Genomic DNA, 45966 nt, shown 5'->3' on the forward strand with positions numbered 1-45966 from the left:
CCCGTCCGCCGCTAACCTTGTCCCGAAGGACAAGATCCGCTCGACTTGCATGTATTAGGCACGCCGCCAGCGTTCGTCCTGAGCCAGGATCAAACTCTCCAAAAAGGGTAGTTCAACTGTGCTCATTACAAGCTAGCTAAAGCATATTTCGCTCATGTTCGGTTTTCAAGGAACAAGCTTTACTCGTACTGCTTGTCCGACCCGCTCTCGCGGCCGGAAAACTAATGTACCACGTCCGGCCGATGCATTGCAACTGTTAATTCCAACCAGTTCGAAAGTCCCGACTCGGGAATGCGGATGGAGGAACCCGGGAATGCGAATCCTACAACGGGAAGGGGGTGTAAACAATGAGCAACCATCTCAGCTCCGTCAAGGCAGACCAAGCAAATTACCTGGACAAGACGGAAGACGAAGTGAAGTCGGTACCCTCCTCCATCCGATCGAATACGACCGGGACCGATATGGAAGCGGTCGAGGCAATCACCGCCCATATCAATAAGTATGATGTCAACGAAGAAGACGTTTAAACCATAGGAGGAGTGAATTCCTTGTCAGCTCTAAAGTTAGCCATCGTTTACTACAGCTCCACAGGCAACAATTATAAACTTGCGCGGATGGCGGAAGAAGCGGGCAAAGCGAACGGCGCCGAAGTGAAAGTCATGAAGGTGCAGGAGCTTGCGCCGGAAGCGGCGATCAACGGCAATCCGCTGTGGAAAGCCCACGTCGAGGAAACCAAAGACGTACCGGTCGTCACCTTGGACGATCTGCAATGGGCGGACGCCGTCCTCTTCAGCATGCCGACGCGATTCGGAAATATGCCGGCGCAGATGAAGCAGTTCTTGGATACCACGGGCGGGTTATGGTTCCAGGGCAAGCTGATCAATAAAGTCGTCAGCGCAATGACTTCCGCTCAGAACGACCACGGCGGCCAGGAAGCCACCATCCTGTCCCTATATACGACCATGTATCATTGGGGAGCCATTATCGCGGCGCCCGGCTACACGGACCCCGTGCTGTTTACGACAGGCGGAAACCCGTACGGCACGAGCGTAACGGTCGACCAACACGGAAACATGAGGGAAAACGTACAGCCCGCGGTAGCCCATCAGGTAAAGCGCATGCTGGAAATTGCCGAGAAGATCAACAGATAAACAAATACAATCGAAAAAGCAACTAACGTCCCAAGCGCTTGGGACGTTAGTTGCTTCGCTTTCAATAAGAAAGCGTATATTTTCGATCCTGGACGCCTGCGACGGTACGCGTCCGTTCGACATAGTGCAGTTGTCGTTCCCCCAGCAACAGCACAGTAGAGCTTCTTGTTCCGTATCGCTCGCTCCGGATGTAAATCGGCGACAGGAGTCGTTCCCACTCCAGCGCAACGCCGGTGGCAGGCAACCGATCGTCGGGCGCCGGCTCCGTATCCTCCAGCAAAGCAAATAATCCTTCCACCCGATCTTCCCGGACGTGCGAAAGTTGTTCCCGCAAGGCCCGCTTCCCCCGCTCCACCTTCGGCCAATCGGTATCCAGAAGATGGTTGCTGACTCCGTATACGCCAGGCTCGAGCTCCCGTATCGTATGGCTGACGTTAGAGTAATAGTATAACTCGCGCAGATCCCCGATCAACAAGTTATAACCCGGAAAATGCGTCCGTTCTCGGCTAGCGCGTTCGGCATAGTCTCCCGGCGAATCGCAACCCGTTAAGTAATCGGAGACGAGCTGACCGCGGGAACGCATGCCGTCCGTTCGCTCGCCGGGGTCGCGGTAATTCGTCAACGCGGCGTACCGTCCGCCGGAGGCGACGCCCATCCACGTCCCGTCCTTGAGCAAATCCCGTCCGGCCAGCACCTGAGGGAAATCCGTCCAACGGTGCACCGGCGCCGTCGGACGATCGTAAAACTCGTCGCGGTTCGCCGCCATCACGAGCGGATAGTCGGGGTGCACCCGGTAGGCGAATAAGATCAAACACATGCAGCTACTCCTGCTGCTCCGGGACGCCCGAGGGTCAAGCTGCCTACAGCTTGACCGGCGATCGCCTTTTCATAAGATATCATCGACATTCGCGCAGCTCCTTAGGAACGATTGGACTTCAATATTCCCATCCTATTATACAGCAAGCTAAGGGGAGCAACCTCATTAATGGTTTTGCAACAGGCCGCACGATTAGTATACGATGAAGGGAAAATCGCCTTTCCAGGCGATGACAGGCGAAGGGGGCTGCGCGATGGAATGGTTTATCGGCCTAGCCGGCAGTGCCGGCATCGCGGGGGCGGCTTACGCGAAACAGTCGCTGTCCGGCTCCGGTTTTGCGGCGGCGGTAGGGCTGGGTACAGTGATGTATGCGCTCGGGAGCCCGGTATGGTTCGGATCCCTTCTTGCGTTTTTTATCTCCTCGACCCTATGGTCCAAGTGGAAGCAGCACGCGAAGGCGAAAGCGGAAAGCGGCTACGAGAAAAGCGGCAGGCGCGATGCCGGCCAAGTGTTCGCGAATGGAGGCATGGGACTCCTGTTATGTATCGCCGGTTGGGCTTGGCCTCACCCGTTCTGGTGGTACGCTTTCCTTGGCGCCATGGCGGCCGTTACCGCCGATACATGGGCAACGGAAATCGGGGCGTTGAGTCGGACGCCGCCCGTCTCCGTGAAGACGTGGCGCCGCGTTCCGGCCGGCACGTCCGGAGGCGTCTCCGCCCTAGGTCTAGCCGCCTCATTAGCCGGAAGCTTGTTTATAGGTGCCACGGCATGGGGAATTTTGTCGCTCGCGCCGGGATCGGCCGCACCGGATGCGGTCGCGGCGGAGCTTCGATGGGCCGCTTGGTTGGGCGTCGCCGGATTGGCCGGCGTCGGCGGATCCTTGATCGATTCATGGATCGGCGCGACTTGGCAACTCATGTACCGCTGCGGGGTCTGCGGTAAATCGATCGAGCAAGCCCATCATTGCGGTCAGCCGGCAAGGCGTTTCCGCGGCCGGGGCGGTTGGAACAATGACGCCGTGAACGCGGCCGGCTCCGTCGCGGGCGGCTTGATCGGCGGCTTGTCGGCACTGGCGCTCGGCTTGTACTAGCCATGATTGGTTCATGGTAAGTTCAAGCCGCGCAAAACAAAAAACACGGACGCCATTAGGAGGGCGGCCGTGCTTTGACGGTAACTACGACACGGTGCGGCGGGCGAACTGCTTTCCCGAGAGGTTATCACCTAATCCAAGGGAATGTGCCGTAGAAGCATGGATTTCGCGGATCAACTCCGGGTTCTTCGTCAGCGATGCGCCGTACGAAGGGATCATCTCCTTGATTTTCGGCTCCCACTCCTTCACATGCTGCGGGAAGCATCGACGGATGACTTCCAGCATGACGGACACGGCGGTGGAAGCGCCCGGCGAAGCGCCAAGCAGAGCGGCGATCGAGCCGTCGGCTGCGCTGATCACTTCCGTTCCGAATTGGAGCGTCCCTTTGCCGGCGGCAGTGTCTTTAATGATTTGGACGCGTTGGCCGGCTACGACCAAATCCCAATCTTCGCTCTTCGCATGCGGGACGAATTCCCGCAACGCTTCCATGCGCTGTTCCTTCGTCAACATCACTTGCTTAATTAGATAAGTCGTCAACGGCATGTTCTTTACGCCCGCGGCAAGCATCGTCAACAGATTATGCGGTTTTACGGAAGTAATCAGATCGAACATAGAACCGAATTTCAAAAACTTGGGCGAGAAGCCGGCGAACGGACCGAAGAATAACGACTCCTTCTTGTCGATAAACCGGGTATCCAGATGCGGAACGGACATCGGCGGCGCGCCGACCGAAGCCTTGCCGTACACCTTCGCGCGATGCTGCGCCACGATCTCCGGATTTTTGCACACCATGAACAATCCGCTGACCGGGAAGCCGCCGATGCCTTTGCCTTCGGGGATCCCCGACTTTTGCAGCAGATGCAGACTGCCCCCGCCGCCGCCGATAAAGACGAACTTCGCGGCAAGACGCTCGATGGCGCCGTTGTCGACGTTCCGCACTTTCAGCTCCCACAAGCCGTCTCTCGTACGCGTAAGATCTTCGACATGCGTGTTGAATTTCATATGAACGTGCTTGCTCTTCAGATGCGCGAACAACATCCGCGTTAAAGCGCCGAAGTTGACGTCCGTCCCGGATTCGATTCTCGTCGCCGCGATCGGCTCGCCGCCGGTTCGCTCCTTCATCATCAACGGAATCCATTCCGCCAGCTTCGCCGGATCGTCGGAAAACTCCATGCCTTGAAACAGCGGGTTGCCGGACATCGCTTCGTAACGTTTCTTCAAGAAGGCAACATCCTGCTCCCCATGAACGAAACTCATATGAGGCACGGGGGTAATAAAGTCCCTTGGATTGCGGATTAGCTTGCTGTCGACCAAATAAGACCAAAATTGCTTGGACACTTGGTATTCTTCGTTTACTTTGACCGCTTTGCTAATATCTATGGAACCGTCCGGTTTCTCGACGGTATAGTTCAGCTCGCACAGCGACGCGTGCCCCGTGCCCGCGTTGTTCCATTCGTTGGAGCTTTCCTCCCCCGGGTTTCCCAACCGCTCGACGACCGTAATGCTCCAGTCCGGCACAAGCTCTTTCAATAGCGACCCCAGCGTCGCGCTCATAATTCCGGCGCCAATCAAGATGACGTCTGTACGTTTTTGTCCGTGGCTCATAGTTACCGTCCTTATATTGGTAAGAATCGATATTCAAATCGGGCGTAATCCATCCTCGGCAGTTCCGGACGAACACTATCCTAGTGTAACACTATTAAATATAGATTAAAATAATTGTCACCTAATTTTCCGAATTTCAAACGATGGTTCGCGGCGTCGAGCCTTTCAGGAATATATGTATTCTGTGAAAAAGAAACAGGTTCCCCCATTTTCATGCTGGGGGAACCCGCCCGTTCATCGGTTTGCGCGGCGGAGAGGCCGCTTAGCGGTTCGCGCCGCCGTTAGCCGCTCTCGGACCGTTCGGCGAGCCCGAAATGCCGACGCTGTTGGAGCCGACGTCGCCGGCATCGTTGACGCCGGTATTGCCGTAGCCGTTGCCGTTCATATTGTTGGTGCCCATGCCGTTGCGGTTTTGCGTTTGCGAATAACCGTTGACATTATTCTGTCGCAGATTTCCGTCATCGTTCGCTTGCCCTCCGCATGCGGTGAGCATCGAAGCGGACAAGCAGGCGACGCACGCCAAAGTCAGTACCTTGCGGTTCATTGGATATCCCCCTGTGCGTATGATTTGGCCGAACAGGAATAGCGTTCCCTGCCCCCATGCGCCCTATGAAGGGAATTTAAAGGGCATACGAAAAACCCCCGGTTCCAATGACCGGGGGCGGTACGGAATGCTTATTTCGGCTGAATGTACCCTTCCGCCTTCAGCAGCTCTGCGATCAAGACGGCGCCGCCGGCGGCGCCGCGCAGCGTGTTATGCGATAAGCCTACAAATTTATAGTCGTAAAGCGTATCTTCGCGAAGACGTCCCGTCGTGACGCCCATGCCCCGTTCGATGTCCCGATCGAGCTTCGTCTGGGGACGATTTTCCTCTTCGAAGTACGTGATGAACTGCTTCGGCGCGCTCGGCAGCTCAAGCTCCTGCGGCCGGCCCCGGTATTGCTTCCAGCGCTCAAGAATCTCTTCCTTCGTCGGCTTCTTCTCGAAGGAGACGAACACCGTGGCGAGGTGCCCGTCGGTCACCGGGACGCGAATGCATTGCGTCGTGATGATCGGCGCGCCGGCTTTCACGATTTCGCCGCCGGTTACGCTGCCCCAGATGCGGAGCGGCTCCTGCTCGCTCTTCTCTTCCTCGCCCCCGATATACGGGATGACGTTATCGACCATTTCGGGCCAATCCGCGAAGTTTTTGCCGGCGCCGGAAATCGCCTGATACGTCGATGCGACTACCTGCTTCGGACCGAACTCCTTCAGCGCATGAAGCGCCGGTACGTAGCTCTGTATCGAGCAATTCGGCTTTACGGCAATAAAGCCGGTCGCGGTGCCTAGACGCTTGCGCTGCGCGGCGATCACGTCGAGATGCTCCGGATTGATCTCCGGAATGACCATCGGGACGTCAGGGGTCCAGCGGTGGGCGGAATTGTTCGAGATGACCGGCGTGCCCGTCTTCGCATACGCCTCTTCCAGCGCCTGGATTTCGTGCTTCTTCATCTCGACCGCGCAGAAAATAAAATCGACCTGCGCCGCGAACGCTTCGACCTTCGATGCGTCCTGTACGACGATGCCCTTCACGTCGTCCGGAATCGGCGTAGACAGTTTCCACCGCGACTGCACGGCTTCCTCGTACGTTTTCCCCGCCGAACCGGCGCTTGCCGCGATGGCCGTCACTTGGAACCAAGGATGGCCGTTCAATAGTTCGACGAACCGCTGGCCGACCATCCCGGTTCCGCCGACGATCCCCGCTTTTAATTTTTGTGTCATAAGGCGATTCAGTTCCTTTCTCGTTTAAAATAGGATAACAGAAGGGGACAATAAAAAAATCCCACCCCTAAGACATTATCTTAGGGACGAGATTTGTATTCCCGCGGTACCACCCCAGCTTCGCCGACCGCGTCGCCGCGCCGGCCTCTTCGAGTACGGCGTCGCCATAGCGATGCTTATACTCTAGCTCTGTAACAGGAGCTCCTGGCACACCATCCCGTCCGTTCCGGTGTGCTGCTCTGAGTCTTTCTTCAATAAAGAATTCTTTACTCCTTCTCAGCGCCCGGAGCTCTCTGCGAAAGAATTCGATATTTACTCGTCTCATCATCGCATGTATATATTGCAATCTATTTTATCAGAGGAACGACTCGCGGTAAACCCTCTTTTACCGAAAATGGGCCATCGATATTCGGCAAGGCTAACGGTCCCCGATGATCAGGAAGGCACAGCCGAACCGTATACCTCGATTTCGACAATATGGTTCGCAACGTTCGAGCTGCTCCCGTTGGACCAAATCCGAACATATCTCGCATTCACGGGTCCGAACGTGACGCTTTTTCCCGCGCTCGATTCGGGGTACTCTGCGTCCGTACCCGCGCCCTGCCCCGCGGTGTTGTCCGCGTCGTTGTTGAACACCGTCGTCACGCCGCTCGAGAAATCGGCCGAATCGGATAACTGAATAATGACGTCGCGGTACATTCTTGGATCCCCGTAGTAATGCCACAACTTGACCTCATAGAGCGTCTTACCGGCGCCAAGATCGAGCTGCACCCACTGGAGTCCGTTATTCGGACTGCTATCCGACCATTGGCTCAAATCCCCATCCGTCATTCGAAACGGGTTTTGGAACGGCATCGAGGTCGTCGGAAGAATTCCTGCCGCTAGGTTCGACGTGGCCGGGGAAACCGTCACGACGATGGCGACCGTATTCGCCGTCGTGTTGTCCGACGTTCTCGTGATTTTAAATACCAAGGTAACGTCGGTCTCGACGGTCGGCGGCGCGATCGCGCCGTTCGTGCCGATGACCCCGATGTCGCTGGACGAAAAGATTTCGATCGTATATCCGCTCGGTACGGCCGGCAAAGTCAAGCTCGTCGCGCCGGACGACGGCGCCGTTACGCTCGTAATTCCCGCCGCGACCTCCGCCGCCGTCGGCAGGCGTGCCGGCACCGTCACGGAAATGGCGACCGTATTTGCCGTCGAGTCGTCCGACGTTCTCGTGACCGTAAATACGATGTCGACGTTGGTCGCCGCGGTCGGCGGAACGATCGTCCCGTCCGTTCCGATGACGCCCTCATCGCTGGACGAATAGATTTCGATAGTGAACCCGTCCGGCACGGTCGGCAAAGTCAAGCTCGTCTCGTCCGCCGCCGGCGCCGGTACGCTCATAATCCCTGCCGCAACCTCGGCCGCCGTTACGACGTGCGCGGGTACCGTCACGGAAATGACGTTCGTATAGGCCGTCGCGTTGTCCGAGGTTCGCGTCACCGCAAAAATGATGTCGACGATGGTCGCTTCGGTCGGCGGCACGATCGTCCCGTCGATGCCGATGATCTCCAGATGGCTGGTATCATAAATTTCGATGGTATAGCCTTCCGGCACGGTCGGCAAGAATAGGCTTGTCTCGTCCGCCGCAGGCGCCGTTACGCTCGTAATCCCGGCCGCGATTTCCGCAGCCGTTCGTGAGCGCGCCGGTATCGTCACGGCAATATTGTCCGTATTCGCGGACGTGTTATCCAATATTTTCGTTACCGTGAAAACGACGTCGACGACGGTGTCTTCCTCCGGAGGAATAATCGCGCCGTTCGTCCCGACGACTTCTTCGTTGCCGGACGAAGAAATTTCGATGGTATAGCCGTCCGGTACGATCGGCAAGGTCAAGCTTGTCTCGTCCGCCGACGGCGCCGTTACGCTCGTAATGCCTGCCGCTATCTCTGCCGCCGTAGGGGCGGGAGGCGGTGCGATCTCCGGGTGACTCGGGGTAATTTCCGTCAACATAATATAGACGTCTTCACGGTCGAAAACCGAATCGCCGTTCATATCTTGCGGTTCCGACGTTTCATTCGCGATCCGGTCGACGATGTCCCCGATCGCGAAAGCTTGGTCGCGGCCGATACCCAAAACATCGACCAAAATTTGTATATCGATCGAAGGTTCGACGTTGCCGGCGGCATCTACGCTCCAATAAGAAATCGACCGGACACCTTGCTTATTCAGAAGGATCGACGAGCCCGTCCCGGAAATTCCGTCTACGACGTAATGCGTCGTTGCGCCTCCCGCCCCCGAATCGGAGGCGTTGAGGGCGATAGCGACATGCTTCGTCGTATTATCGACAACGACGCTGCGGGTCGTAACCGGCGCGGTGCGATCGATCATTATCGTCGCCGTGTTCTGCGCTTCGGTATTTCCTGCGGCATCTTCGCTCCAATAGGTAAGTTCATACACGCCTTCCTCGTGCAAACTGACGGCAACTCCCGCCTGAGCGACTCCGTCGTTTACCGAGTAGTTCGTGCTCGCAACGCCCGACCCATCGTCGATCGCCGTCAATTCTACGACGACATCCGTATTGACCCAGCCGGACGGAGCGTTATCCGTTGTAACGGGGTCCGCGGTATCCCTTTTCAAAACGATGCTCTTTGCGGACGTCCCCCCAGCCGACGTTGCCGAACAAGTATATGTGATGCCTTCCGCCGAAGTGTCGCTTGTCAATGTCGAGGAATCGCACCCCGCGAGAGTCAATTCTCCGGAGGCCGGATCGGTTACCGTCCAGCTTAAGCTCGCATCCGATGTATACCAACCGTTACTGCCCTGCGTCCCGGTGACGGAAAATTGAATCAGAGGAGAGGTATAAACGGACAGGACTCCCGTCAGAATGCTAGTGCTGTCGAAATTGTCCCCGAAAATGACGAAACCGTAAAGATCGCCCGGTTCGACTTGGAGACTGGAGATGCCACCGGCTTGAAACGGCCCGATTACCGTCTGATCGAATAATACGGTCGTCGTTCTGACCCCGCCGCGCTCGACGAAAGCCGTAACGCGCGAGACCGCCATGAACCAAGCATGATGGCCCGAATAATCCCAGCTGTACCGGATTTCCGCCGCTTCCGTCGCCGTCGTCTTAAATTCCCAGGTCTGCCCGTTCCAGACTGCATTGTCATCCATAGCGTAGGAAAACTGTAGGACATTGGAAGATTGCGTAACCGCCGATTCGGCAGGACCTGATTTCGTCCAAGACTCCGCAGCGGGGAAAGGCGGTTGCGCATGGGCGAGCGATACGGCGAACAACGCGCCGAGAACAACGAATAAGGCGACAGCCGCATACTTCGGTCTTCGATCCCTCAATCTAGCACGCTCCAGTCCGGTCTACTTGGATAATTCGCCAATTCATGACATTCATAGATTTTATTCTACCTCAGAATTCCAGTTTCCACCACTTTTGATTCTAAGAAAAAAGGCACTCCGAAGAGTACCTTTTCGCCGTTTTCCTGGCTTTGCGGTTACGCGCCGCCTCCCTGAGAAGAAGGGTTGTTCCTTGGGGCAAACCATCCCAGCAGGGCGATCGCTACTAATATTACATAAAATACGGAGGTCCAGCCGGTGCTGTGAGGAAAATGATGATCCAACACCCCGATATCTTCGTGAGCCAGCGTAATGACGGCAAGCTTTACGCCGACCCAAGCCACGATGGCGTAAGCCGTCGTCTCGAGCGCCGGGCGTTGGCTAAGCAGCTTTACGAACCAAGTCGCCGCGTATTTGATCAGGACCAAGCCGGCAATCCCGCCAAGCACCACGACAATAAACTGTCCGCCGTCCATGCCTCCGAATTCGCCAAGCGGCGAGTCCGGAAGACCAAGCGCGAGCGCTACCGCGGCAAGGATGGAATCGATGGCGAAGGCGAGGTCCGCCAGCGCGATTTTCCCTACGGTCGGCCAAAAGCCTTTCCCTGCGGCTTCTTGCTTCAGATCCTTATGAACATCCTCGTTCTTTTTCCCGAACCGCGCTTGAATGACGTGCTTTAACCCTAAATATAAAAGATAAGCCGCGCCGATCGCCTGCACCTGCCAGACGTTTGCGATGAAGGATATCGCGAACAGCGCTGCAAACCGGAAGGCGAAGGCCATCATGATTCCATAGTTGATCGCTCGTTTCTTCTGCTCGTCCGGCAGATGCTTCGCGATGACCGCCAATACGAGCGCATTGTCGGCCGACAGCAACCCTTCCAGTCCGATCAGAATTAATAATGCCCACGCATACTCCAGCCACAATGATTCCAACTTGTACTCCCCCTCAGCGTCCATCGTAAGTATTGGCAGACGGCGAAATCGTAACGAAGTACGCGCGATTTCGCCCGCCACAGGCGTCACCTGCTCTGTTTCACCGTACGCGCACCTTCCTGGTCGGCTTCGCTATGTGTTCCCCAGAGTAAGTCCCTTCTACGAAATTTACTATTCCTCCCATAGGTATGTAAATACCCATTTCCCCATTTTCATAAAAAAACTGCCCGCGGCAGCGGCGGCGAGCCGCTCCCGGGACAGCCAACTTTAAACGATCGAAACCCCGTTTCCTTTCGCCGTCGGCGACCTGCGCTGCGGCACATCGGGCAGCTCGTTCGCCGAGACGACCGCTTCCGTTCGCTTGGCGGGCTTGCGCCAATAACGTTCGTTGCCGGGCAGGTCGTCGAACCACGCCGCGTCGCTCGGGCAGTCGAGCACCATGAATTTGCCGTACTCGTCGTCGCGCGATTGATGATACTTCAGATACGCCTTCCCGCCCTCGATCGCCAAAATTTCGATCTTTCCGGACGTATGGCTCATGGACAGCCTCACTCGCTTTCCGAGCCCCGACGTACGCGCCTTCGCCTCCTCGACGATCCGGTACACCCGCTCGAGCGGAAGCACGAAGTCGGCGTTGCCGGCGACGGGACGGTTGACGAAAAAGTAATACGGCGTTACCCCCGCCCAGCTCAGCTTGTCGAGCAGCTCGGCAAGCACGGCCGGATCGTCGTTAATGCCGCGAAGCACCGGCGTCTGGTTCACGACGATCGCCCCGGCTTGGTGCAACGCCTCGAAACCGCGCTTCGCTTCCGGCGTCAACTCGCGCGGATGGTTAATATGCGCCATGATGTAGATGCGATGGTCCGGGGTAGAATATTCGCGAATCGCCTCCAGCAGCGCCGGATCCTCGAAAATCCGCATCGGGTTAAAGACGGGGAGTTTCGAGCCGAGCCGAATGATCTTTACGTGCGGGATGGCCCGCAGCCGCTCCAGAATGGAACGCAGCTTCGTCGTGGACAAAATGAGGCTGTCGCCGCCGGTCAGCAGGACGTTGTTGATTTCCGGATGCTCGGCGATGTAGGCGAGTCCCGGATCCACGTCCGACATCGCTTCCTTTACGTCCGAACGAAACAGCCGTTTGCGAAAGCAATACCGGCAATATGCGCCGCATACCTCGGATACGATCAAGAGCGCCGTAGACCGGTATTTGTGCTGACAGCCCGGTACGACATAGTTCGTATCCTCGTCCGACGCGTCCCATCGGCCGTACTCGAGCAGCTCCCCTTCGTTCGGGATGACGAGCTTGCGGATCGGATCGTGCGGGTCGTTCCAATCGATAAGGCTCAAGTAGTATTCGTTCACGCGAAAAACGAACTTCTCCGTGATGCGCTTCAGTCGTCGTCTTTCGTCTTCCGGGATCGCCGCGAGCTTGTCGATGTCGGTAATGTACTTCGGCTGGGCCATGCGTCTTCCTCCTCGATTCGAAAGTGGCGGTTCGTCGACGGAGGAACGGCGTATCGCGCGCAAATAAGCCTCCGTCGACGTCGGGTTGGAAACCTGACTCGTCAGCGGAGGCCGCACGGGATCGTATGGACGCACGAATGCCCGACGGAACGGGTCACGTGCCTGAAGAAGTAATTGCGAATGTAAGAAATCGACCCATCTCCTGCTGACGAGGTTAGCTGCCGGGCTCGGGATTAGATGGTTCCCTACGCTCTCGATTACCGAGCGATTCGCCCCACTTACGTTGGTTCCCCCGCTTTCCCTCGGGTGGTAGTCCCAGGGAAATTAAGCGTACTTTTACTGTACCGAATTTCCGTTCCGCCTGTCAACCGTAGACAATTCCCCTTCTAGAGATTCGGGGCTTTGAGCGCGACTTCGATGTTCTTCAGGTCGACGTCGATTTGCTCGTTGACGTTCCACGGGTGATACAACCCCTGTTCGGTCGCATATTCGGCGATCCGTTCGTGCAAATCGAGCATCTCCTCGAGCTGACTTGCAAGCGTCGATTGCACCTCTGGCGTCGCCGCCTCGGTTACGGCCATCGCGTAATTGCGAATGCCGCTCTTCACCGTATTCATAAAATCCATCGCGATGACCTGATCGGTGAGCGTATGCATACCGGTCAGCCGTTCCAGCAAACTGATCATTACCGAATCCCCCTTCCTATCGCTTCGCCTTCGTCAGCAGCGCTCGGAACTGCTCCAGATGCCGCGTGGACTGCTCGACATCTTCCTGCAGCAGCGCCTTCAGCTTTTCGTCCGTGACGAGCGCCTTCATCGTTTTGGACTTTGTCAGACCAACTGTCTTGAAGGCGGCAAGCTCGTGCATCTCGAGCGTCTCGTGCAATGCGTAATTCGCCAACTTCGTCCCTCCTTCCTCGATGGACATGCGCCGTTACGGCTTTAGAATGACCTTAATGCAGCCTTCCAGCTTCGCGTCGAACATTTCATACCCGCGCTTCGCCTCGCCGAGCGGCAGCACATGCGTGACGACGTCGCTCGGATCGATCTTTCCGGAGGCGATCAGCTCGTACATGTAGGGCATATAGTGAATTACCGGCGCCTGTCCGGTGCGGATATTGACGTTGCGCTGAAAGATATCGCCGAGCGGGAACGCATTGTATCGGCCGCCGTATACGCCGGTAATCTGAATCGTGCCGCCTTTGCGCACCGCTTGCGACGCGATCGTGAAGGCGCCGAGCGCGCCGCTTTGCAGCTTCATGCCGACCGACAAAAATTCGAGGTCGCTCATCTTGCCGTCCATGCCGACCGCGTCGATGACGACGTCCGCGCCGCCGTGCGTCATTTCCTTGATATGGTTGCCGATGTTTTCCTCCGCCTCGAAGTTGACCGTCTCGACGCGATTCGTCCGCTTCGCATGATCCAGCCGGTATCCGACGTAATCGACCGCGATGACGCGCTTCGCCCCCTTGAGCCAGCAAAACTTTTGGGCAAGCAGTCCGACCGGACCGCAGCCGAGCACGACGACCGTGTCTCCGTCCTTCACCCCGGCGTTGTCTACGCTCCAATACGCGGTCGTCATGGCGTCCGCAATGAGGCACAGCTTCTCGTCCTCGACCTCCGACGCTTCCGGAATTTTGAAATGCGAGAAGTTCGCGAATGGCACGCGCAAATATTCCGCCTGTCCTCCGGCGTAGCCGCCCGTCGTATGGGAATAGCCGAAGAAGCCGCCGATCTCGCCGTACTCGTTCGAGTTATCGCATTGGCTTTCCAGCTCGTGCTTGCAGAAAAAACATTCGCCGCAGGCGATATTAAACGGAATGACGACGCGGTCGCCCTTCTTGAGCCCTCTCACCTCCGGGCCGACTTCCTCGACGACGCCCATCGGCTCATGGCCGATCACGTAATTTTCCGGCAGGTTCGGAATCATCGCATGCAGCAGGTGCAGATCGGAGCCGCAAATCGCGCTATTCGTCACGCGAATAATCATGTCGTCCGGCTTCTCGATGCGCGGGTCCGGCACGTCCTTCACGACGATGTTTTTAATGCCTTGATATGTAACGGCCTTCATGCTTCGTCCCCTCTCAAGCCGGCGTCCGGCGTCCGATCGAACATCCCCTTGCGCGACGTGTCGCCAGGGAACAGGCTCATGCCGGCAATCATCGACGTATTTTTCGCCGACAGCTGATCGAGCTTATATTGCTCGTCGAGGTCGTACGGATGAAACCACTTCTTGCGCACCATCAGCTCCGTTACGTCGCGATGCAGCGCGAGCGAATCGCGCAGCTGCCCTCGCAAATACGCCCGCACCTCCGGCGACGCCGCTTCCGTGACGGCGATCGCGGCGTTCCGAACCCCTTCCTTCGCGCGCACCAGCAAATCCATCGCCAGCGTCATATCGGCGAGCTCGGGCATGTTCAGCGCATTGATCGGGTCTAGGTAATCTTGATTCATTCGCGCTTCATCCTCCTGTGATCGGCGTCGGGCGGAGCTCCGGCACGGACGAAGCGAACGGCACGCGTTCGTACATCGTCTGCAGATCGGCGATCGCCTTCGTCGATTGCTCTACATCCTTCTGCAGCAGCGCCTTCAGCTCTTGGTCGAAGACGAGCCCTTGCATGAGCTTCGATTTCGCGAGCCCGAGCGTCTTCAGGTTCAGAAATTCGTGAAGGTCGAGCGATTCGTGATTTGCGAGCGTGGCATGATTCATGAGCAGCACCTCCCGTTGGTTACCCCGGTATTTTTTCCTAAAGGGGCGGGGCTATACCAGAGGCGGAGAACGGAAAGAAGCCGCTCCTGCGTCGATCGGACGCCGGGCGGCTTCGTAGTCCGTTGCCGTAATGTATTCGTCTTTCAACGGCGATTCGCCGAAGTGCGGACGCTCGTCGGTCGATTACACGTAGAACGTTTTGCTGATAATCACAAGCAGAATGAACAGAACGAGGATCGTGCCCGTGCTGGTCCATACGTTCGCTGCACCTACCGCTGCCATTGCGCGCACCTCCTTCTCGTACGCCGATCGCCGGCGCCGAAAGAATGATGTTGTTGCACTGGCATCATATGTCGGGCCGCGGAGCCATGATTGGACGGCTGCCCGGTTTTCGGTTGAGGCGCGAGACGAAGCCGCCGTATTAGGACTCGCCGAACATGGCGTCGAATGCGGCCGCGGCCGCAAAGTCGAGCTCTGTCAAGCCGCCTGCATGCCATGACGTCAACCGAAGCGTTACGAGCTTATAATCGATCGAGATGAACGGATGGTGATTCAGCCGTTCCGCCTCCAGCGCGACCCGCCGAACGAATTCGACGCCGTCCAAGTACGCCCGGAACCGGTACTTCTTGGCGATCCACTTCGCGTCTTCGCGGCGCCAGCCTTCCGCCGAAGCGAGACGCTCCTCGACGGCCTCGTCCGTCAGCCTCGTCATACGATTTCGTAATCCGCGACGACGACTTGGGCCAGCAAGCCGTCCAACGAACGAACGAAGGCTTGATGCACCGGATGCGGGCCGTACGCCATTAGCGCCTCCCGGCTTTCGAAGGTGATGCGCAGCCCCATCGTAAATCCGTGGACGTTCTCGGTTTCGTGCGTCGCGTTCTTGCCCGCGCTCATCGAGACGATGCCGGGAATTCGCTCTTGGAACGACTTTACTTGCCGCAGCAAATCTTGCTCCAGGTCCTCGGAAAGCTCCTGGTTGAATCGGAATACAACGATATGCTCATACATGCGCTGCCACTCTCCCATCGCCAATATACAGTTATATTACCATAATCCCAGGCATCGATTTTTCCCCGCGGCGCTGCGGATATTAGGCAGCTCCCAACATTTGGCCCCTCCCCAAACGGTAAAATCGTGGGGTACTCTGGTGGCGGAGGTGATGAGGGTGCGAAACATGAAGATTTTCATCGCATCTGTGTTAGGAACCGCAATGCTGACATCCGCCGCTTCGGCCGCCGCCGCGGCGAAGAACTACGAGACGAACGTCGAGTACGGCGTGAATATGAGGACAGGCCCAAGCACATCCAACAAGGTCGTTCGGATGCTCAGAAGCGGAGAAGACATCCATGTCATCGAGGCGGACGGCTATTGGCTGAAGGTCGAGACGGAAAACGGGCAAACCGGATACATATCGTCCAACGAGAAATATACGAATTACGACCCGGCCGCCGTTCGGTACGAGACGGAAGTCGAATACGGCGTAAATTTCCGGTCGCAGCCGAGCACGTCGGGCCATATATACCGCATGCTCCCCAAAGGCGAAAAGATCCACGTCCTGGAACGAGACGGCAGCTGGCTGAAGGTCCGTACGAAGAACGGGCAAACCGGGTACATATCGGCGAAAGAAAAATACACGGATTACGAAGCGGGCTCCGGCTCTTCGGGGTCGACATCCGGCTCGACAAGCGGTTCCGTCGGGGGAAGCCGCGCCGCCGTCGTCGCCACGGCGAAGTCGTACAAGGGCGACTTCGAGTACAAATGGGGCGCCGAGCCGTGGAATACGAGTTATAGGTATGCGGACTGCTCGTCCTATATGGAACTCGTCTTCCGCCAACACGGCATCGATCTCCCGCGGACGAGCCGGTCGCAGGCGAAGGAAGGTACATATGTAAAGAAGTCGAATTTGAAAGCCGGCGACCTCGTCTTCTTCGATACGAACGACAACGGCACGATCAACCACGTCGGCATGTATATCGGCGACGGCGAATTCATTCATGCGTCTCCGAGCTTCGACGGCGTCGACGTCTCGAAGCTGAGTTCGAATTTCTGGTCGGACGCTTACGTCACAGCACGCAGCGTATTATAGCAGGGCCGAACGCAAACAAGCTCCGCGCACAGCATTCCCTGTGCGCGGAGCTTCTTCTTTGACCGGACTACTTGTAAAGCGGGCCGTATGCCGCGCACGCCCGATAGTCGGCGCCAGTCGGCTCGTTCGCCCCGAACGCGGTCCAGGCGCTCGGACGGAAGAGACGCTCGGAAGGCACGTTATGCATGCACACCGGAATACGCAGCATGGAGGCGAGCGTAATGAGATCGGCGCCGACATGGCCGTAGCTGACGGCGCAATGGTTCGAGCCCCAGTTGTTCATGACCGAGTACACGTCCTTGAATGTCGGATCGTTCGTCAGGTTCGGCACGAACCATGTCGTCGGCCACGTCGGGTTCGAGCGGCGATCGAGCGCATCGTGCACCTCCGCGGGAAGCTCGACCGAATAGCCCTCCGCGATTTGCAGCACCGGACCGATGCCTTTGATTAAGTTCAGACGCGCCATCGTCATCGGCATGCCGCCTCGCGTCGTATAGTCGGTCGAGAAGCCGCCGCCGCGGAAGAAGTCGACCGCCGGCGACCATTTCGTCGCGGCGAGGCAACGCTCCACATCCTCGTCCGTGATTTCCCAGAACGGCTTCATCGACGGTTTCCCGTCCGTAAGCTGCTCGCCGGTGCCGTCGAGCGCCGCCGGTCCGGAATTGATCAGATGGATGACGCCGCCCGCGGCCGCTCCCTCCAGCGTATGCCCCGTGACGCGCTTCACCGCGTCGGGGCTCCAGTACGTCCGTACGTCGGCGAAAATTTGCGCCCGATCCGTCAACAAATGTCCGAACAGCATCGTGATCGCGTTGAGGTTATCGTTTTCGGTACTCATGATGAAAGGCTCCCGAATGCCGTTCCAATCGAAGGAGCTCGAGAGGATCGCTTCGAGGAAATCGCCCGTCGGGAAGTGATCCGTCCACGCCCGTTGGCCTTGGAAGCCCGCGGCGATCGCGTTATGGCCCATCGCCTCCTCGCCGTAGCCCATCTCCGCCAGCTTCGGATTGCCGATCATCAAATCCCGCGCGATGAGCGTCATCTTCACGACCGTTTCCCAATCCTTTTCCTTCTGAGCGTCGGTTCTCTTCAGCTCCGGCGGATTTACGTCCTCGCCCGGCCGGCAATTCGCCTTCGTCCAAGCGAGCGCCCGCGCGTATTCGTCATGGTCGTAGATGCCGCGTTCGAGGCGGCGGACGAACTCCGTCATGTCGACGTACTCGTTGCGCATCCCGAGGTACTCCTGATAAAACGATTCGTCGACGACGCAGCCCGCGATGCCCATCGACACCCCGCCGAGCGACAAGTAAGACTTGCCGCGCATCGTCGCGACCGCGAGGCCCGCTTTCGCGAAACGCAGCAGCTTCTCCTGCACGTCGGCGGGGATCGTCTCGTCGCCGATGTCCTGCACGTCGCGCCCGTAAATGCTGAACGCCGGAATGCCCTTCTGGTTATGGGCGGCGAGCGCCGAAGCGAGATACACCGCGCCGGGGCGCTCCGTCCCGTTGAAGCCCCAGATCGCCTTAGGCATCTGCGGGTCGGTGTCGATCGTCTCGAGCGGGTAACACCAGGAAGGCGTGACGGAAATCGTGACGCCGACGCCCGCTTTGCGGAATTTCTCCGCCGTGCGGGCCGCTTCCGCCACGCCGCCGATCGTCGTGTCCGCGAGGACGCACTCGACCGGCAGGCCGTTCGAGTGCCGAAGGTTGGCGCTTAAGAACCGCGCGCACGCCTCGGCCATCTTCATCGTCGGCGCCTCGAGCGATTCGCGGATGCCGCCGAGGCGGCCGTCGATAATCGGGCGGATGCCGATTTTCGGCATTTCGCCTTGGAGACGATGTTCGAATGTAGGCTGGTTATGGGACATCGGATGATTCCTCCTAAGAATGTAGTGCGATTCGATTTGAAAATGAAACTAGGTAATCGTTTACACATAGACCGAAAAAAATCAATGCTTGCGTTCGATCGCCGGTACACGAACGGATTCGCGCCTCGGCGCATGCGGCTCCCGAATGCGTTCGAGCAGCAGCTCGCCCGCCGTCTCCCCGAGCCACTCCGGGTCTTGCCGAATCGCCGTCAGGCGCTGGCGAAACAACGGCGAAAATTCTAAATCCCCGAACGAGACCACCTCGATCGAAGCGGGGTCGACGTTCGCATCGCGAAGACCTAAGTAGAAGCCGTACGTCATCTCGTTGTTGCAGGAAAACACGGCCGTAGGCGGCGCGTCCCCCGACGTCAGTTCGCGGACCGCCCGCCTTCCCGATTCTCTTGTGAAATCGCCTTCAAAGACGACCGCCGGCGCGAGGCCGCGCCCTTGAAGCGCCGCAAGCGCGCCGTCGAGGCGCTCCCGCGCCGTCGCGATCGCGCTTGGCCCGGCCGCGATGCCGATACGAGAATGCCCTCGGTCGATCAACTCGGAGACGGCGGCCTTCGACGCGGAGAAGCTGTCCTCTCCGACAAAGTCCGCCTCCACGCGATCGATGCGGCGATCGATCAGCACGAGCGGCGTGCCGCTCGAACGGATGGCATCGATTTTCGGCAAATTGGACGCCGACCCGGTGGCCGCCAGCACGATCGCCTCGACGCGCTTCTCCATTAGCAAATCGAGCGCGTCGCTTTCCCTCCCGGCGTCTTCCTCCGAATCCATGAACAACAAGTGAAAGCCTGCGCCGACGCATGTCTTCTGGAGCCGTCGGGCGACCGTCATAAAATACGGGTTGGTCATATCCGGCACGATGAGCCCGATCGCGTTCGATCGGTCCTGCTTTAAGCTTCTGGCGATCGAATTCGGGCGGAAGTTCAGCCGCTCCACGACGCTCAACACCTGCTCTCGCACCGGTTCGCTGACGTATCCGGTTCGATTGAGCACCCGCGATACGGTGGCGGTCGATACGCCCGCTTCGCGCGCGACGTCCTTCACCGTCAGCTTGTTCAATGAGGCACGCTCCTTTCCCTCCTAGTGTGATAACGTTTACATGCCATTATTATAAGGCAGACGGGAGCTTCCCGTCTACCGTGAATATGCGCCGTCCCGTCACTTCGACTCGTCGCTTCGTTCCGGCGACGCCAGTACGATGCGCTCGTCCTCGAGCTGAAGCTTCACGCGGCGCTTTCCCTTCAAACCGATCGCCTCGAGATAGCTCGCCGGCAGCTGGATGCGGCCGGCTTGATCCATGACCGCGTATTCCTCGTGCGAGTCGGCGTCGCCGGCGGCCGTCTCCCGCTCCAGCTCCGCGAGGCGTTCGGCGTAAGACGCCCGTCGGATTAGTTCGCTCGACGTCCGCCCGTCCCGGATCGCGACGACCCGGCTCACCTTCTTCGCCAGCTGCGGATCGTGCGTGACGATGACGATCGTCAGGCCCATCTCCCGATTCAGTCGATTGAACAATTCCAAGATGAGCGCCGCGGTTTTCGTATCGACGGAACCGGTCGGTTCGTCCGCGAGCAGCAGCTTCGGACGGTTCGCCAGCGCGATCGCGATCGCGACGCGCTGCTGTTCCCCGCCGGAAAGCTGCTCGAGCCGATGATTTCGCCGATGGGACATCCCTACCGCCTCGAGCAGCTCCAGCGCGCGGAGCGGCTTACGTCGCCCGGTCAGCAGCATCGGAATTTCTACGTTTTCCTTCGCGGTCAAGTACGGAATCAAGTTCCGCGCCCTGTTTTGCCATACGAAGCCAACGGTTTCCTTCTTGTATCGCGCGAGCTCCCGTTCCGTAAATTTCAACATATCCTTCCCGTCGACGAACAGTCGTCCGGCGGAGGGCCGATCAAGCCCGCCCAGCATATTGAGCAGCGTCGACTTCCCGCTTCCGGAGTTGCCGATAATGGCCGTCAATTCGCCTGCTTCGACCGTCAGGTCGAGGCCTTGCAGCGCGACGACCTCAAGATCGGCGGTCTTATAAATTTTCACCAGATTGTCGCATCGAATCATCCCGCTGCCTCCTGTTCCCACTCGACTAATCCTCTCCGAGCTTCAACGCTTGGTGCAGCTTCACGCGCCGCAGCGCCGTCGACAGCGCGAGCAGCGCCAGCGCCAGCATCGCCGCGACGAACCCGAACAGCCGCAGCGTATCCCCCGCGTCGATCATCACGTCGAACGGCGGCACGATGCGCCCCGGATCGAAGGACACCTGGAACAACGGCACGAATAACTCGCTAGCCGCCCATCCGCAGACGAGTCCGAACACAACCCCCGCGCCCGACGTCAGCAGCTGTTCGGTACCGAGCATCCCGACAATCTGCTTAAAGCTAAGCCCCATCGACCGGAAAATGCCGAATTGCAGCGTTCTACCCTGCAGCGCTAACATCCAATAGAGCACGAATCCCGTAAACGTGATCGCAAGCGACAGCAGGAAGCCTAGACTCATCACGCCGTTCATCGCCATGCGAAACGGGTCGTTGCGGCTCTCGACGATGAGCTCGTGCGTGTCGTGAATGGAGACGAGGCGAATTTCCCTCTCTTCCAACGCCGCGTATAACATCCCTCTGTCGTCCGGAGACGCCACGTCGATCCAAACGTCGTACGGCTCCAGCGCCAGCTCGTTTTGGATCGTTTCCAGATGGCCGACGACGAGCATCGGCTTCGCCGCTTCCCTCCCTCCTTCAAGACGATCCGGATTCGGGTTGAAGGTCGGGAAATAATCGACGATCCCGTAGACGGTCGTCTGCATGCGGGACGTGTCGCTCCACCCGACGTCGAGGACGTCCCCGGGCTCAAGCGAGAACGCCTCCGCAAGCGAGCGGGAGACGAGTACCGCTCTCGGATCCGGCGCGATGACGTTGAGGTAGTCGAAGAAATGGTAAGGCAGCAAACCTTCCTTCATCCACGCCGCATGCCCGAACTCCTGCGTATGGATGCCCAGCAATCGAATCGCCGCGTGTTCGTCCCCCGCCCACGCATGCGCTTTATCGTTATGGAACACGCGAGCGGCGTGCGACGCGCCGGGCAGGTCGGCGAATACGCCGAAATCCGGCTCCAAATAATTGATTTTCGACGAGCCGGGCGGCGCCGAGGCTTCGAGCGGCACGCCTTGGGGCACGCCGACAGGCTGTACGGGGGCGTCGTCGACCCACTCCTGCCGAACGACGACGTCCGCTCCGCCCGCGTACCGGATTTGGTCCTCGAGATTGCCGTTGATCGTCCGGGCCGCGCTGGCGGTATAAAGTCCGGTGCCGACCGTTAAGATCAGAAACATCATAAAGCCATGGTATTGCCCGCTGCGGCGGCTCACCTGCAGCAGCGCCGAATATTGAGAAGCGGACCAGCGGGAAGCCCCGAGCCAGTACACCAGCTTCACGAACCAAGGGTAGAGCCGCAGCATCAAGAGCCCTAGCCCTAGGATGAACATCGACGGCACCGCGAACAGCAGCGGGTCGACCGTCAGCGACGCCCCGCCGAGGCCTTGCTCGATCACGTCCGACGTTCGCCTGCGAAACGTAAGGAGGCCGTAGATCGAAATCCCTAACAGCACCGCGTCCAAACCGAACCGGTGCCAGAACGACGAGCGAAGCTCACGTGCGCTGGAGCGCTTCTGATCCACGATGCTGAACCGCGTCGCCGAGGCGACCGGGACCAAATACATGAGGAAGGAAAAGAGCGCCGCGGCGCCGGAATACGCGAACGCTTCGCCGCCGACGGCGACGGGCAGCGCTTTGCGCTGAACGAAGCCGAGGAAGCTGTCGCTGGCGCCGAGCGCCGTCGTGAACGCCGCCCCGAGCCATGGACCGACGGCGAACGCGACGGCGGACAGCGCCGCGGATTCTAACGCGAACAGCGCGACGATTTGCCGCCGGCCGGCGCCCCGGCTGCGCAATACGGCGATTTCGAGGCGCTGCCGCTCGACCAGCAAGCTTGATACGATGTATAGATAAAAACCAACGAGGATGTAAAGCGGGACGTTCAGCGACCAAAGCAAGGATCGGAGCGTCTCCTCCTTCTCCTCGTATACGGACAAGATGGATTCCGACGGCAGGCGAACGCTCGATTGGTACGGCATGCGATCGCGGTAGACCGCCTCCGCGCCCTGCTTCAAGTCGAAGAACCGCACCGCGGACTCGACCGTGAAGGCGCGGTAATCGAAGCGCGCCTCCCATTTCATCGCGCCGAGCGGCACCTTCGCCCTTGCTTCGATCTCGTTGCGGAACAGCGCCTCGTCGACAAGAAACACGCCTTCCGACGCGCGCAGCGTCGTAAAGTCCCAGTAAGGATCGTTCAAATTCGTCTCGGCGACGACCCCGACCGGCACGATCCGAATTTGGTTTTCCCATGCTTTCTCCTGGCTTTCAACCTCGACGCCGAGCACCATGCCGAATTTCGCCAGCGTGGCGTCCGTCACGAGCGCTTCGTAGACGCCTCCTTGCGGCTCCGGAGACGGATAGCGCCCGTCCGCCAGCCTGACATGCTCCCGTAGCCCCGTCCGCATGCCCAGCTTCGCGACGCGGTGCTCTTCGGGGTCCATGCTCGACGGATCCGTCGGTACGATGCGGAACGACACCGTTTGGCGATCGCGGACATAGGCGAGCGACTTTAACGACGGTTCCGTCAGGATGACGGATTCCCAGTAAGCGTCGTACGAGCGTACGAAGGCGCCTTGACCGGCGGAAGCCTCCGGCTGGAAATTCGGGTTGCCGGAGGCTACGATCGAGCCGGGATACGTGCCGGAACGTTCGTAGAAGCGGTCGAGTTCCTTCGTCAGCATCCGTTGCAGCGCGGCGTCTTTGTAAATCGGCATGGTGCTGGTCAATGCGGCGCACAGGCACATGCCTGCCAGCAAGCCGGCGACCAGCCACCGATTTTTGGCGATTTTGCGAAACAGCATCGTCAAGATGGCCATGACGTTAAAGCCCCCCTGCGCCGGTCACTGCAGCACCACCTGGGCGCCGGATTCCAGCCCATTGACGATTTCGATTTCCGTCGGCGTCTCCAGCCCCGTCTCCACGTCGATTTCCCGGCGGCTTTCCCCCTCCAGCACTTGCACGAACGTTCGGCCGAACAATCGTCGAACGCCGCTCTTGGGCAAAATCAACGTTTCTTCCTTCCTCGCCGTAATGATGCGAACCGTCGCGTTGTCGCCGATCTCGGCATCCTCGGGCAAGCCTTCGACTTCGAGATAAAGCGTCTTTGCGTATCTCTCCCGCAGCCGCTCGTCTTCCTCGAAGGGGGCGGAAGCAGGCGTCTGAACGACCTTCCCGGGGTACGTACCGTCTTTGTATGTAATTTCCGCCTCCATGCCCACCTGGGCATCGCTGACGGCCGCGCTCGACGGTACGCTGTACGCGAGACGCATCTCGTTCGGGTCCGACACGATGAAGAGCGTTTCGTATTCCTCGACGAGATCGCCGGGCTCGAGATCCGCGGCGAACGTGACGACGCCGTCGATGTCCGCGCGCAGCTCCTTATTTGTGAAGGCGCTTTCAACCGCTGCAAACGCCAAGCTTGCGATTTCCAAATCCAAGGCGGCGATCTTTACTCGCCGCTGATCTCCCGTCGCCTTCGCCTCCTCGAGCGCCAGCTTCTTCCGCTCGACCTCCAGCTCGCGCTGCAGGAGCGTCATCCGCATCTCGCCCGTATCGAGCCGAAGGAGCGGGTCGCCCGCCTTCACTTCGTCGCCGGACTTGACCAACACCTCTTCCACGCGCCCCCCCGACTCCGTAAACCGATGGTGGGCCGAACGGGTCGACTCCAAGATCGCCGAGCCGGAGATCGTACGTTCGATGGTGCCGACGCGCGGCTCGGCCGTAACGATGCGGGCTTCGGCGGGCCTCACGAGCGGCGGCTTCGGCGGCTGCTCCTCGGAAGGCAATAAAGAGCAGCCGGCCGCGGCAAAGCAGAGGGCCGCAGCCGCGGCGGCTCGCGACATTCGACCGTATCTTCGTACGGTCGGATCATTCGCTCTGTCCGACAATCTCCCCATCCTCCAATGCATACACAAGATCGACGACGTCCATAATCGCCGGGTCATGCGTCGTCATGACGACGCTCATGCCCTCTTTCTCGACCAAATCCCGAAACATCTTAATCATCTGAAATCCCGTTTTCGTATCGAGCTCCGCCGTCGGCTCGTCCGCGAGCAGCAGCTTCGGACGATGCGCGATCGCTCGGGCGATGGCGGTTCGCTGCTGCTCGCCTCCGGACATCTCCTGAGGACGATGATGCATGCGCGAGGTCAGCCCGACGAATTCGAGCGCCCGCAACGCGTTCTCTCGCCGGCGCGAGGCGGCTACTTCCGCGATGCGCTGGCTGAATTCGACGTTCTCGTACGCGGACATGTATGGTACGAGTCCGAACGATTGAAAAATCAGACTGATGTCGGTCCGCCGCAGGGCGTCCTTCTCCGCTTCGGTCATAGCGCCGACGTCACGGCCTTCGTACAGAATACGTCCCGCCGACGGCGCATCGAGCGTCGCCAGCAAATTGAGCAACGTCGTCTTGCCCGAGCCCGACCGCCCCTTCAAAGCGATCAAGCGGCCCCGCGCGACGGACAAATTCGCGTTCCGGAGCGCGTACACCGCCTCGTCGCCATGCCCAAATATTCTGGTCACGTTTTCGGCCCGAAGGATCTCCTCCTGCAACCGTTCCGCCATATTCGGTATCGACCTCCCGCGCGCATCGGAACCGCGATCGTTTCCTGAAGATATTTTCTCATATCAACCAAATTTCGGAAACCCTAGGAAATCAACTAGTCTACCTGAGTATCGATAGCAGCCGGAAGACCGCCGCTTCGTACCACGACCACGGCAGCAAGGAGCGCAACGCGACCATGCCGACCGCCCCGAGCGGGAGCACGTACCGCAGTCTCGGCGCCCGCGCGTTCGCGATGCGAACGACGAGCCGGGCGACATCCATCGGATCGCCCCCGTTCCTTGCGGACGACTCCGCCATCGAGCGGACGCGGCCGAGCGCGTCGGCGTACGGGGAATGTTCGTCGCCCGCCATCGCCGCGAACCCCTTCTCCCATATATTCGTTCGGTACGAACCCGGTTCGACCAGAACGACGAACACGCCGAACGGTCGAAGCTCGAGCCGCAGCGCTTCGCTAAACCCTTCCAATGCGAATTTGGAAGCGGCATACGGCGCGAAGCCGGGCATCCCGAGCCGTCCGCTGACGCTGCTCATATTGACGATGTTTCCGCTCCCCCGCGCCCGCATGTGCGGCGCGACCGCCTTCATCATCGCGATCGCCCCGAAGACGTTCGTCTCGAATTGCGCGCGCACCTGCGCCAGCGGCACGTCTTCCGCGAAGCCGCCTTGCGCGTAGCCCGCGTTATTGACGAGCACATCGATTCGTCCGTACCGAGCCGCCGTATCCGCGACGACCTCCTCGATCCGGACGCAATCGGTAACGTCGAGCCGAGTCGGAATCACCCGTCCGGCGACGAAGGCGCGGTCCGCCGCTTCCCGAAGCGCCGCGCCCCGCCGTTCGGGGTCGCGCATCGCCGCGACGACGACGTACCCGTCCTTCGCGAGCTCGACGGCCGTAAGCATCCCGAAGCCGGAGGAGGCGCCGGTCACTATGGCGACGCGAGCCTCCCCAATGTCGTTGTATGCGTTCCTCATGCCCGCGTCCCTCCGTTCAACGGATCGCGCCGGTCGTTTCCAAATGCCGAACCGCGTGCGCGACGCCGTCGTCGCGCAGCGGCTTCGTCACGAACGTCGCGACGGCCTTCAGCTCGTCGCACCCGTTGCCCATCACGACCGCATGCCCGACGAGCTGCATCATTTCCATATCGTTCAGCCCGTCGCCGAACGCGGCCGCCTCGTCCGGCTTCAGCCCCAGATGCTCCAAGAGCCGCCGCAGGCCGACCGCTTTATTCATGCCCGCCGGGTTCAAGTCTACCGCCCAGGTCCGCCAGCGATGGGTATACAGCGCTTCTTCCGACAACGACGTATAACCGGCTTGCTCCGCCTCCTCGCAAAAGACGATCGCTTGATAGATGTGCGGCAATCGATCCCAATCGCCGGGACGGACGACCGCGGGCTCCATAAACCCGATCTCTTCCCGCGCCCGAAGGAAGCGCGGCGCGTCGTGCCGATTGAGGAACATCTTCTCCGCGCCGTATAACAACAGCTCGTGCCCCGCGCGCTCGGCGTGTTCGAGCCACCCCCGCACGAGAGCCGCCGGGAACGGGTTGCCGACGACCGTCCGCCCTTGATACCCGACGTGCGCGCCGTTGCATGTCACCGCCCAGTCAATGCCGAGCTCTTCGCGCAGCGGCGCAAGCTCGTATTCGCTGCGGCCGGTACAGATCGCAAGCGCCACCCCCTTCTCGCGAAGCAGCCGCAGCGCCTCCTTCGTCGATTCGGGCAGAAAGCTACGGTCCCGCAACGTTCCGTCTACGTCGAAAGCCGCCAGTTTAATCATCTCATCCGCTCCCATTTTCTCTATACTTCGCGCTCCCTCGCGTTATGGCCGGCGAGGGCCGTGCAGCTCCAACCGATAAAACGCCAAATCGAGCCATCGTCCGAACTTGTACCCTGCCTTCTCGATCGTGCCGACCCGTTCGAAGCCGAGCTTCTCATGCAATCGGATGCTTTGCTCGTTCGCCGAGTCGATGCCGCCGACGATCACTTTGTATTCCCGCTCGGCGGCGACGTCCACGATGCGCCGAAGCAAGGAGAACCCGATGCCGCGGCCCCGGAACGCCGGATGCACGTACACCGAATGCTCGACCGTATAGCGGTAAGCGGCCCAAGCGCGGAACGGACCGAACGAGGCGAAGCCCGCGACCCGGCCTTCCGACTCGTACACGAGTACCGGAAACCCAGCCTCGACCTTCTGCGCGAACCAAGCCTGCCTCGCTTCCAAAGCATGCGGCTCATAATCGTAAACGGCCGTCGTATGGAGAATCGCATCGTTATAAATGGCAAGGATGCCCGGCACGTCCGCCGTCGTCGCGTCTCGGATCACGTCTCCTCCCCCCGTTCCTTTCGGTCCCGCGCGTTCCGGCCGAACCAATACGCCGGATTCATATATTGGCGGTACTTCTTGACCGCTTCCCGCCCGAGCAGCAAGCCGCCTCCCCAGAACGTTATCTCCCCGGCGACGACGAGCCCGGTCGCGATGCCGGCTTTCGTCGCTGTCGCGAACGGCAGGAACGGGACGACGAATAAGAGCCCATAGAACACGAAGGAAATCACGATGCCGAAGATGCCGATCCGTTTCGCCACAAAAAATCACCTCGTTAATTATTAATGATATTAATAGAAAGCCCCATTAACTAATTCATAGAAATCGGCAGATAGACTTCAGCGCCATTTTACCATAAGGAGCCCGGCTTCGTCTTGAAAAGGAAACCGGCGCCCCGGGGAACCGTTCGGTTCCCGGGCGCGCCGGCGCTTTTTTGTCTGTTTTATGCTTTCGCGGTTTTACGGACGGTACGGATCGTCACTTCGATGTTCCACAGCGTGATCGCGAACGACCGCTGCTTCGACCGACGCGCCGCGTCCGTCTTCGCGAGACGCGCGAGACGCGCTTTTTCTTCCAAATATGCATGCTGTTCTGCGGCTTTATATTCCGCGACGTAGCTCATGAGTTCCATGTGAACATTCACCTTCGTTTTCTTGTTTTATTGGAGTGCTTAACAATCTTTCGGGATGGGGACAATGGGTCGACTGCGTTGTTTGCCTTGTGTGATCGCATACTTTGATAATCGCTCCCTTCGAATTTGGACGTAAAAAAGCCACGGCGAACGTCGTCCGCCGTGGCTGAGTTACCGGTCATACGTTACCGAGTGCGTGCTGAGTCGAATCAGCGGCGCGCTCCCGGGCATGACGGAACCGAGCGTAGCAAAGACGTTCTGTTCGATGTTGCGGCTGTCGTCGTCGTTGCGATCGTAAACATGTTCCATCACCCCTCTCGGTAAAATTTGGTTGGGAATGTTTTCCCTTGAGTAACTATATTCGATCCGCCGTCAGGTGTCAATCCTATTTTCAGAAAAAGTTTCAGCGATTTTCAAAGCTTGTCCACGATCGACAATAAAGCCCCTACCGCCCCGCTGTATTCGCCGTCCGGCACCATGACCGCCTGCGAGCCGCGCAGCTCGGTATATCCCGCGACTACTTTGCGAAGCAGGTCGTTGCGGATGAACGAAGAGCCGATATAGACGACGCTCGACGCGCCGCATTGCCCCGCCGCATGCACGCTGACGGTCGCGACCGTCTCTCCGACGAGTCCGACGACGGACGCGAGCACGTCTTCCTTCCGGTCGCTGCCCCCGGTTTGCAGCCAGCGGCCGAAGTTGCTGGCCGTCAACTCGCCGGGAATCGGCGGCGTGGCGCCTTCGTAAATGTGGGTGACGAGCAAATCGATGTCGCCGCGGTCGCCCTGGGAAGCGAGTCGTACGACGTCGTCGAATGCCGTGACCCCCGTCGTCATCGCCGCCAGCCCGAGCAAGGTCCCCCCGCCGACGCCGGTGCCGCCGACGCGATAATGGGATGCGCCGTCGACGCAGTGGATCGACGTCCCGGTGCCGACGTTCGTCAGCAGAAACGAATGCCGTTCGGCGCCCTGTCGCCGCAGCAGCCACCTTACGCCGTTGCACGTCGCTTCGAATTCGACGAGATGGTTCGCGTCTCGGCCGAGCAAGCCGCGGAGCCGGGCGGCCCGCCCGCCGGTCAGCGCGAGCCGGGTCGCGGCGTCGATCCGCGCGGCGACCCAAGCCGCCGCTTCCTCCATCGCCGCCGCAGCGAATTTATGAAAGCCGACGGTCCCGTCCGTCCGCTCGTATGCGATCTTAATCAGCGTGCCCCCCGCGTCGATGCCGACCGACCGCGCTTTCGTCCCCGTCTCCAGAGGGATCCCTCCCTATCTCTATAAAAATGCTCCCTCTACTATACAAAAAAGAAAGACCTCTGCAAACAGAAGTCTTTCCGCGTGGCGACGAAGCCCTATCGGAAGACGCCGACTCGAAGCTTGCCGAGGACCTTCGCCGCCGGCGCGGCGCCGAAGGCGAGACAGGCGCCGACGAGCAGCCGGACGACATCGGCGATGAGCTCGGCGCGAGCGCGTTCAAGCTCGAACGGATTGATCGGGAAGCCGGGCTCCGACGCTCTCGAGAGCAGGTAAACAGCGCCGGCGAGTCCCGGAACGGCGGTCGCGGCGACGACGAGACCGGCTGCGGCGATCGCGGCGGACGCCCAAGCCCAGGTTTCCGGCGCTTGCTCCGCTGCCGTCCGGCCCGGCTCGTCGCGTCGCCCGGCGACCCGAGCGGCGAGCCAGCCGGCGAACGTCCACAGCGCGAGGGCGATGATGCCCTGCGCCGCGCCGGGGATCGCCGCGGCGAGCGCGACCGACGTTCTGTCGATCTGCTCCCACGGCAAGCCCGGCAACGCCAGCGCAAGCAGCTGCCCCCAAGCATCGAGGCTCCGCACCGCGACGAAGAGCGCTAGCAGCCTAATACCGACGCGCGCGGCGTCCCGTGCGCTCATACAGCGCCCTCCGAGGCCTGATGCTCCGAGGCTACCGCGATGCCGTATTTGAACGTGCCTTGCCGCCAATTGCATTGGAACGTATCGATCGTGCCGACCGGCCGGCCTTCCGCGTCGTCGGCGATCAGGCGGATCGAATCGTCGAACCTCGCCTTCTGCTGCTGCTCGAACCAGCTTTGAAACTTCGCGTCCGTTATCGGCGGGTACACGCCGTCCAAATTGCGGGACACCTCGTCGTCGAATGCCCGAAACAGCGCCGCGTCCGACGGCTTCGGCGCCCGAAGCGAGATGCGCTCTTCTTCCCAGAAGCGATAAGCCATTGCGTTTTCCTCCTTCCCTATTCCTTCCACTATACCATGAACGCGGCGGCAGGGAATATCGGGACGGCGAACGCGAACAAGCCCCCGGGGCGGTCGACCCGCTCCGGGGGCTTGCTGGGGCACAACTTATTCGGGCAGCTACTTCCGCTGCTCCAGCGCATAACTGAGCGCCCCGGCCGCGACGCCGAGCAGCGCCCCCGCGACGACCTCCCGCGGCATATGGCCAAGCTCTTCCTTCAGCTCCGCCCGCTTCTCCCGGTGGTACGTCCCGGGATGATGGTCCGCGAGCTTCTCGACTCGGGCGTCGAGCTCGTTCAGCTCGACCGCCATCTCGCCGGCATGGCGCCGAATGCCCATTGCGTCGTACATCACAATAAGTCCGAATAACGCGCTGATCGCGAAGTCGACGGCCGATACGCCTTTCTTCAAGGCGATATACGTCGCCAGCGAAGAGACGCCGGCGGAATGCGAGCTCGGCATGCCGCCGGTGCGGAACAACGTCGACCACTTCCACTCGCCTTTCGACCAGTATTCGAGCGGCAGCTTCAGCGTTTGGGCGGCAGCGATGCTGCTCAGCCCGGTAATAATCGCTCTGTTCATCGACACCACCTCATGAATAAGGTCGGTCATTCGCAGAGGAATTATGCCGCCGTACGGATGCTATAACTTGGATAAGAACAAATACGTTTCGTCGTTAAAGCCCGGCAGCCCTTCATGACCGAAGTCGGGATAGATGACGTGGCGCTTCGGCGAGGAGATGCGGTTGTACGCCGCGAACTGCGTCGACGGCGGGCAGATGTTGTCCATCAAGCTGATGCCCATCAGCACCTCGGCCTCGATGCGCTCGGCCAAATATTGCACGTCGATATACCCTAGGGTTCGGAAAATGTCGTCCTCCCGCTCATGCAGCGGGTCGAACATGCGGAAATACGTCCGCAGTTCCTCGTATGCGTCCTTAGCCAGGTCCATCTCCCAAACGCGGCGGTAATCGGAGAGGAACGGGAAGACGGAGGAGCAGCGCCGCACCCGCGGCTCGAGCGCCGCGCAGACGAGGGCGAGCGCACCGCCCTGCGAGCCGCCGTGCACGCCGACGCGCGCCGCGTCCACCTCCGGCATCGCCATCGCGACGCGTGCGAGCTGGGCCGTGTCGAGGAAGATATGGCGCATCAACAGGTCGTTCGGACCCGAATCGAGGCCGCGGATGAAATGACCCCGGAGCGTATTCCCCTTTACCCCTCCGACGTCCTCCGACTTTCCGCCTTGGCCGCGGCAATCGAGCGCGAACACCGAAAAGCCCAGATTCACATATGCGAGCTTATCCCACCAATCGCCGGAATGGCCGCTGTAGCCATGGAAGAAGAGCACCGCCGGATGCGGCCCCGAGACGCCCTTCGGCCGCAAATACTTCGCGTAGATGCGGGCGCCGCGGACGCCCGTGAACGTCAAGTCGAAGCACTCCGCGTTCGGCGCTTGGAACGCGCTCGGCGTCGCCTTCGCCTTTGGGTCCGTCGCGTCCAGCTCGCGAAGCGCTTCCGCCCAATACGCGTCGAAGTCGTCTGGTTTCGGGCTGCTTCCTCGGTATTCTTTCAGTTTCGCTAGCGGCATGTCCAAAGCTGGCATTGTGTTCTACTCTCCCTTATCTATGTAAGTGGTTATTGCCTCAGTCGTTCCTTCACGAGCGCGGCCGCCGCCTCGAGCTGCGTATCGTTCGCGCGGATCGTCTCGCGCACGTCGGCGATCAGCGCGCGCGTCGTCTCCCCCGTCACGACGCCGGTTCGCTCGAGCTGCTTCGAAGCTTGGTAGCGGCGTACCGCGTCCGCTGTCTTCGCGTCGAAGAAGCCGTCCTCGCGGCCGGGATCGAAGCCTTGGGACTTTAGCATCGTCTGTACCGCGCGGATGTCGTCGGAAAATTCGTTTTCCTTCATCACCAATTCGTCGCTGACGAGCGGCAAGGCGGCGTACGGGGGCAGCTTGACCTCATGGTCGGGCGCGAGGCCTCGATCTTGGATCGAATCGCCGTTCGGCGTGAGCCACTCCGCGACCGTCATCTTCATGCTGGAGCCGTCGCGGAACGGTTGACTCAACTGCGCCGTTCCCTTGCCGAACGTCTTCTCGCCGACGAGCGGCACGCCGGCGGACTGCTGCAGCGCCCCGGCGACGATCTCGGCGGCGCTCGCGCTGCCGCCGTCGATGACGGCGGCGACGGGCAGTCCGGCGATGCCGATGTCGCGAAAGTCGGAGCGGACGATGTCGACCGGAACGCCTCGCCGCTTGAACTGGACGATCGGCTTTCCGTCCTCCACGAGCGTCTCGGCGATCGCCTGCGCCGCATCCGTCACGCCGCCGGGATTTTGCCGCATGTCGATGACGAGCGCCTTCATCCCTTCGGCGAGCAGCCGCTTCGCCTCGGTCTCGAACTCGGCGGCCGTCTTCTCGGCGAACGAAGCGATGCGAATGACGCCGACGCCGTCCTCGCGCAGCTCGGCGTACACGGTCTGGAGCGGAATCGTATCCCTGACGATGCTTAACTTGATCTCCCGGCCGTCTCGCAAAATCGTTAACTCCGCGGTCGTCCCCTTCTTCCCGCGAATGAGCAGCACCGCTTCGTGCACCTTCAGGCCTTCCAGGCTCTTCTCGCCGACCTTCACGACCTGGTCGCCCGGCTTCACGCCGGCCGCCTCCGCCGGCGAGCCCTTGATCGGCGCCACGACGACGATGCGGCCGTCGATCTCCTCCATCGTCGCGCCGATGCCCTCGAAGGAAGCGTTGATGCTCTGGTAAAACGCTTCCGCTTCCTCTTGATTCATATACGTCGTATAGGGATCTTCTAAAGATTTTAGCATGCCGTCGATCGCGCCGTCGATCAATTTCGTTCGATCGACCGGCTCGAGATAACCGGTCTCGATCATGTCCATCGCGCGTTCGAGCTTCGAAAGCTCGCTTCGCTCCAGACCTGCGTACGTGTAAGCGATCGAGCCGCCCGCGAGCGCGGAGACGAGCGCGACGGGAATCCATTTCCATTTGCTCATCGGGTCACCTGTCCGTTGCTGTAAGAATGTTGAAGCCGTTCCCGTTCATTATAGCGGAAGCCGGATGCGAAATCGAATCGCCGAACCGCGGCTTTGCGTTCGCGGAATCGTTTTCATTATAATGAATGGGAACCGCGATTCCGATGATGGAAGGAGTCATAACCATGCATTATTCCGCGAACGCGTCGCGCTACGATACGATGGCGTATCGGCGCTGCGGCCGGTCGGGCCTGAAGCTGCCCGCCGTCTCGCTCGGGCTGTGGCATAATTTCGGGGGCGTCGATCCGTTCGAGAACGGGCGCGCCATGGTGCGGACGGCGTTCGACCTCGGCATCACCCACTTCGATCTGGCGAACAATTACGGACCGCCGCCAGGCTCCGCAGAGGAGCTGTTCGGCAAGCTGATCGCGACCGACCTCGCGCCGTATCGGGACGAGCTGATCGTCTCGACGAAAGCCGGCTACTACATGTGGCCCGGCCCGTACGGCGAATGGGGCTCGAAGAAAAATCTCGTCTCGAGCCTCGATCAAAGCCTGAAGCGGATGAAGCTCGATTACGTCGATATTTTTTATTCGCACCGCCCGGACCCGGAGACGCCGCTCGAGGAGACGATGGCTGCGCTTGATCTCGTCGTGCGGCAAGGCAAGGCGCTGTACGTCGGCATATCGAATTACAGCGCCGAGCAGACGGCGGAGGCGATTCGCATCTTGCGGTCGCTCGGTACGCCGCTCCTCATTCACCAGCCGTCCTATTCGATGTTTAACCGCTGGATCGAAGACGGCTTGCAGGACGTGCTGGCGGACAACGGCGTAGGCAGCATCGCCTTCACGCCGCTCGCGCAGGGGCTGCTGACGAACAAGTACCTCACCGGCGGCATCCCGGACGATTCGCGGGCGGCCAAGCCGACGTCCCCGTTCCTCAACGCGAAGGACGTCACGGCGGAGAAGCTCGCGAAGGTGCGGCAACTGAACGACGTCGCGGCCGCGCGCGGCCAGTCGCTCGCGCAGCTGGCGCTCGCTTGGGTGCTGCGCGGCGGCAAGGTGACGTCCGCCCTGATCGGCGCGAGCCGGCCGAGCCAGATCGAGGAGAACGTCGCGGCGCTCGCGAACTTGGACTTCGCCGACGAGGAGCTGCAGCGGATCGAAGAAATATTGCGCGGATAAGCACGAAGGCTGGCTTTCGGGGATGTCTCCCTGAAAGCCAGCCTTATTTGTTAGATCGCCCAGTTGCCGCCGCGGAAGATCGGCTCGCGGGAGCCGTCCGCCGCGATGCCGTCGATGCTCATGTCGGCAGAGCCGATCATGAAGTCGACGTGCGTGAGGCTGTCGTTCAGCCCTTTCGCCGCCAGCTGCTCCTTCGTCATCGACTTGCCGCCTTCGACGGAGAAGGCGTACGCGCTGCCGATGGCAAGATGATTCGAAGCGTTCTCGTCGAACAGGGTGTTGTAGAAGATAAGGCCGGTATCCGAGATCGGGGACCGATGCGGCACGAGCGCGGCTTCGCCGAGATAGCGGGCTCCTTCGTCCGTATCGAGCAGCCGCTGCAGCGTCTCCCCGCCCTTGGCCGCCGCGAAGTCGACGATTTTGCCGTCCTTGAACGTGAACGCGAAGTCCTCGATGAGCGTACCCGCGTAGTTGAGGGGCTTCGTGCTGCGCACGGTGCCGTTCACGCCGTCTTTCTTCGGCGCCGTGAACACTTCCTCCGTCGGCATATTGGCGACGAACATCGTGCCCTTCTCGTTGATGCTGTCGCCGGCGACCCACAGATGGTCGTCCGCCAGCTCGACGACGAGATCGGTGCCCGGCGCGACGTAGTGCAGGGCGCGGTATCGTTTTCCGTTCAAGTAATCGCTCTTCTCCTGCAGCTGCTTCAAGTGCGCCGTCCAGGCGCCGACGGGATCGTCCCGGTCCGCGCGCGTCGCTTGGAAAATCGCGTCCCAAAGCAGACCCATGCGCTTCTCCGCCGGCTCGTGCCCGAACATCTTGTCGGCCCATACTTCCGAAGGGACCGCAAGGATGCTCCAGCTGAATTTGTCGGTGCGGACGCCGTCGTAGAAGTTGCTCATCGCGCTGCGCATCGCCTTCGTGGCGCGTTGGACCCGGTCCGGGTCGATGCCGGTCAACAGATCCGGATTCGCGGAGACGAGCGACAGGAACGCTGCGTCCCGCTCGATCAGCCGGTCGTAATTGTGCGCCCGAAGCGCCGGTCCGTCTCCGAACGATTCCTCCGGAGCCATCTCGTAACGGATGCGCGTGAGCGGATCGTCGTTCCACTCGACGTGCACGTATCGCGCGCCGGCGGCGTACGCTTCCTTCGCGGCGAGCCGGACGAGCTCGAGCGCCGTCGTCGGCGCCTGAATGACGAGCGATTGGCCGGGCTGCAGGTTGACGCCGACCCGAACGCCCAAGCGGACGTAGTTATGTAAATACGTTTCGAATTGCGGATTCATAAGCGCTTCGCCTCCTTCCTTTGTTATACCATAAGTGAGGAGGCGAACGCCAAACGTTCGCGAACCGAAAGAGCGGTTCGAGGAACGACGAACGTTTTCCTCGCACGACAAAGAAAACGACCCTCCTCATCGATCGAGGGAGTCGTCCGCGGTATTCACCATATGATGTGCGGTCTGGGTCAGCCGCGCGAATAAAAACTCGCGCGCGCCGCCGGCGAGGCCGATCTCGTCCATCGCGCCCGCCATGCAGGCGAGCCACGCCTCGGCATGCGCCGTCGTAATCGGGAACGGCATATGCCGCGCCCGCAGCATCGGGTGCCCGAATTCCTCCGAATATTTCGGGGGGCCGCCTAAGAATTGCGTCAAAAACATCGCCTGCTTGCGCTTTACCTCCTCAATATCGCGGCCAGCGAAGAGGGGCGACAGCTTCTCGTCCCGTACGACCCGGTCGTAGAACGCGTCGACGAGCCGCGAGACGGTCGCTTCGCCGCCGAGCTCGTCGAACACGGTGGATTCCGCCATGTCATCAATCTCTCCTTTACGCAATCGCCTGACGGGGACATAGCGGCGCCTGTCCCCGGGCTTATTTCGGCGCCGTCCGAGGGCGGACCCCGCGCGTCGCGACGGCTTCCGTCGGATCGTCCGGCCAATAGTGCTTCGGGTACCGCCCCTTCAAATCTTTCTTAATTTCGAAATACGTCTCCCGCCAGAAGTTCGCCAGATCCCGCGTAATTTGCACGGGGCGCTGCGCGGGCGACAGGATTTGAATCGTCACGCTCACGCGTCCCCCGGCGATGCGCGGCGTCTCCGCCCAGCCGAACAGCTCCTGCAGCTTCGCCGACAGCGCCGGCGCGTCGGGATCCGTGTAATCGACCGCGAGGCGCGAGCCGCTCGGCACCGTCAGATGCGTGGGCGCCCATTCGTCGAGCCGCCGCCGCTGCTCCCAGGCGAGCCGCGCCTCCAGCACGTCGGCGAGCTTCAGGCGCCCTAAATCCGCCTTCGAGCGCATGCCGCCGACGTACGGCCCGAGCCACTCCGGAAGCGATTCGAGCAGCGCCTCGTCCGAGACGTCCGGCCACTCGTCTCCCGCATGCCGGCGCAGGAACAGCAGCCGCCCCCGCAGCTGCTCGGCAGCCTTCGTCCACGGCAGCGCCGACAAGCCCGCTTCCGCGACGCCTTCAAGCAAGGCGGCTCGCACGCGCTCGGGGTCCGGCGAAGCGAGCGGCGTCTCCTCGAGCGTCAGCGCCCCGAGCGTCGTCCGCCTTCGGCCTCGCACGGAGGCGGACGCGGCGTCCCAATAGACGTCGTCCACGGTGTGAATCGCCGATGCAAATATGCGCCTGAGCGCCGCCTCGGCCAGCGGGGCCGCCGAGCGGATGCGGCTGTCGACGCCCGCCCCGTCCAGCTCCGCGATCGCGAGGAACGGCTCGCGCGACAGCGCCGTATCGCCCGCGAATTCCGCGCCGCGCCCGCCGGTCAGCGCGTACTTGCCGTTCGGCCGGCGCATGGCGACCCGGTCCGGGAACGCGAGCGCGAGCAGCTCGCCGCAGGCGTCGATCGGCGTCGGCCGCGCCCGAACGATGCCTGCGTCCCGCATGCGACGGGAGGCTTCGTCCCGCAGCCGCGCCGCCTCCGGCGCCGCGCCGCGGCGCAGCGCCTCGACGCGCTCCCGCATGTCGACGGCCGTCCCGCCTTCGCGCTCCTCGAGCAGCGTCGCCAGCTCGCAGGCGAGATCGCCCCGGCCGTCATCCATCGCGCGAAGCGTCATATGCGCAAGCCGCGGATGCATGCCGAGCTCCGCCATGCGGCGTCCGAACGCCGTCGCTACGCCGCGCTCGTCGAGCGCGCCGAGCCGCTGCAGCAGTTCGACCGCTTGCTTGTACGCCCCTTCGGGCGGCGGATCGAGCCACGCGAGCTCGGACGGGTCGCGGGCGCCCCAGAGCGACAGCTCGAGCGCCAGCGGCGTCAGGTCGCTCGAAAGCAGCTCCGGCTCGCCGAACGGCGCCAGCCGCCGATGCTCCTCCTCCGTCCATAGGCGATAGCAGACGCCGGGCGCGACGCGACCCGCGCGGCCGCGCCGCTGATCGGCGGACGCCGCCGTCACCGCGACCGTCTCGAGCGCGGTCAGTCCGTTCCGCGGCGAATACCGCGGGACGCGGCTGAGTCCCCCGTCGACGACGATGCGCACCCCTTCGACCGTAAGGCTCGTCTCGGCGATGCTCGTCGCGAGGACGACCTTGCGCTCGCCCGGCTTCGCCGGCGCTACGGCCGCGTCCTGCTCTTCGGCCGACAACGCCCCGTACAGCGGCGCCACGCGCACGCCCTCCGGCACGCCGAGCCTCGCGAGCTCCGCCGCGGTCCGGCGTATTTCGCCGCCGCCCGGCAAAAACACGAGCGCATCGCCGTCCGGATGGGCGCGCAGCGCCTCCCGAACGGCGATCGCCGCCCGGCGCCATACCGGCTCCGCGCTCGGACGCGCGGCGTACCGGGTGTCCACCGGAAACATCCTACCCTCGCTCCGGACGATGCGGGCGCCGCCGAGCAGCGCCGCGACGCCCTCCGCTTCGATCGTCGCCGACATGACGACGATGCGCAGCTCGCCGCGGAACAGCGCTTGCGCTTGCAGCGTCAGCGCGAGCCCCAAGTCGGCGTGCACGCTGCGCTCGTGGAATTCGTCGAACAGCACCGCCGCGATGCCTTCAAGCGTCGGGTCCGCCTGCAGCATGCGCGTGAGCACGCCCTCGGTCACGACTTCGACGCGCGTGCGCGCGCCGATTCGCGTGTCGCCCTTCGTTCGGTAGCCGACCGTCTCGCCCGCGCGTTCGCCGAGCATCGACGCCATCCGCCGCGCCGCGCCGCGCGCGGCGATGCGCCGTGGCTCGAGCATGACGATGCGCCCGTCCCGCGCCCACGGCTCGTCCATGAGCGCGAGCGGCACCATCGTCGTCTTGCCGGCGCCCGGCGGCGCCGTAACGACCGCGTTCGACGCCGCGGCCAGCGTTCGCATTAATTCGGGCAATGCCGCTTCGATCGGCAGACGTTCCTTCATGATTCGCACCTCGCACGTAACCAACCTCACGACCATTACCATACACGAATCCCGGCGGGTTGGGAAGGGCGCGATTTGCGAACGGAACCGTTCGTTTTCTATAATGAATGCCAGGGTTTCATCCGAAGGAGACTAACGCGCGCATGAACACGATCCTAGACGGTTATAAGCAGTATCTCGAGTCGCAGCATAAAGAGCCGGCGACCATCCGCGCCTACTTGCACGAAGCCGAAGGGTTTCTGGGCTGGTGCTCCGTTCGCAACGCGGGCCTCTCCGAGCTGTCCCAGCAGACGTTCGCCGAATACCGCGACGCGCTTGCGGCCCGAGGCGCGAAGCCCGCGACCGTCAACAAATCGGTATCCACGCTCAGTACGTTCTTCAAGTGGGCGCAGGCGAACGGGCTCGCGGGGGAAAACTTCGCGAAGCGGCTTCGGCTCCCCCAAGGGAAGAAAGAGGAAACGCCGCGGTGGCTGACGGCGGCCGAGGAAGCGGCGCTGCTCGCCGCGGTCGAACGCGAGACGACCGAGTTCCAGCGGGTACGCAACACGGCGCTCCTGTGCGCCATGCTGTACGGCGGCGTCAAGGTGGACGAAATCCCCGAGCTGCCGATCGATGCGATCGAAGGCGATACGCTCCACGTGTACGACCGAGGAGAACGCATCCGCTCCGTCCCGCTTCCCCCGTTCGCGGCGGAGAAGCTGCGCGCTTGGCTGCGGCTGCGCCGCGCGTCGGCGAAGGAAGCGCATGCGTCGAGCGACGCGTTGTTCGTGACGGAGCGATCCGGCCGGATGCAAACCCGCGCGGTGCAGTTCGTCGTCGAGACGTACAGCGACCGCATCGGAACGCCGATTACGAGCCAGATGCTGCGCAATACGTTTTGCCGCAGGCACGCGGAGAGCGGCGCGACGGTGGAACGGCTGAAGGCGCTCGCGGGGCATAAGACGCTGCTGACGACCTGGAAATATTACCGGGAGAAATAAAAAGTTGCGGACAAGCGTCTCCGCGTGGTATGATACGGCTTGTGTTCTTGGAGCTGTGGTGTAGAGGCCTAACATGCCTGCCTGTCACGCAGGAGACCGCGGGTTCGAATCCCGTCAGCTCCGCCATACATAACCTCGATCAATCTCGTCACAACCGTGCCGGGATTGTTTTTTATGTCCGAAGGGAGGCGCCGAGCGTGCGCACGACAGAAGAAACTCTGCCCGAAGACGGGCGGCGCGCCCCCGCGTCCCCGTCCGCCCCCGTTCGCGGCCGGTACGCGCCTACGCCCTCGGGGCGGCTTCACCTCGGGAATTTATACGCGGCCTTGCTGGCTTGGCTGCAAATCCGGAGCGCCGGCGGAACGTTCCTGCTCCGCATGGAAGACATCGACAAGCCGCGCTCCCGCCCCGAATGGGCGGAGCTGATCCTTACCGACTTGCGCTGGTTCGGCCTCGATTGGGACGAAGGTCCCGACGTCGGCGGCCCCAGCGCCCCGTACGCGCAGAGCGAACGTCTCGAACGCTACGAGGCGGCGCTGACGAAGCTTCGCCAGGACGGCCGGTTATATCCATGCTACTGCAGCCGCGCGGAGCTGCTTTCCGTCGCTAGCGCCCCGCACGGGCTCGCCTCGGAAGGACCGGCCTATCCGGGCACGTGCCGCGCGCTGACGGACGCCGAGCGGGCGGAGAAAGCGCGCGCGAAGTCCCCGGCGCTCCGCTTCCGCGTGCCGTCGGACCGCGCCGTCGCCTTCGACGACGGCGTGTACGGGCGCGTCGTGTATCCCCCCGGCGCCGGCGGGGACTTCGTCGTCCGGCGCGCCGACGGCATCTTCGCGTATCAGCTCGCCGTCGTCGCGGACGACGCGGACATGGGCGTGACCCATGTCCTCCGCGGCGCCGACCTGCTCGATTCGACGCCGCGACAGCTCTGGCTGTACGAGGCGCTCGGCCGAACGCCCCCTTCGTTCGCACACGTGCCGCTGCTCTGCGACGATACCGGGGAACGGCTCTCCAAGCGGCAGAAGTCGCTCGCCGCGGCCGCGCTGCGGGAAGGCGGCATGCCCGCGGAGGCGCTCGTCGGCGCCCTCGCGTGGAGCGCGGGCCTGATCGACCGGCCCGAGCCGCTTCGCCCCGTCGACTTGATCGACGCCTTCTCGCTTACGAAGCTGCCGCGTGCGCCCGTCCGCCTCCCGATCGAGGCGCTTCGTCCCTACTTATAGAAATTTACTTTGCTTCGGCACAGCGATGTCGTGGAAATGATCGCACAAGAGCTCGAAATACGCCCCGCAGTCGAATTCCCCGACGATCGGCAAGCCGTGGCCCGGCACGGCCGCATGCGGCCGCAGGTCCCGGATCGCGAGCGTCGAGCGGTACGCCGCTTCCCAGTCGGTCGTCAGGTACGCGGGCGGCCCGTGCACGGCGCTTCGCTGCGTCAGCACGGCGCCGAGCGACTCCTGCTGCACCGTCGCGAACGCATCCCCTCCGATCAGCGTTCGGTCCGACTCGCGAAACAGCGACAGGTGCCCGTCGGTGTGGCCCGGCGTCGCGATCCACCGCCAGTCCGGCAGCCCCGGCACCGTACCGTCCGCCGGCAACGCGCGGGCAGCCTCGCCGAGGTCGATCGCCTTCGTCGGATACAGGATCGACAGCCGGCTCATCCACCCCCCGCCTACGCTCGGGTCCGGCGTCGGATACGCCGCACGGCCGGTCAGATGCGGCAGCTCGCGCTCCTGCGCATACACCGGCGCGCTCCAACGCCGCGACAGCTCCCGCACCGCTCCGACATGGTCGAAGTGGGCATGCGTAATGAAGATGCCGCACGGCGCGCCCCGGTAGCCGAGGCGCTTCGCCTCCCGTTCGATCGCGTCGGCGGACAACGGCAGCCCCGCGTCCACGAGCGCCCATTCCCCGTCGCCCGCGCCCGGTTCCCCGATGAAGACGACGTTAACCATCAGAAGCCTTTTCCAAAACACGTTCCTCGCCAATCGCTCTGCTCTCATGCCCGATTCGCTCCCTTCCCTGATTGCATGCGGCAGTCCTTTCATTCTCCGCTTAGGATGACCCATCCACCATCGGGGAATACTTGCAAATAATCCATCGGAAAGCGAGTGAATTGGCAATGCCTGAGGTCAAATGCGTCGTCGATACGTGCACCCATTACTTATATGGGGATCGGTGCGGCGCGAAAAACATCGATATCGTGCACGAAGAGGAGACGCGCATGTCGCTGATCGTCGAGCAGACGATGTGCAAGTCGTTCGCCCATGCCAGCAGCTTGGCGAACTACCTAGGCTCCGCGGACAATACGAACTGGGCCGGCACCGCGATGGGGCTCGTCAATCCGGCGTACCAGGTCCATCCATCCGTCTCCTGTACGGTGTCTTCGTGCGAGTACTGGGGCGAAGGGCTTCGGTGCGTCGCCAAGGCGATCGAAATAACGGGACGGAACAGCAACGAGTGCCAAGACACCAACTGCCAGACGTTCGAGAAACGGGAAGGAGCGTAACCGCGATGAACACGTTCATGTACGAGATGAAGGTGAAGGAGCTCGACGAAGGCACGACGTACCCGGTCGACGTGCTCGCGGGCATGACGGGACTCGGCTTCGATACGATCCGAAGGCTCGAGCGCGAAGGGAAGTTTACGTTCGTAAAGAACGGCGACGGCGCGGAAGCCGTACGGGGCAAGGAGTTTTTGGACTGGGCGAAGTCGGTCGGCAACAAAATCGAAGTCGAGAAGACGGATTATTCGCATTCGCATTCGCATTAGCATTCGCATTAGCATTCGCATTAGCATTCGCACTCGCATTGGACGCGCAACAAAAAACCTTCGCCCCGCTCGGCAGACCTTACCGGTCCGCACGTTCGGAAGCGAAGGTTTTTTCGCGTACGCAAGGCGTCTCCGCGCGATGCGGCGGCTTACCGTCGCGCCGCCTCTTGAATCGTCTCGATCAGGTGCCGCAGCGTCTCCCGCTTCGGTTCGCGTTCCATCGCGGAAATATACTGATCGCGCCGTTCATAGAGGGCGCGGACGGCTTCGAGGAACGTGCCGCCGTCCAGCGCTTCCTCCTGCAGCACCTCCGCCACGCCTCGGGCGCGGAAGCTCTCCGCGTTGGCGATCTGATCGCCCCGGCTCGCGGCGAGCGACAGCGGGATGAGCAGCATCGGCTTCTTCAGCGCCAAAAACTCGAAGATCGAATTGGAGCCCGCGCGCGAGACGACGACGTCTGCGGCCGCCAATAAATCCGGCAGCTCGTCGGTTACGTACTCGAACTGGCGGTACGCGCGGGACGATAACGTCTCGTCCACGTTGCCCTTGCCGCACAGATGGACGATCTGGAACGTCTCCGTCAACGCCGGAAGCCGGTCGCGAATGGCGCGGTTGATGCGCTGGGAGCCGAGGCTGCCGCCCATGACGAGCAGCACCGGCTTCGTGCGGACGAAGCCGCAGAGCGTAAGCCCGCGGACCGCCTCTCCGCGGAACAGCTCCTCGCGCACGACGGCGCCGACATGGAGCGCCTTCGCGCTCGGCAGCTGCTCCGTCGTATCGGGGAACGTCGTGCAAATTTTCGTCGCCAGCGGCATCGCCAGCTTGTTCGCAAGACCCGGCGTCAGGTCGGATTCATGAATGATCGCCGGAATTCGATGCAGCCAGGCGGCCGCTACGACCGGCACCGAGACGAAGCCGCCCTTCGAGAAGACGACGCTCGGGCGGATCGCCCCGAGCAGCCGGTACGCCTGCCAGACGCCCTTCAGCACGCGGAACGGATCCTTCGCGTTATTCCAATCGAAATACCGGCGCAGCTTCCCTGTCGCGATGCCGTGATAGGTCGCCTGCGGAACGCCGGCGACCAGCTCCCGTTCGATGCCTTGCTCCGAACCGATATAATGAACGTCCCAGCCTTCCCGGACGAAATACGGCATGATCGCCAAATTGACGGTCACATGGCCGGCCGTCCCCCCGCCGGTAAATACGATGGCTCGTCGCATACGCCTCTCTCCGCCTCCTCTGGTAACCATTCCCCATTATAGGGCAACGTCCGCAGCCAGACAACGGAAACGGCATTATTCGATAACGCCCGTCGTCTCCAAGATGACCCGAATGTCGGATCGAACGTCCAGTTTCGGATATAGACCCTTCCATTCCTCCCATTCGGTATCATTGTTCCAATGCGTCGCGCGGTATCGAAGGCCGAAGCCGATCGGATCCACCTGTTCGCGCTGCAGTTTGCGGACGAACGCGATCATATCTTCGTTCAGCTGCTTCTCGAGCCCCCGTTCGTATCTCTCCAGCTCATTCGGCTCTACGGATTGATCGACCGTCTCGAGCACGCCGACGATATCGCCTCGGATCGCGATGTACGGTTTGTCGGCATCGTCTTTGAGCTCGTACCGGACGCGGATTTCGTCCGCCGTCACGGAAAAACTGTCATCGCCCCGAAGGGTGCTGAGCGTCGCGCGGGCGGTGCGCTGCAGCAAGATGCTGTACAGCCCTGTCTCCTTCAGGTCGAGCTGCAGCTTCGTTCCGGCCCGCGCCGTCACGTAAGCTTTCTGGATTTCGAATTGTTCCTTAAACGGTTCTATAATCGGTACGACGGGGTCGATGCCTCTTTCTTGAAATCTACGTAACAAATCGAATAAATATTCGGTTACGACGTAAGGCGACTCCGTCCCTTCGTCGCCGAACGCCAGAAAGTAGGCGTTGGAGGGCAAGTTTTCGAACATGGGCTTTACCTGCAATATCGTCTTCGCATCCGGCCGACCGACGGCGACGAAGGCGACCTTCTGAATGTCGCGGCGACGGAAAAACCAATCCATCGTTTCCATCCAATCTCGCTTCGCGAGCGAATCGCCGATGACGACGAGCTTCATATGCCCGAAGTCGAATTCTTTGTCCACCTGGGACTTCATGAACGCGACGGCCGCGCCGATCGTGTGCGCTTCCCGCGTCAGCAACAGAAAGTCGTTTTTGCCCGCTTTCGGATCCGGCTGCGGAATGGCCAGCTTCAGCGTGACCTCGAACGGCATGCCGTTCTTTCCTTCGTCCACGCCCATCGAGACGACGAAAAACCGCTTATCGATATCTTTATAGCCGTTAAAGCCGCCCCCGGCGAACAACAGCAAGCTAAGAACGATGGCGGCGCGCAGGAAGAACTCGATCCGCTGGCTGTTCATCCCGCTTTCCCCTCCTTGCGAACGGCCCGGTACGCCGCGAAGGCGACGACGCCGAGCACGAGGACCGTATTCGGCAGCTGGATCGTCATCCAGACGCGAGCGATGTGCCGGAGAAATTCCAACCCGTAATTCAAGTCGATATAGATGGAACCGAAGGCAAGTCCCCCTACGATACCGTAAGGAAACAGCATACGAATCCAAGCCGAACGGATGCGCCGCGGCAGCAGCGACTTCCAAATTTCGAGGCCTATATGCCAATAGACGATAATCGCCACGACGCTGATCAGGAGATAGAGAAGCAAGAACATAAACAATACGCGCTCGATGAACCCGAACTGCAGCCGGAGCGCATCCGCCGTCGCAAACCAAGGGTATGTAACCGTGAGCGCGCCGTCCGCTCCGTGGAACCCGATCGGCACGAAGAACGACAGCAGTAAGTTCAAGCCGCCGATCAGCGCGACGATCGCCAAATACCAGCCCCGCCGCACGTTCGGCGCGATGACTCTGTTAAAGATGCAAAGGGTCATAAACCCCGAAAACACAAACAGCGACGCATTCAACGCAAGCAGCGAAGGCATT

The 45966-nt window shown here is 61.1% G+C and carries 49 protein-coding genes, 1 tRNA gene, 1 rRNA gene, 1 riboswitch and 1 other annotated feature; of the genes, 10 read left to right on the forward strand and 41 right to left on the reverse strand.

The genetic code is table 11. The annotated features are described in order from the left end of the window. A 16S ribosomal RNA gene (locus VEZ38_RS11255) occupies positions 1–105 on the reverse strand; the annotation flags it as partial. Between the two features lie 242 nt (positions 106–347). Here VEZ38_RS11255 and VEZ38_RS11260 point away from each other — a divergent pair. Both VEZ38_RS11260 and wrbA read left to right on the forward strand, forming a co-directional pair. Continuing rightward, a complete protein-coding gene (locus VEZ38_RS11260) occupies positions 348–527 on the forward strand; it encodes a hypothetical protein (protein WP_324893457.1) in 180 nt (59 codons plus the stop codon). 21 nt (positions 528–548) lie between these two features. Further along, positions 549–1151 carry an NAD(P)H:quinone oxidoreductase gene (gene wrbA, locus VEZ38_RS11265; RefSeq protein ID WP_324893458.1) on the forward strand — a complete coding sequence of 201 codons (603 nt, stop codon included), beginning with the start codon at positions 549–551 and terminating at the stop codon, positions 1149–1151. Between the two features lie 61 nt (positions 1152–1212). On the opposite strand, the gene VEZ38_RS11270 is transcribed toward wrbA, so the two are convergent. Further along, on the reverse strand, positions 1213–1968 hold the full coding sequence (locus VEZ38_RS11270) for an NRDE family protein (RefSeq protein ID WP_324893459.1): 756 nt from the start codon (positions 1966–1968) through the stop codon (positions 1213–1215). 253 nt (positions 1969–2221) lie between these two features. On the opposite strand from VEZ38_RS11270, the gene VEZ38_RS11275 reads away from it, so the two are divergent. Continuing rightward, on the forward strand, positions 2222–3058 hold the full coding sequence (locus tag VEZ38_RS11275; RefSeq protein WP_324893460.1) for a DUF92 domain-containing protein: 837 nt from the start codon (positions 2222–2224) through the stop codon (positions 3056–3058). Positions 3059–3142: 84 nt separating this feature from the next. On the opposite strand, the gene VEZ38_RS11280 is transcribed toward VEZ38_RS11275, so the two are convergent. The 14 genes from VEZ38_RS11280 to VEZ38_RS11345 all read right to left on the reverse strand — a co-directional run bounded on the left by VEZ38_RS11280 (position 3143) and on the right by VEZ38_RS11345 (position 15882). Continuing rightward, entirely contained in the window at positions 3143–4663 is a 1521-nt protein-coding gene (locus tag VEZ38_RS11280) for a malate:quinone oxidoreductase (RefSeq protein WP_324893461.1), read from the reverse strand. Between the two features lie 262 nt (positions 4664–4925). After that, positions 4926–5207 carry a hypothetical protein gene (locus tag VEZ38_RS11285; protein ID WP_324893462.1) on the reverse strand — a complete coding sequence of 94 codons (282 nt, stop codon included), beginning with the start codon at positions 5205–5207 and terminating at the stop codon, positions 4926–4928. A 131-nt stretch (positions 5208–5338) separates the two neighbouring features. Next, complete coding sequence (gene asd / locus VEZ38_RS11290) at positions 5339–6424, reverse strand: aspartate-semialdehyde dehydrogenase (protein WP_324893463.1); 1086 nt, start codon at positions 6422–6424, stop codon at positions 5339–5341. 79 nt (positions 6425–6503) lie between these two features. Then, positions 6504–6761, reverse strand: a binding site (T-box leader). Positions 6762–6859: 98 nt separating this feature from the next. Then, entirely contained in the window at positions 6860–9586 is a 2727-nt protein-coding gene (locus VEZ38_RS11295; RefSeq protein WP_324893464.1) for an OmpL47-type beta-barrel domain-containing protein, read from the reverse strand. 335 nt (positions 9587–9921) lie between these two features. Beyond that, the gene (locus VEZ38_RS11300; protein WP_324893465.1) at positions 9922–10698 is read right to left on the reverse strand and encodes a TerC family protein; all 777 of its coding nucleotides are present in this window, start codon (positions 10696–10698) and stop codon (positions 9922–9924) included. A 267-nt stretch (positions 10699–10965) separates the two neighbouring features. Continuing rightward, positions 10966–12162: a KamA family radical SAM protein gene (locus VEZ38_RS11305; RefSeq protein ID WP_324893466.1), complete on the reverse strand. Its 1197-nt coding sequence runs from the start codon at positions 12160–12162 to the stop codon at positions 10966–10968. 187 nt (positions 12163–12349) lie between these two features. Beyond that, a riboswitch (cyclic di-AMP (ydaO/yuaA leader) is annotated at positions 12350–12503 on the reverse strand. A gap of 45 nt (positions 12504–12548) precedes the next feature. After that, on the reverse strand, positions 12549–12848 hold the full coding sequence (locus tag VEZ38_RS11310; protein ID WP_324893467.1) for a spore coat protein: 300 nt from the start codon (positions 12846–12848) through the stop codon (positions 12549–12551). Between the two features lie 16 nt (positions 12849–12864). Next, positions 12865–13029, reverse strand: a complete 165-nt coding sequence (locus VEZ38_RS11315; protein ID WP_324893503.1) for a hypothetical protein — start codon at positions 13027–13029, stop codon at positions 12865–12867. Between the two features lie 66 nt (positions 13030–13095). Next, positions 13096–14232 (reverse strand): zinc-dependent alcohol dehydrogenase, encoded by a 1137-nt coding sequence (locus VEZ38_RS11320; protein ID WP_324893468.1) that lies wholly within the window; start codon positions 14230–14232, stop codon positions 13096–13098. Next, positions 14229–14615, reverse strand: coding sequence for a spore coat protein (locus tag VEZ38_RS11325; protein ID WP_324893469.1), 387 nt, complete (start codon positions 14613–14615; stop codon positions 14229–14231). The genes VEZ38_RS11320 and VEZ38_RS11325 overlap by 4 nt, the downstream gene beginning before the upstream one ends. A gap of 7 nt (positions 14616–14622) precedes the next feature. Further along, a complete protein-coding gene (locus tag VEZ38_RS11330; RefSeq protein ID WP_324893470.1) occupies positions 14623–14871 on the reverse strand; it encodes a spore gernimation protein GerQ in 249 nt (82 codons plus the stop codon). Between the two features lie 183 nt (positions 14872–15054). Beyond that, positions 15055–15153, reverse strand: a complete 99-nt coding sequence (locus VEZ38_RS11335; RefSeq protein ID WP_324893471.1) for a YjcZ family sporulation protein — start codon at positions 15151–15153, stop codon at positions 15055–15057. Positions 15154–15292: 139 nt separating this feature from the next. Continuing rightward, positions 15293–15583, reverse strand: coding sequence for a 4a-hydroxytetrahydrobiopterin dehydratase (locus VEZ38_RS11340; protein WP_324893472.1), 291 nt, complete (start codon positions 15581–15583; stop codon positions 15293–15295). After that, positions 15580–15882 carry a Dabb family protein gene (locus VEZ38_RS11345; protein WP_324893473.1) on the reverse strand — a complete coding sequence of 101 codons (303 nt, stop codon included), beginning with the start codon at positions 15880–15882 and terminating at the stop codon, positions 15580–15582. Before VEZ38_RS11345 ends, VEZ38_RS11340 begins: the two co-directional genes overlap by 4 nt. A 166-nt stretch (positions 15883–16048) precedes the next feature. Between VEZ38_RS11345 and VEZ38_RS11350 the strand changes: the two genes are divergently transcribed. Beyond that, positions 16049–16960 (forward strand): SH3 domain-containing C40 family peptidase, encoded by a 912-nt coding sequence (locus VEZ38_RS11350; protein WP_324893474.1) that lies wholly within the window; start codon positions 16049–16051, stop codon positions 16958–16960. Between the two features lie 67 nt (positions 16961–17027). Here the strand turns inward: VEZ38_RS11350 and VEZ38_RS11355 are convergent, their stop codons facing one another. The 18 genes from VEZ38_RS11355 to VEZ38_RS11440 all read right to left on the reverse strand — a co-directional run bounded on the left by VEZ38_RS11355 (position 17028) and on the right by VEZ38_RS11440 (position 33735). Next, positions 17028–18827 carry an L-fucose isomerase gene (locus VEZ38_RS11355; RefSeq protein WP_324893475.1) on the reverse strand — a complete coding sequence of 600 codons (1800 nt, stop codon included), beginning with the start codon at positions 18825–18827 and terminating at the stop codon, positions 17028–17030. An 81-nt stretch (positions 18828–18908) separates the two neighbouring features. Next, entirely contained in the window at positions 18909–19895 is a 987-nt protein-coding gene (locus VEZ38_RS11360; RefSeq protein WP_324893476.1) for a LacI family DNA-binding transcriptional regulator, read from the reverse strand. 99 nt (positions 19896–19994) lie between these two features. Next, positions 19995–20891 (reverse strand): ABC transporter ATP-binding protein, encoded by an 897-nt coding sequence (locus tag VEZ38_RS11365; protein WP_324893477.1) that lies wholly within the window; start codon positions 20889–20891, stop codon positions 19995–19997. 25 nt (positions 20892–20916) lie between these two features. Continuing rightward, positions 20917–23793, reverse strand: coding sequence for an ABC transporter permease (locus tag VEZ38_RS11370; protein WP_324893478.1), 2877 nt, complete (start codon positions 23791–23793; stop codon positions 20917–20919). 24 nt (positions 23794–23817) lie between these two features. Beyond that, entirely contained in the window at positions 23818–24819 is a 1002-nt protein-coding gene (locus VEZ38_RS11375) for an efflux RND transporter periplasmic adaptor subunit (protein ID WP_324893479.1), read from the reverse strand. Positions 24820–24844: 25 nt separating this feature from the next. After that, entirely contained in the window at positions 24845–25543 is a 699-nt protein-coding gene (locus tag VEZ38_RS11380) for an ABC transporter ATP-binding protein (RefSeq protein ID WP_324893480.1), read from the reverse strand. A gap of 100 nt (positions 25544–25643) precedes the next feature. Further along, complete coding sequence (locus VEZ38_RS11385) at positions 25644–26516, reverse strand: SDR family oxidoreductase (RefSeq protein ID WP_324893481.1); 873 nt, start codon at positions 26514–26516, stop codon at positions 25644–25646. A gap of 16 nt (positions 26517–26532) precedes the next feature. Further along, entirely contained in the window at positions 26533–27321 is a 789-nt protein-coding gene (locus VEZ38_RS11390; RefSeq protein WP_324893482.1) for a Cof-type HAD-IIB family hydrolase, read from the reverse strand. 42 nt (positions 27322–27363) lie between these two features. Next, the gene (locus tag VEZ38_RS11395; RefSeq protein WP_324893483.1) at positions 27364–27867 is read right to left on the reverse strand and encodes a GNAT family N-acetyltransferase; all 504 of its coding nucleotides are present in this window, start codon (positions 27865–27867) and stop codon (positions 27364–27366) included. After that, positions 27864–28127 (reverse strand): transporter suffix domain-containing protein, encoded by a 264-nt coding sequence (locus VEZ38_RS11400; protein ID WP_324893484.1) that lies wholly within the window; start codon positions 28125–28127, stop codon positions 27864–27866. The genes VEZ38_RS11395 and VEZ38_RS11400 overlap by 4 nt, the downstream gene beginning before the upstream one ends. Before the next feature lie 182 nt (positions 28128–28309). Beyond that, the gene (locus VEZ38_RS11405; protein WP_324893485.1) at positions 28310–28498 is read right to left on the reverse strand and encodes a hypothetical protein; all 189 of its coding nucleotides are present in this window, start codon (positions 28496–28498) and stop codon (positions 28310–28312) included. Between the two features lie 171 nt (positions 28499–28669). Continuing rightward, positions 28670–28807, reverse strand: a complete 138-nt coding sequence (locus VEZ38_RS11410) for a hypothetical protein (protein WP_324893486.1) — start codon at positions 28805–28807, stop codon at positions 28670–28672. A gap of 104 nt (positions 28808–28911) precedes the next feature. After that, positions 28912–29757, reverse strand: coding sequence for a type II pantothenate kinase (coaW, locus tag VEZ38_RS11415; RefSeq protein WP_324893504.1), 846 nt, complete (start codon positions 29755–29757; stop codon positions 28912–28914). Positions 29758–29846: 89 nt separating this feature from the next. Beyond that, complete coding sequence (locus VEZ38_RS11420) at positions 29847–30386, reverse strand: hypothetical protein (RefSeq protein WP_324893487.1); 540 nt, start codon at positions 30384–30386, stop codon at positions 29847–29849. After that, positions 30383–30706 (reverse strand): GNAT family N-acetyltransferase, encoded by a 324-nt coding sequence (locus VEZ38_RS11425; RefSeq protein WP_324893488.1) that lies wholly within the window; start codon positions 30704–30706, stop codon positions 30383–30385. Before VEZ38_RS11425 ends, VEZ38_RS11420 begins: the two co-directional genes overlap by 4 nt. Before the next feature lie 138 nt (positions 30707–30844). Continuing rightward, complete coding sequence (locus VEZ38_RS11430) at positions 30845–31306, reverse strand: divergent PAP2 family protein (RefSeq protein WP_324893489.1); 462 nt, start codon at positions 31304–31306, stop codon at positions 30845–30847. 60 nt (positions 31307–31366) lie between these two features. Next, the gene (locus VEZ38_RS11435) at positions 31367–32326 is read right to left on the reverse strand and encodes an acetylxylan esterase (protein ID WP_324893490.1); all 960 of its coding nucleotides are present in this window, start codon (positions 32324–32326) and stop codon (positions 31367–31369) included. A gap of 32 nt (positions 32327–32358) precedes the next feature. Further along, positions 32359–33735 carry a S41 family peptidase gene (locus tag VEZ38_RS11440; RefSeq protein ID WP_324893491.1) on the reverse strand — a complete coding sequence of 459 codons (1377 nt, stop codon included), beginning with the start codon at positions 33733–33735 and terminating at the stop codon, positions 32359–32361. Between the two features lie 164 nt (positions 33736–33899). Between VEZ38_RS11440 and mgrA the strand changes: the two genes are divergently transcribed. Beyond that, positions 33900–34898: an L-glyceraldehyde 3-phosphate reductase gene (gene mgrA, locus VEZ38_RS11445; protein WP_324893492.1), complete on the forward strand. Its 999-nt coding sequence runs from the start codon at positions 33900–33902 to the stop codon at positions 34896–34898. 50 nt (positions 34899–34948) lie between these two features. Here the strand turns inward: mgrA and VEZ38_RS11450 are convergent, their stop codons facing one another. From VEZ38_RS11450 to hrpB, 3 genes are all read right to left on the reverse strand, one after another. Then, a complete protein-coding gene (locus tag VEZ38_RS11450) occupies positions 34949–36184 on the reverse strand; it encodes an aminopeptidase (RefSeq protein ID WP_324893493.1) in 1236 nt (411 codons plus the stop codon). 126 nt (positions 36185–36310) lie between these two features. Further along, a complete protein-coding gene (locus VEZ38_RS11455; protein WP_324893494.1) occupies positions 36311–36706 on the reverse strand; it encodes a globin in 396 nt (131 codons plus the stop codon). Between the two features lie 61 nt (positions 36707–36767). Further along, positions 36768–39233: an ATP-dependent helicase HrpB gene (gene hrpB / locus VEZ38_RS11460; RefSeq protein ID WP_324893495.1), complete on the reverse strand. Its 2466-nt coding sequence runs from the start codon at positions 39231–39233 to the stop codon at positions 36768–36770. 143 nt (positions 39234–39376) lie between these two features. Here hrpB and VEZ38_RS11465 point away from each other — a divergent pair, with 143 nt between their 5' ends. The 3 genes from VEZ38_RS11465 to gluQRS all read left to right on the forward strand — a co-directional run bounded on the left by VEZ38_RS11465 (position 39377) and on the right by gluQRS (position 41433). Continuing rightward, positions 39377–40213 carry a tyrosine-type recombinase/integrase gene (locus VEZ38_RS11465; RefSeq protein ID WP_324893496.1) on the forward strand — a complete coding sequence of 279 codons (837 nt, stop codon included), beginning with the start codon at positions 39377–39379 and terminating at the stop codon, positions 40211–40213. Positions 40214–40262: 49 nt separating this feature from the next. Continuing rightward, positions 40263–40339, forward strand: a tRNA-Asp gene (locus VEZ38_RS11470). 92 nt (positions 40340–40431) lie between these two features. Then, positions 40432–41433, forward strand: a complete 1002-nt coding sequence (gene gluQRS / locus VEZ38_RS11475; RefSeq protein WP_324893505.1) for a tRNA glutamyl-Q(34) synthetase GluQRS — start codon at positions 40432–40434, stop codon at positions 41431–41433. On the opposite strand, the gene VEZ38_RS11480 is transcribed toward gluQRS, so the two are convergent. Further along, a complete protein-coding gene (locus VEZ38_RS11480) occupies positions 41428–42213 on the reverse strand; it encodes an MBL fold metallo-hydrolase (RefSeq protein WP_324893497.1) in 786 nt (261 codons plus the stop codon). The two genes, gluQRS and VEZ38_RS11480, sit on opposite strands and share 6 nt — an antisense overlap. A gap of 119 nt (positions 42214–42332) precedes the next feature. On the opposite strand from VEZ38_RS11480, the gene VEZ38_RS11485 reads away from it, so the two are divergent. Both VEZ38_RS11485 and VEZ38_RS11490 read left to right on the forward strand, forming a co-directional pair. Next, entirely contained in the window at positions 42333–42719 is a 387-nt protein-coding gene (locus tag VEZ38_RS11485) for a DUF1540 domain-containing protein (RefSeq protein WP_324893498.1), read from the forward strand. Positions 42720–42724: 5 nt separating this feature from the next. Beyond that, entirely contained in the window at positions 42725–42982 is a 258-nt protein-coding gene (locus VEZ38_RS11490; RefSeq protein WP_324893499.1) for a hypothetical protein, read from the forward strand. Positions 42983–43131: 149 nt separating this feature from the next. Here VEZ38_RS11490 and VEZ38_RS11495 read toward each other — a convergent pair whose 3' ends face one another. The 3 genes from VEZ38_RS11495 to VEZ38_RS11505 form a co-directional block, all read right to left on the reverse strand. Continuing rightward, on the reverse strand, positions 43132–44202 hold the full coding sequence (locus tag VEZ38_RS11495) for an undecaprenyldiphospho-muramoylpentapeptide beta-N-acetylglucosaminyltransferase (protein ID WP_324893500.1): 1071 nt from the start codon (positions 44200–44202) through the stop codon (positions 43132–43134). A gap of 75 nt (positions 44203–44277) precedes the next feature. Beyond that, positions 44278–45387: a Ger(x)C family spore germination protein gene (locus VEZ38_RS11500; RefSeq protein WP_324893501.1), complete on the reverse strand. Its 1110-nt coding sequence runs from the start codon at positions 45385–45387 to the stop codon at positions 44278–44280. Further along, positions 45384–45966, reverse strand: a 583-nt coding sequence (locus VEZ38_RS11505; protein WP_324893502.1) for a GerAB/ArcD/ProY family transporter, incomplete at its 5' end; no start/stop codon positions are given. The genes VEZ38_RS11500 and VEZ38_RS11505, both read right to left, overlap by 4 nt.

The sequence above is a fragment of the Paenibacillus sp. genome, from assembly GCF_035645235.1.
Classification (GTDB): Bacteria; Bacillota; Bacilli; order Paenibacillales; family YIM-B00363; genus Paenibacillus_AE.

Excerpts from the sequence above, each read along its gene's own strand:
- VEZ38_RS11375 (WP_324893479.1), bottom strand. The coding sequence starts at position 24,819 with ATGTCGCGAGCCGCCGCGGCTGCGGCCCTCTGCTTTGCCGCGGCCGGC.
- asd (WP_324893463.1), bottom strand. The coding sequence starts at position 6,424 with ATGACACAAAAATTAAAAGCGGGGATCGTCGGCGGAACCGGGATGGTC.
- VEZ38_RS11455 (WP_324893494.1), bottom strand. The coding sequence starts at position 36,706 with ATGGCGGAATCCACCGTGTTCGACGAGCTCGGCGGCGAAGCGACCGTC.
- VEZ38_RS11435 (WP_324893490.1), bottom strand. The coding sequence starts at position 32,326 with ATGCCAGCTTTGGACATGCCGCTAGCGAAACTGAAAGAATACCGAGGA.
- VEZ38_RS11500 (WP_324893501.1), bottom strand. The coding sequence starts at position 45,387 with ATGAACAGCCAGCGGATCGAGTTCTTCCTGCGCGCCGCCATCGTTCTT.
- VEZ38_RS11495 (WP_324893500.1), bottom strand. The coding sequence starts at position 44,202 with ATGCGACGAGCCATCGTATTTACCGGCGGGGGGACGGCCGGCCATGTG.
- VEZ38_RS11275 (WP_324893460.1), top strand. The coding sequence starts at position 2,222 with ATGGAATGGTTTATCGGCCTAGCCGGCAGTGCCGGCATCGCGGGGGCG.
- VEZ38_RS11340 (WP_324893472.1), bottom strand. The coding sequence starts at position 15,583 with ATGACGAGGCTGACGGACGAGGCCGTCGAGGAGCGTCTCGCTTCGGCG.
- VEZ38_RS11370 (WP_324893478.1), bottom strand. The coding sequence starts at position 23,793 with ATGGCCATCTTGACGATGCTGTTTCGCAAAATCGCCAAAAATCGGTGG.
- VEZ38_RS11280 (WP_324893461.1), bottom strand. The coding sequence starts at position 4,663 with ATGAGCCACGGACAAAAACGTACAGACGTCATCTTGATTGGCGCCGGA.
- VEZ38_RS11390 (WP_324893482.1), bottom strand. The coding sequence starts at position 27,321 with ATGATTAAACTGGCGGCTTTCGACGTAGACGGAACGTTGCGGGACCGT.
- VEZ38_RS11440 (WP_324893491.1), bottom strand. The coding sequence starts at position 33,735 with ATGAGCAAATGGAAATGGATTCCCGTCGCGCTCGTCTCCGCGCTCGCG.
- VEZ38_RS11365 (WP_324893477.1), bottom strand. The coding sequence starts at position 20,891 with ATGATTCGATGCGACAATCTGGTGAAAATTTATAAGACCGCCGATCTT.
- mgrA (WP_324893492.1), top strand. The coding sequence starts at position 33,900 with ATGCATTATTCCGCGAACGCGTCGCGCTACGATACGATGGCGTATCGG.
- VEZ38_RS11310 (WP_324893467.1), bottom strand. The coding sequence starts at position 12,848 with ATGATCAGTTTGCTGGAACGGCTGACCGGTATGCATACGCTCACCGAT.
- VEZ38_RS11305 (WP_324893466.1), bottom strand. The coding sequence starts at position 12,162 with ATGGCCCAGCCGAAGTACATTACCGACATCGACAAGCTCGCGGCGATC.
- hrpB (WP_324893495.1), bottom strand. The coding sequence starts at position 39,233 with ATGAAGGAACGTCTGCCGATCGAAGCGGCATTGCCCGAATTAATGCGA.
- VEZ38_RS11410 (WP_324893486.1), bottom strand. The coding sequence starts at position 28,807 with ATGGAACATGTTTACGATCGCAACGACGACGACAGCCGCAACATCGAA.
- VEZ38_RS11260 (WP_324893457.1), top strand. The coding sequence starts at position 348 with ATGAGCAACCATCTCAGCTCCGTCAAGGCAGACCAAGCAAATTACCTG.
- VEZ38_RS11330 (WP_324893470.1), bottom strand. The coding sequence starts at position 14,871 with ATGAATCATGCCACGCTCGCAAATCACGAATCGCTCGACCTTCACGAA.
- VEZ38_RS11320 (WP_324893468.1), bottom strand. The coding sequence starts at position 14,232 with ATGAAGGCCGTTACATATCAAGGCATTAAAAACATCGTCGTGAAGGAC.
- VEZ38_RS11325 (WP_324893469.1), bottom strand. The coding sequence starts at position 14,615 with ATGAATCAAGATTACCTAGACCCGATCAATGCGCTGAACATGCCCGAG.
- VEZ38_RS11405 (WP_324893485.1), bottom strand. The coding sequence starts at position 28,498 with ATGGAACTCATGAGCTACGTCGCGGAATATAAAGCCGCAGAACAGCAT.
- VEZ38_RS11335 (WP_324893471.1), bottom strand. The coding sequence starts at position 15,153 with ATGGCAGCGGTAGGTGCAGCGAACGTATGGACCAGCACGGGCACGATC.
- VEZ38_RS11285 (WP_324893462.1), bottom strand. The coding sequence starts at position 5,207 with ATGAACCGCAAGGTACTGACTTTGGCGTGCGTCGCCTGCTTGTCCGCT.
- VEZ38_RS11425 (WP_324893488.1), bottom strand. The coding sequence starts at position 30,706 with ATGGCTTATCGCTTCTGGGAAGAAGAGCGCATCTCGCTTCGGGCGCCG.
- VEZ38_RS11465 (WP_324893496.1), top strand. The coding sequence starts at position 39,377 with ATGAACACGATCCTAGACGGTTATAAGCAGTATCTCGAGTCGCAGCAT.
- VEZ38_RS11350 (WP_324893474.1), top strand. The coding sequence starts at position 16,049 with ATGAAGATTTTCATCGCATCTGTGTTAGGAACCGCAATGCTGACATCC.
- VEZ38_RS11345 (WP_324893473.1), bottom strand. The coding sequence starts at position 15,882 with ATGTATGAGCATATCGTTGTATTCCGATTCAACCAGGAGCTTTCCGAG.
- VEZ38_RS11485 (WP_324893498.1), top strand. The coding sequence starts at position 42,333 with ATGCCTGAGGTCAAATGCGTCGTCGATACGTGCACCCATTACTTATAT.
- VEZ38_RS11385 (WP_324893481.1), bottom strand. The coding sequence starts at position 26,516 with ATGAGGAACGCATACAACGACATTGGGGAGGCTCGCGTCGCCATAGTG.
- VEZ38_RS11430 (WP_324893489.1), bottom strand. The coding sequence starts at position 31,306 with ATGAACAGAGCGATTATTACCGGGCTGAGCAGCATCGCTGCCGCCCAA.
- VEZ38_RS11480 (WP_324893497.1), bottom strand. The coding sequence starts at position 42,213 with ATGAGAGCAGAGCGATTGGCGAGGAACGTGTTTTGGAAAAGGCTTCTG.
- VEZ38_RS11315 (WP_324893503.1), bottom strand. The coding sequence starts at position 13,029 with ATGCACGAGCTTGCCGCCTTCAAGACAGTTGGTCTGACAAAGTCCAAA.
- VEZ38_RS11380 (WP_324893480.1), bottom strand. The coding sequence starts at position 25,543 with ATGGCGGAACGGTTGCAGGAGGAGATCCTTCGGGCCGAAAACGTGACC.
- VEZ38_RS11420 (WP_324893487.1), bottom strand. The coding sequence starts at position 30,386 with ATGAGCGCACGGGACGCCGCGCGCGTCGGTATTAGGCTGCTAGCGCTC.
- VEZ38_RS11295 (WP_324893464.1), bottom strand. The coding sequence starts at position 9,586 with ATGGATGACAATGCAGTCTGGAACGGGCAGACCTGGGAATTTAAGACG.
- VEZ38_RS11355 (WP_324893475.1), bottom strand. The coding sequence starts at position 18,827 with ATGTCCCATAACCAGCCTACATTCGAACATCGTCTCCAAGGCGAAATG.
- VEZ38_RS11270 (WP_324893459.1), bottom strand. The coding sequence starts at position 1,968 with ATGTGTTTGATCTTATTCGCCTACCGGGTGCACCCCGACTATCCGCTC.
- VEZ38_RS11490 (WP_324893499.1), top strand. The coding sequence starts at position 42,725 with ATGAACACGTTCATGTACGAGATGAAGGTGAAGGAGCTCGACGAAGGC.
- VEZ38_RS11450 (WP_324893493.1), bottom strand. The coding sequence starts at position 36,184 with ATGAATCCGCAATTCGAAACGTATTTACATAACTACGTCCGCTTGGGC.